Consider the following 57,671-nt stretch of genomic DNA (forward strand, 5'->3'; position numbering starts at 1 on the left):
AGCTTCCGTTAGATATAAAACTCGGCCATCTTTTTGCATAACGCGACAATGTTCTAGATAGTAGAGATTAGCTCTTTTGGAATGTAATATTGTTTTTAAGTCTGAAGGAGGCAGTTGTTCCATTTTTATTTTAAAACTCCATTTTAATGATTTTTTGACGCTAAATGGCGCTAGCAAATTAATTGATTGTTAATTGGTGTTTTGTTGGTTGCTATTTAGGGTCATATATTAATGAAAATTTTTTTTATATTTCATGACATAGCACATAAAAATCAGATAAATTTAGGTTAAGTAAGGTTTTGTTCTATGGTATAGCTTATTGAGATTAATTTTAATTTTCCCTAATTAGACGTAAAAATTTATTGCTTAGTTGCTAGCAACTTTTTTATTGACTAATAAGTTATGTAAATATAGTTAATATAAACTATAGAAATATAGTATTTATTTAAAAATCTATACATTAATTAAATGCTGCTAATGTTTAATTATTTTTATTTATTAAAAAAATAAAAATTCTCCATGATAATTGAAGAGTTAAATAAATAAAGTTTAAACATAAAATAAATTGAATTTGATTTTGCATTGCTATTTAGTTGAAATACTAAGGTATCTCCGATGGCGATACATAACGTTTTTTTACAAAAAATGAAATTTATATATATTAAATATACTATTAAAAATTTAGTTGCAGAAAAATATTTGTTAATGTCGGATTATCATAATATTTTATTATAAATTGTTAGAAATTGATTTCAGGTAATAATAATTCAATAAAACAGACAGCGGAGCAGTAATGAAAAAATTTTTACCACAATTAGAAAATAAAATGCTGATGGCGTTTGTCGCTGCTGCTGAGTCAGGTAATTTTTTACAGGCAGGGATATTATTAAATAAGTCTAAAACGACAATTAGTCGTTGGATAAATGAACTTGAGATTATATTAGGCTACACGTTATTTGATAAACGCTCGAATGGTTCTGTTTTGGATATAAATAGTAATGGTAAACTTTTATTGCCAAAGGTGAAAATGTTTTTATTATCTTTACAAAAATTAGAAAAGTTTTCTTTCGCGTTAAATAATAATAAAGAGCCTGCGGCCATTAGATTAGCATTTAATCAATTGATTCCTGAAGAGGCGATTGCTGATGTAATATTGAAATTAAAGAAAGAATTTCCCGCTGTTGAAATACATATTGTTCATGCGGATTTATTTGATGTTGAATTTACCCTTAATAGTAATAAAGCAGATTTTGTTTTAGGCTTACAATGTGTTGAGATATATAACAATATTAATGCGCAAGTTGTCGGTGATATTCAAATGATGTTAGTGGCAGATCCTGCCCACCCTTTGGCGAAAGAACAACAGGTGAATAGTTTATCTTTATCTTCTGAAACAGTCATTTATCCTTCATTACAAGGTAAGGTCGATGATGAGCGATATCATTTTCTGCCTTATTCAGAAATGATGTTAACCACTGATTACTATTCGTGTGTGAAATTGGCTGAAAAAGGATTAGGTATTACTTATATTCCTGACCATATGGCTATTAATTCTATTTTGACAAAAAAATTAAAAGAGGTAAAAGTAGACAAAAATGAAGTCAATAATATCCATTCATTAATGCTATATTACCGTGCAGATTATCGTTATTTTGCCATATCTGCCATTTTAAGCTCAGGATTAAAAGAGTGGTTTGGTTATCATTAAGTGATGAGCACCGTTTGTTATTCAATTAATTTAACGACTCGTTGCTTGGTTTTGTCGTAAAATGGCTAACATAATTAAATAAAACATAAACAAACTACCAATGGGATATTTTTTCCCCATTCTTTAAGCATATAATACGCGCTCATTCGAAAGTGTTATATCTCGTTAGGCGAGGCTCCTATACAAACACAAGTTGCTGATCTCACGACGTCGAGAGACGCCCAAGGTTAGGACAAGGCAGATCGGATTAAGGTTTGCCTCAAAGTAACTTCCTATCATAGGATACGTTGTATAGTGCTAAAACTAAGACGATTGGGATAGTGTTCTATGCTCTTTCATCTGGTCGCCCCTATATATGAGATTTATTATAGGGTATCTATATGTTTCTATTTTTGACATTCAGCGAGCAAAGTATTTTCTTAGCTAGGTTTAGCTATATCTCTCTTCTTTCTCCTATACCGATAAATTAATTGTTTATTTTATTGTGTTAAAACAGCATAAAGTGATTATAAATAATCACTCATCGGCTGTCTGTATTTAAAATATTTGTATGATGACCAGTTCATCAATTTTTATATGTCTTGAGATAAGTATTATGTTTTCTTTTATTAAAAATAAATCGACCGGTTTAATTTTTTTCTGTTTTTATATTCCCGGGGCTATGGCAGTAGACGTTTATGATAAGCAAGGTAGTCGAATAGCGGTTAATGGTGAGATTGAATCTAAACTAATGAGTTCAAAAGATAAGAATCAAGATGGTAATGAAATAAAAGTAAAACTGGGTTTAGAGTTAGATAGTCAGTTTACCGATTCTGTTAGTGGTTTTGCCAAATTTGAACATGAAACAGAACTACATGGCGGAGAAGGGGATAAAAGTAATGAATCAAAGAATAATTTGGCTTTTGCCGGATTAAAATATAAAACTCACCATATCGATTATGGTCGTAATTATGGTGTTATTTATGATGTTGCTGCTTATACCGATGGATTATCGCTTTTTGACGGTGATTTCTTTTCTGATAGTGATATTTCAACCACCAAAGAGGCGAGTAATTTGCTGACTTATCGCCAAACTGATTTTTTTAATTTAGTAAAGGGACTCAATTTTGCTTTGCAGTATCAAGGCAAAAATAGTCATAATGATGAGGTTCAGCATCAAAATGGTGAGGGGTGGGGAGCCAGTGTTAGTTATCACTTTACCGATGATTTGCAAGCAACCGTGGCCTATTTTTATTCCAACAGAACTCAGCAGCAACAGCAGATCCGGGCGGGTAAATCGGCGGAAATATGGGCGGTAGGTTTCAATTATGACGCTGAACCTGTCAAATTTGCCGGTTTATATTCCGAAAGCCGCAATATTCATTTTCACGAAGTCGATGATAATGTAGTGATCTTTGGTAAAGTTAGTACCCTTGAGTTGCTTTCTTCCTATACATTTGCATCAGGCTTAGAGCCGGGAATAGCTTATTTTTATTCGCGGGCTAATAAGCAAGTGGATGTGGTTAATTATCTTAATATTTATACTAACTATAATTTTAACGATAATTTTAAAGCTTACGCTGCTTATAAAGTTAATCTATTGAGAAATAGCCAACGGGCTAACGAATTAGAGATAGCGCGCGATAATGTTATTGGGATAGGGATGACTTATAGTTTCTAAACTTTATCACTATTGTGAGCGAATTTTCTGTTATCTTTTATTGTAATTGCTAGTTATGTGTGTCGTTAGCTATTTAATGACATACATAACTAAATTTATTTTTATCTGATGCGCCGTAAAACCCCGTCCTTCAGGGCGGAGATATAAGGCGCGGTTTTCAAACTAACCAGGTGTTTGCTGTTGCTCAATGTACTGTCGGATAATAGATATCGGTGCGCCGCCACAACTTCCTGCAAAATAACTTGGTGTCCATAGAACTCCTTTGTAGTAATAACGTTGTGCTATATCAGCGCGATCCCGTCGAAGTAATCGACTCGACACCCCTTGGAGACTGTTAACCAGATTAGATATCGCCAATTTTGGGGGGTAATTAATCAGTAAGTGAACGTGATATGGGGCGCGTAACATTTTAGCGGCAGGACATGCCGTGCTTGCCTGTGGAGGGAGGGTGCAGTCAGACCGCCCGTTGAAGCAGGAACCCACCGAGGCGAATCAGACTTCAGGCTGAACGCGGTAGGAATCCACGTCTTTTAGGGCATGGAGGATGTCAATAACCAATGGTTATTAATTACCGATTTCAGTGCTTGTTCTTAATTTGGTTAATTCTAACGCTTTATTTTTAGTTAACTCAATTTTGTTGGCCATCGCGGCGATCCCCCAATAGGTTCCTTGCTGAGTATCATAAAAGCGGTTAATCGCTTCTAAGTTGAGATCGCGATATTTTATCCATGCCAATTGTGATTTTTTCAATGCAGTTTTGAATTTTGAGCTTAACTTTTTATCGGCGATTAATAATTGGTATTGCTCGTTCAATTCGTTATCCCATAACTTTAACGCATTTTGGTAACAATCAACGCTATCGAGGGTTGATACCGTTGTTGGTTTCGCTAAACATTGTTCTAACGTTTGATCGATATTAATGCTATCGGCTAGCACCAATTTACTGATAAATAACATGATAACTAGGGTTAATTTTTTCATGGCATCAACTCGAATGGTTTATCGGTATTAATAATATATAAGTATACAGGACAAGGTTGATGGTTGAGATATAAATGTCGATTGATTATCAATATTACGATTTAGTCTGAATAAAAGAATGGTTATTTGTTCAATGCTGAAATGATTGTCATTATGTAGATCGCTAATTTAGGCTGGCTAAATTACTCCTCATCGCATGGTGATGAGGAGAAAGCGAGTCAATGATATTGAGTTAGTATTAGCTATGTATATTTTGATTATTTTCCATTTCGAAGCGTGGTGAAACGAAGCCATAGAGCGTCCAGCCTAAGAATGTCGCTAGCGCGCCCCACATAATGGCATCTTCTCCAGAAGAATATAAGGCATAAAAACTATAGGTGGCCCCAATAAAAGCAATAATATTAGCCATTTTTGCTTTCTGTGGCTCAACATTAGCCACTTTTTGTAAGATGATCATGGTGGCCATAGAAAGAATATAAGGAATAATATTTGTCACAACTGCGAGGTTAACTAATACATTAAATTGTTTGTTTAATGATGGACTAATGGTCATTAGCGCTAAGCCAGATTGGATAATGACAATAGTCAGCATACCTTTAATCGGTGCTTCTGCTTTATTGACAGCGGAGAAAAGTTTTGGAAAGTAGCCAGCATCCGATGATGATTTAAATACTTGCGCAATGGTAAACTGCCAACCCAGTAGGGAACCACAACATGACATGATCATTAGCGCCATGATGACTTTACCGATCGTGGGATTAAATATTTGTGCGAAAGCTAAACCAAAGGGGGCCGTGGAGTTAGCTAAGTCTATATTAGGTACAATACCGGCTATGACATTGGTGGATACAATATAGATGGCTGCTGCGCCTAGTGTGCCGCCTAATACGGCAATAGGAACATTTTTCTCTGGGTTATCAACGGCTTCACTATTTGCACAAGCCGATTCCATGCCGAGAAATGCCCATAGTGTCATGGCAATTGAGGAGCCAACTGCCTGAAAGAATGGAAAATTATGTGGGTTCCAGGAGTTGATATATAGGTCGGATTTGAACCAGTACCAGCCAATAATGGAGATCCCCATAACTGGAATAATAACCCCCCAAACGGTGATACTACTTATCTGACCCGTGATGTGAGCACCACCAAAGTTAGCAACAGTACAGATCCATAATACGGCGATGGTAGCGATACAAATAAGTAATGGGCTTAAGCTTACCCCGAATAGTTCTGCTCCATACCCAACTGCAGAGATAGCAATCGCCACGTTAGCAATTAATAGTGAGATCCCATAAGTGTAGTTAGCCATAAAGTTGCCGGATTTACCGAAGGTATATTCAGCGTAACCACCCATTCCGCCACTGCGACGGCTGTACATGCCACACTTTGAGAAAGCGTAAGCCAGGGCCATTGAGCCGACAGCGGTAACGATCCATGAGAGGATTGATATGGTACCAACTTCTGCTAACTTGGTCGGCAGCATAATAATACCTGAGCCCATCATATTCACCGTAGTCAATATGGTTAGCTGTAGCACACTCATTTTATTTTTAGATACCTGCATTTTTTTCTCTCTTAACTCTTGAGAAATCTTAGTTATTTAATTGGTAAAGATTTACTGTTTGTGAAGTTATGCATGACTATTTAATGGCATAACCATAAGCACGGATGCGGCCATCAGCATCAGTTTGCAGATATACGCCTTGTAGTTCCGGTGAAAAACCTGGGAACTGATTGATCCCTTCTTCTAACGCCAGAAAATAGTTTTGCACCGCCCCGCCCCAGACTTCTCCTGGCACAACACATAGGACGCCCGGTGGGTACGGTAGCGCGCCTTCGGCCGCAATTCGACCGGCAATGTTTTCAATAGCAATCAATTCGACCTGGCCGCGTACAAACTGGATGTTGGCTGCTTGCGGTAACATTTTGACGGCTGGAAAATGCGCTTGCCGAAACATCTCTTTTTGTAGTTGCTTTACGTTCAATTTGGCATATAAGTCATGCATCTCTTGGCATAGCTGACGCAAGGTATAGTGCTGATAGCGTTGTTGGTTGCTGCGGTAGAGTGTTGGTAAAACGTCAGCTAATGGGGCGTCGATTTGCAGTAAATGTTCAAAACGGGCAATTTGGGCCACCAGATGTTGCATTTTTGCTATCGATTCTGCCGGTGTGAGTAAAAATAGAATTGAGTTTAGATCGCATTTTTCCGGGATAATGCCCTGTTCACGTAGGTAATTTGCCAAAATAGTGGCTGGTACACCAAAGCTTTCATAATTGCCGGTTTGGCTATTGATGCCGGGTGTCGTTAACATCAGTTTACATGGATCAACAAAGTACTGATTTTCCGCGTAACCATCAAATGAGTGCCAGCGTTCACCGGGGGTAAATTTAAAAAAGCGTAAATCATTAGCGATTTCATCGGTGTCGTAGTCACTCCAGGGGCGGTTATCGATCATTTCAGGAATAAATGGGCGAATGAATTTACAGCAACTTAGTAATAATTTGCGTGTTTCAATACCGGTTTTTACGCAGTCCATCCATAGCCGTTTGCCACTTTCGCCGGCATGCATTTTGGCATTAACATCTAAAGCGGCAAATAGCGGGTAGAACGGGCTGGTGGAAGCGTGCATCATAAAGGCGTTATTCAAGCGTTTGTGATTGACATAACGTGGTTGCCCTTTGATATGACGGTCTTTTTTGTGGATTTGAGAAGTCTGTGAGAAACCAGCTTGTTGTTTGTGAACCGATTGGGTGACTAAAATACCGGGATCATTTTCATTGAGTTCCAACAGTAATGGCGAACAGTCTTTCATCATTGGAATGAACTGTTCGTAACCTACCCAGGCGGAATCAAATAAAATATAGTCACAAAGATGGCCGATTTTATCGACAATTTGACGTGCATTGTAAATTGTTCCGTCATAGGTACCAAGCTGGATCACAGCCAAGCGAAAAGGACGTTTTTGCTCTGCGTGCTTAGGCGAAGTTTTTTTGACCAGATCAAGCAGATAATCTTCATTAAAGCAGTGCGCGTCGATGCCACCAATAAAGCCAAATGGATTGCGAGCTGTTTCTAAATAGATTGGTGTAGCACCTGCTTGGATCAGCGCACCATGATGATTAGATTTATGATTATTGCGATCAAACAACACTAAATCCCCCGGTGCCAGTAAGGCGTTTAATACCACTTTGTTGGCAGAAGAGGTGCCGTTTAAAACAAAGTAGGTTTTATCGGCATTAAACACTTTTGCGGCGTATTGTTGTGCCGTACAAGGTACACCTTCATGGATCAATAGATCGCCCATTGAAACGTCAGCATTACACAGATCTGAACGGAATAGGTTTTCACCAAAATAGTTGACGAATAAGTTACCTAGTGGATGACGCCGAAAGAATGCTCCCCCTTGATGGCCCGGACAATCGAAAGCGCTGTAGCCTTGTTCGACATATTTTTTTAGCTTGCCAAAGAAAGGTGAGAGTAAACTTTGCTCATATTTTTGTGCCGCAATTTCTAATTGCTTTGCATACAATTGGCTATTGTCTTTGTTGAGATCGATAACACCGGTCAGGCAAGCTAGTGTATCAGCGGGAATAACTTGATTGTGATGAATTAGCGCAAAAATCGGCTGACCAAAACTTTGTTGTTTAATGGTATCAAGTCCACCTTGCTGAATATCTTCTAGCGAGATGATAATCGCAGCAACATCAGTGAAGTCAGTAGCAAAGATATTAACCAAGCTACGTGAACTATCAATATGGTCACTGATATCAAAACTGGTAGCGAGTTTATATTGTTCCATTTTATTTCCTGTAAATTAAGACAATAGAATTGCAGCCAAAATGGATGGACATTTATTTTGGCGTATTTTTTATTGAAAATTGAATTAAGCTAAATTTGATTTAGCTTAAAGCAATAAATCATTTTGTTAGATTAATTAATCTAAACGCGCTGATTAATAAGTATGAATAGTTAATACAATAGACATGATTTATTTAAATCAATGGCATGACTATTTGGGAATGACGATCCATACAGCAAAAACAGCAGCATGAATGTCGAAAAGGATCACCTGTGGGTGCAGAAACGTTCAAAACTAAAACATGAGCGATGGCAGAACATCATTAAATGGGTTGTTCGTCTTATATGAGGCCAAAGTCGGTTATTATTTTCCATTTTTGCACTTCTAAAAAAGCAGTTTGTTATATCGGGTATTTTTATCAATATAAATTAATAAAAAAAATAAATAATGATGTTAATCAAAATTAGTATAAGAAGTTTTTTTAATTATTGGCTGTCACGCTTTTTATCTGAATTTATCCCTCATTTCAGATAGAATTTTATTATTAATAAACAATATTGCAATTCTTGATACGCATTTATTTGGATCGCAAACCCAATTGTACAATTTCGTTTTTTCAATGTTAAAATAACTTTTTTATCCAATTAATATTATAACATAGATCCTACCTTTATGAGCAATAAACAACGTGTCCCTACAATAGGATTTTTATCATTAGGCTGCCCGAAAAATTTAGTTGATTCTGAAAGAATTTTGACTGAATTACGCACGGATGGTTATCAAATTGTGGCCAGTTATCATGATGCTGATCTGGTTATTGTTAATACCTGCGGTTTTATCGATAGCGCAGTACAAGAATCATTGGAAGCCATTGGTGAAGCATTAAATGAAAATGGTAAAGTGATAGTAACCGGTTGTCTGGGAGCGAAAGAAGATCAGATCCGTGAAGTACATCCGAAAGTATTAGCCATCACTGGTCCGCATAGTTATGAACAGGTGTTAGCCCATGTTCATCATTATGTTCCTAAACCGCAACATAATCCTTTTTTTAGTTTAGTGCCGCAGCAAGGGATCAAATTAACACCTAAGCATTATGCTTATTTGAAAATTTCTGAAGGCTGCAATCACCGCTGTACATTTTGTATTATTCCATCGATGCGCGGTGATTTAGATAGTCGGCCTATTGGTGAGGTATTAAGTGAAGCCAAACGTTTAGTTGCCGCAGGCGTGAAAGAGTTGCTTATTATTTCACAAGACACTTCAGCCTATGGCGTAGATACTAAGCATCGGGTAGGTTTTTGGGATGGTCAGCCAGTAAAAACCAATATGGTCAGCTTGTGTCAACAGCTTGCCGCTTTAGGCATTTGGATCCGCTTGCATTACGTTTATCCTTATCCTCATGTAGATGACGTGATCCCACTAATGGCACAGGGTAAAATTTTACCTTACTTAGATATTCCCCTGCAACACGCGAGTCCAACGGTGTTAAAACGGATGAAACGGCCGGGGGCAGTAGAGAAAACCTTAGAGCGTATTCGCCGTTGGCGTGAAATTTGTCCTACATTAACTTTGCGCTCAACCTTTATTGTTGGTTTTCCAGGGGAGACCGAAGCGGATTTCCAGCTATTACTTGATTTTCTCCAACAGTCGCAGTTAGATCGAGTTGGTTGTTTTAAATATAGCCCCGTTGATGGCGCACAAGCCAATGCGTTACCCGATCAAGTTCCAGAAGAGATAAAAGAGGCGCGTTATCACCGTTTTATGCAGGTTCAGCAGCAAATTTCGCAGCAGCGCTTGCAGCAGAAAGTTGGTTCTAAGATCTGGATAATCATCGATGAGCTGGATGATCAAGGAGCAGTAGGGCGTAGTATGGCTGATGCACCTGAAATTGATGGTGTTGTTTACCTTAATGGCGAATTTAATGTTAAACCGGGTGATATCGTTCAGGTATACGTTGAACATGCTGACGAATATGATCTATGGGCAACGAGACATATCCATTAATGTGAATCAAATCTATAAGGTATGATAGGGTTTTTATTTTTGCCTACTAATATGCCTTATTAACAAAATTACTGCTTTTTTTTGAATTTTGTCCTATTTTAAATTCTTGTGTTAAAATTAATCTGTTCATTGTTTAGTTAATTATACTAAACAGTGAACATTTTTATTTTTGAGCCTGCATCTTGTATCGAAGATTATCTTATTGTATTTCTAAGGACAATAAATCATGATTATTCGTTTATCTAAAGCGTTGGCTGTATGTGCGGTGGCGTTATATACATCGTTAGTGGTTATCGGTAATATTACCGATTATGACACCAATTTTGCCTTAATCCGTCATGTTCTTTTGATGGATACTATCTTTCCTGAGGCCACCATTAAGTACCGTGCGATTGAGTCTTCAACTGCCCATCATGTAAGTTATATCATTCTCATTATTCTGCAAACATTAACAGCAATACTTTGCTGGATTGGTGGCATTAGGTTATTAGCTAATTTGAAAAATACCGCGGCTAATTTTAATAGAAAGAAAAAAATTGCCATTGCTGGCTTAACCTTAGGTTTTTTGACCTGGCAAATTGTGTATATGTCATTGGGCCGAGAGTGGTTTGGTATGTGGATGTCTGAATGGAATAGTGGGGCAGAAGCGTTTCAAGTTTATACCACTATTTTGCTGGTGCTTATTTATCTTGTTCATCGCGATAGAGACCGTAATCGTGAGCGTGAGCATAATGAGATGAAGTAACCTTTTTTGTATGCCGTGAGTTGCAGCTCATCTTATTGGCAAAGTTCATTAGCATTTATAAACTTATAAATGCTAATGAACCGCTAAGTTATTGTTAGTTAAAAAATGCGTTATTCTATTTCTGAACTAAATAATGCCGGATTTTACGACGATTGCATACTAATGTTTAATTAAATGTTTTTAAAATAATTTATTAAATATATCGATGTTATCAACCTATCAGATATATAATAAAATATAGTTAATTTTAAAATTATTTTTTGCCGATATTAAGAGTATCTGGTTAAGGGAATGGTTATTTATTGCCTAGCAATAGGCGTAATCAAAATTTTAGTAGTACACTCTTTTTAATAAAAAAATTAACATCGTTGGGAATTAATGTTCATAAATGGTATCCATTTTAGAATAATTAAATATTGAATTAAATAAGTAGACTGAAATTATAATTGAATTTTTGCGGCAAAATTTATTGTAACTTGTGAGATATGCAAAATATTAATAAGTGGATGCTGATTTTTGTTTATACAATTAACTTTTATTAAAATGACAATAGGCATATTCTTAAAGTCATGCTTTTATAGTCTCTGAATTATCTCAAATAATATATTTACGTATAAATGTTAAAATATATGTCAGATTATGTATTTTTTTGATTGCAATTTGATTATTTTTAGGTAGTATATTGCTTATTGCAATAATTATTAATTAACATGATAGGGCTCTGTTTTTAAAATGAAATAATTATTTGGCGGTGAATTTATTAGTGATAATTTTATTACTCAAGATTGAGCATTTTCGCTTTACCTATATTTATACCGGCCTAGCTAGGTATTATTTTTTGCATACCATAAATTACAACTCCAGTTTTTAATTTTTATTATAAATTAATGTATCTAAGTTTACTGCTGCGTCGTTTAAATATTTCATTATGAGTTTGAAATATATCATTTGTTTTATTAGGAATATATACATGAAAAATAATCTTACCTGCTATTTTATTGGCATATTGCTAATTTTATTCAGTAATTTAGTTTTCTCTGCACCAAGCGGAACTATCAGTTTTGAAGGAAAAATTATAGAGAGCCCGTGTGTGCTGTCTTTAACCCAATCTTCTGCAAATACTTTAACTGTCCAGATGGGTGTTTTTATGAAGGATAAAGTACCTACTGTGCGTGGCGAAAAAATTCCTGGCAGTGAAAAACCGATAGAAATCAAGCTAGACAGATGCCCTAATGGAAGTGGTTATTCGATTTATCCTAAAATAAAAATGACTGCACCTAATGATAAATTTCATGACAAATTAATAAAGTTAGATGAATCAGGGGCAGAAGGCATCGCTATCGGTCTTTATGATTCAAATGGTAAGTTATTAGATATAACAAAGCAATATGAGCATCATGCTCCTTTCGATAATAGCAATCCATTTATTATCGAGTTAAAGGCAGCTTATATTGCTAATGGGCAAAAAGTTAAAGCCGGTCAAGCAAATGCTACGATGAATTTTGAGATTCTTTATAAATAAAAATTGATAATTGAATTTCTAGATATTTTTCCTAGTCATAGAAAGGATTCTTTATATTTATGACTAATGTTCGAGTACGAATAATGAGAAACAAAATAATAAATTTTTCAACACTTTGTATACTATTGTTTTTTATATTTGAAGCTTATGCAAATGTGACAATTAGTGGAACCCGCGTTATTTATGAAGGCAATAAAAGAGAAGCTTCAATTCTAGTAACAAATCAGGATGAGAATAGGCCTTATTTAATTCAATCCTTTATCAGTGTCGATGAAAATGGTAAAAAAGCACCCTTTATTGTTACTCCACCTTTATTTCGTTTAGATGGTGGCAAAGAAAATATTTTACGAATTATGCGAACAGGCGGTGATTTGCCTTTGGATAAAGAGTCTGTTTTTTATCTCAATGTGAAAGCGATTCCTTCAGCCCAGGATAATATGCAGAATATTTTATTTATTACGGTAAAAACCCGCATAAAATTATTTTATCGGCCCGAAAAAATTCAAGGTGATGCAGAAGAGAGTTATAAATTATTAACCTTTCGCCGGCTTGGTAAACAATTAGAAGTTAAAAATCCAAGTAATTATTATGTGACTATTAATCAACTTAAAATTGGCAATCAAATCGTTAATTTAAATGATACAGATATGATTGCCCCGCAAGAAATAGCTTATTTTAATATATCTGCTAACTCATCTAATTTAATTAGTTGGAATAGTATAAATAGTTATGGTGGTATTAGTGCAGAGATGAAAAAAAATCTACCTTAGATGAGATGGAAGGCCTTTAATGTGATTTTTTTTAATAACCAATTAGAAAAAAAACAACTATGCTCATTTGTATTTTTTCTAGTCACTTTAAGTTCATTGATATTTTTACCCGAAATTATTGCTCAAGATTATTTTCCATTATCTGCGTTAGAAATAAGTAACGCTGAGCAGGCGGTTATTGACTTGAGTTCGTTTTCTTCCCCTGGCGGCCAGTTGCCAGGAACTTACAGAGTCACTGTTTTACTTAATGGAACAGAAAAGGAGAACAAGGATATTAACTTTGTTCAGAAGAATGGAAAATTATTTGCGGCGTTAACTGTTGATGATTTAAAGCAATTAGGGGTTAAAATCACAGCTTTTCCTGCATTGATGAAGTTACCTGCCAACCAAATTTTATATAATATTGAGGATTATATTCCCTACTCCACAATATTATTCGATTTTCATCAACAACGCCTGGAAATTAATATTCCGCAAGCCGTGATGGATAATCTGGCCAGAGATACTGTTCCAACCGATTTATGGCAACAAGGGGAGTCGGCTTTTTTAATCAGTTATGATTTTAGTGGTTCGCATAATCATAATCACAATACAACAGGTCAAAATTATTATTTAAATTTACACAATGGAATTAATATTGGCGCTTGGCGCTTTCGAAATCAATTAGTTTATAACTATGATTCGCAAGCAGGTAAGAATAATTTATCCTCTGTTAATAGTTATATTCAACGAGATATTTATAAATTAAAAAGCCAAATTATTTTGGGTGAAACATTTACTACTAATGAGGTTTTTGAAAGTATAAAATTTATTGGTGCATCAATTATCTCAGATGACTTAATGTTACCAAGTAGTCAACGGGATTTTGCGCCAGTTATTAGAGGAATAGCGCAAACACACGCGCGAGTTACGGTGCGGCAAAATAATTATGTTATTTATGAAAATTATGTTCCGCCTGGTCCTTTTGAGATTTCCGATCTTTATGCAATATACGGTTCTGGAAATTTGCATGTTACCATTACTGAAGATAATGGCAAACAAACAAAATTTATCCAGCCATTTTCTTCAGTACCAATTATGCAACGAGAAGGTAAATTAAAATATCAATTTACTTTGGGGCGTTTTGCTAGTTCGAAAAAAAATTCTTATAAACCCTATTTTAGCGAATTAGTTTCAATATATGGGGTTTCTAATCGATTAAGTTTATCATCGGGTATTCAAGCTGCGGAAAATTATTTATCGCTTTCTCTGGGGTTGGGGTTAGGTTTAGATAATTTTGGTGCTATTTTTTTTAATGCGATATTTGCGGATGCGAAGCTGCCGAATAATAGACGTAAAAAAGGGCAGTCTTATAAAATTCAATATGAAAAAAGTATTGATGAAATAGGAACATCCTTTAATTTTTCCGGAAATTTTTATACTAGCCCTGAATATTATTCTTTTCCAGAAGTAAATAGACCTTTAAGAAAACAAGATACTACAAATGGACAAAATAAACTTAGCCAATTTCAGTTTACGCTCAATCAAAATATGGAAGACTTTGGTAATTTTTATTTTTCTGCTTATTGGCAGAATTATCGCCGAACAAAAGGTACTACTCAATCATTATCTGCCGGCTATAATATTAATATTGCTGATATTACTTTTGGCATAAATTTATTTTTTAATAATAATGATGAATCTACTGAAAATAAAGATAAACAAATAGCATTTAATGTTTCTGTACCCTTCAGTAAATGGTTACCTAGCGGTTGGATCACTTATAATATTAATAATAATACAATAAATGGTCAGCAATTAGCCGTTAATGGCAATTTATTAGATAATGATGAATTATTATATAATGTTCGGCTAGATAATAATTATACTAGTTTAAAAGAATTGGGTGGTGGTATTTCTTTGAATTATACTAATAGCCTGGCTCGGATGAATGTAGGGTATAATTATAACAATAACGAGCGTTCTTTTAATTATGGGCTTTCAGGTGGCGTGATTGTTCATCGAAATGGGATTGTTTTTTCTCAACCATTAGGCGAAACGGTCATATTAGTTAAAGCTGATGGTGCGATGGAAACCAAAATATTAAATCATCGGGGTATTAAAACTGATGCACGCGGTTATGCAGTGATCCCCTATAGCGAACCGTATAATTATAACTATATTACCATTGATACTGAATCATTAGCCAATGGGGTAGATATTGATAATCCGGTGCAAAAAGTGGTACCAACCAGAGGGGCGATAGCAACCGTTAATTTTCATGTGCGTCGTGGTAATCGTATATTAGTCAAATTATCGCAAAATAATAAGCCAGTCCCTTTTGGCGCTATTGCCACATTAATTGATGGTGATAGCCATGGCATTGTTGGTGATGATGGAGAATTATATTTAAATGCAGTACCTGATTTAGCCAACATAAAAGTTCAATGGGGAAAAAATGAACAGCAACAGTGTTACGTCAAATTAGATCTTTCTAAACTAGCAAAAGAATTAGATATATTAGAAATAGATGCTGATTGTTATATAGATAAACATTTTGCCGTATAAAATATAATAGGAATTATATGTCATTTAAATTTAAGATATATTTATTGATAATTTTTATTTTAATTCAAAGTTATATATCATTTGCTATTGCGGGAAAATGTTCAGCTGATATCACAGAACAAAATATCGTATTTGATGAGTTATCAGTTCATTATGATAATACCCATCTCCCCTATAAAGTAAGAAAAATTGGCAGTGAAATTAAGATTAATTGCCAGAAGAAAGGTGATAACTATGTCTATGTTAAATCTATTGAAGGAATAAAATCAGTCAATGGGTATTATTTCAATACAAATCTTAACGGTGTGAAATTGCGCTGGAAGCTTGAACGAAAAGGATTTGGAGCAAAAAAAATGGGTTTAAATGGATATAGAAGAATTGATGAAGGTAATAAAAAAATATTTATTGGTCGTTTTACTATAATTATTTATCCTGATTTTCAAGCTGGAGAAGTGAATCCTATAAAAATAACGCTTGCTCACCGCGATGGAAACCGAGATACAGGAGAAACATTATTTACTTATCATATTCCTAAATTTAAAATTAAGGAACAGTCATGCAAAATAAAAACACCAAAATTAAATGTTAAGCTGGGAAACGTATTTAAGCATGATTTTAAAGGTAAAGGGAGTACTACCGGAGAGCGGACTTTTAATATTGAAGTAAACTGTAAAGGTGTTAACCAAGCCTATATTACCTGGCAAGGAGGTGACTCAAATGGTGTTATACCAGCGGATAAAAATTCGTCAGCGACCGGGGTTGGAATTCAGATTTTTGCGAAGAATACACCTATAATATTTAATAAAAAACTCGATATAGATTTTTTTAAACAATTGACTTATAGCGCAAAATTTTATCAAACTGGGAGTAGTGTCACTGCCGGAACGGTTAATGCAACAGCAACATTTACTATTGATTACAAGTAAAATAAATTTCTTATCACGGATATTAATATATCAATAAGATATACTGTTTATTTAATTTGTTTGCGTTTTCTCAATTAGTTTATTCGTTTAACTAGAATACTAACTTCACTTTAATTTGATTAAACAGTAACATTTTTATTTTTACTCATATTAATAATATTTATCATTTTACAATAATAACATTTTTAACTTGTCATTAACTCGCAACCTATTAATAGTTTAATAATTGTATTGTTAACGCTGTCACAAAAAAATATTTCTTTTTTATTTTTAACCCCGCATTTGATTTATTTAACCGTTTACTTAGAAAAAATCAACCACTACATCTTCCGCTCTATTATAATCATCATGGCAAAGGATGTTTTTAAACTGCCATGAATTAAAAAATAGATGCTGAAAATAGTAAATAAAAGTTATTCCCATTTGACATATTTATTTCACCTAGGAAGAGTTTCTTAAATGAATAAGAATAATATATTAAGGCATATCCCTTGGTTAATATTAGGGATCATTGGTGCTATTTGTTTAGGTGTGGTTGCCCTTAGACGTGGAGAGCACATTAGTGCTTTATGGATCATAGTTGCTTCCATTGCCGTATATTTAATTTCGTACCGATATTACAGTTTATATATTGCTAAAAAAGTATTACAGCTTGACCCAACCCGCTCAACACCCGCCGTCCTTAATAATGATGGATTAAATTATGTACCAACTAATCGCAATGTGTTATTTGGCCATCATTTTGCCGCCATCGCCGGCGCAGGCCCATTAGTCGGGCCGGTATTGGCGGCACAAGTTGGTTATTTGCCAGGCACACTATGGCTGTTGGCAGGTGTTGTGCTTGCCGGTGCGGTGCAGGATTTTATGGTGTTATTTATTTCATCGCGCCGCAATGCGATTTCTTTAGGTGAAATCGTAAAAAAAGAGATGGGGGTCGTGCCCGGTTTAATTGCGTTATTCGGCTGCTTTTTGATTATGATTATCATATTAGCCGTATTAGCGTTAATTGTTGTAAAAGCATTGGCCGAAAGTCCATGGGGTGTTTTTACCGTTTGTTCAACCGTACCGATTGCGCTATTTATGGGTATTTACATGCGCTATATTCGGCCAGGATGTGTCGCTGAAGTTTCGATTATCGGTGTTATTCTGTTGATTGCGGCTATTTGGTTTGGTGGTGTTATTGCTCATGATCCTTATTGGGGACCCGCGTTAACCTTTAAAGATACGACCATTACTTATGTCTTAATTGGCTACGCTTTTGTTTCCGCACTATTGCCAGTGTGGTTGATTTTAGCACCAAGAGATTATTTGGCGACCTTTTTGAAAATAGGTGTCATCGTTGGTTTAGCAATTGGCATTATCATTCTTAACCCGGATTTAAAAATGCCGGCTGTAACCCAATTTGTTGATGGGACCGGGCCGGTTTGGAAAGGATCATTATTTCCATTTCTGTTTATTACTATTGCTTGTGGCGCCGTGTCTGGTTTTCATGCGTTAATTGCGTCGGGAACAACGCCTAAATTATTGGCAAATGAAACCGATGCTCGCTACATCGGTTATGGCGCTATGTTGATGGAGTCATTTGTGGCTATCATGGCGCTATTTGCTGCTTCTATCATTGAACCTGGTCTCTATTTTGCAATGAATACCCCTCCGGCAGCATTAGGATTTACCATGCCTAATTTGCATCAATTAGGCGGCTCCGATTCAGTTACGATTATGGCGCAATTGAAAGCAGTTACCGTCCATGCTGCGGCAACAGTTAGTTCTTGGGGATTTATTATTTCGCCAGAGCAAATCTTGCAAACGGCTAAAGATATCGGTGAACCTTCTATTTTGAATCGTGCCGGTGGCGCGCCTACCCTTGCGGTAGGTATTGCTTATGTATTCCAGCAAATTATCCCTGCTGCTGATCTGGGATTTTGGTATCACTTTGGAATTCTTTTCGAAGCTTTATTTATTTTGACCGCTTTGGATGCCGGCACTCGTTCTGGTCGATTTATGTTACAAGATCTCTTGGCTAATTTTATCCCAGTGCTGAAAAAAACAGATTCATTAGTAGCTGGCGTTATTGCTACTGCTGGTTGTGTTGGTATATGGGGTTACCTGCTTTATCAAGGGGTTGTTGATCCTTTAGGTGGTGTTAAAAGTTTATGGCCATTATTTGGTATCTCCAATCAGATGTTGGCAGCGGTTGCGTTAGTTTTAAGCAGTATTATTTTGATTAAAATGAAGCGTACTAAGTTTATTTGGGTAACACTTGTTCCAGCAATATGGTTATTAATATTTACTACATGGGCGTTAGGTTTGAAGTTATTTAGCGCTAATCCTCAGTTGGAAGGTTTTATCTATTTGGCTCATTCATACCAAGCAAAAATAGCAACAGCAACCACTACTACAACGGCACAAAAACTGTCTGATATGCATCATATTGTGATCAATAATTATACTAATGCAGGATTAAGTATTTTATTCTTGCTCGTGGTGTATAGCATTATTTTTTATGGACTTAAAATAGCAATAAAAGCATGGAGAACACCTAGACGTTCAGATATTGAAACACCTTATGTTTCTGTTGCTGAAAGTGATATTAAAGTTTCCTCCTCACATTAATTAACATTAAATCTATTGTTCCCCACAAAATAGGTTATAACCATGGGTGGGGATTTTTGAAGGTAATAATTATGTTTAATAATCTCGCACGAGCAGGCAAATATTTGGGACAGGCGGCACTTATGCTAATTGGTATTCCTGACTATGATAATTATGTTCAGCATATGCAGAATAATCATCCTGAGCAGCCTATTATGAGCTATGAAGAATTTTTTCGGCAACGTCAGGCAGCGCGTTATGCTAGTAGTGAAAAAGGAGGTTTTCGCTGTTGCTAGTGATTGTTCAATGGATGGGATAACTGAGGCTTAGCATGACACCAATATCAGTAACAATATTGACAGGGTTTTTAGGGGCAGGCAAAACGACATTGCTTCGTCATATTCTCAATATAGCGCATGGCTATAAAATTGCAGTTATTGAAAATGAATTTGGGGCAGAGTCGATTGATAGTGAGCTCATCGGTGATAATGCCACTCAGATAACAACCTTAAGTAATGGTTGTATTTGTTGTAATCGCTCAAATGAATTGGAAAATACGCTATTAGATTTACTGGATGGTAGAGATAAAAAACAATTAGTTTTTGATCGCCTGATTATTGAATGTACTGGAATGGCTGATCCAGGCCCTATTACGCAAACTTTCTTCTCACATAAAGTTTTTTGTCAACGTTTTCTTTTAGATGGTATTATCTGATGCGCCGTAAAACCCCGTCCTTCAGGTCGGGGATATAAGGCGCGGTTTTCAAACTAACCAGGTGTTTGCTGTTGCTCAATGTACTGTCGGATAATAGATATCGGTGCGCCGCCACAACTCCCTGCAAAATAACTTGGTGTCCATAGAACTCCTTTGTAGTAATAACGTTGTGCTATATCAGAGCGATCCCGTCGAAGTAATCGACTCGACACCCCTTTGAGACTGTTAACCAGATTAGATATCGCCAATTTTGGGGGGTAATTAATCAGTAAGTGAACGTGATCATTCTCGCCATCCATCTCAACCAGTTCAACATCAAAATCGACGCATACACTGGCGAAATATCCTCTCAGTTTTTCTATAGCATCCTGATCAAATATTTTTCGCCTGTATTTTGTGACAAAGACCAAATGGACGTGCATCAGGAATACACAATGTCTGCCACGGCGAATATCGGTTTCTTTTTTCATAGACCAAAGTATAATAGATAAAATGAAACGCCTACAAGCCTTTAAATTCCAGTTAAGACCAAATGGTCAGCAGGAGCGTGAGATGAGACGCTTCGCTGGGGCTTATCGTTTTGTTTTCAATCGGGCGTTAAAGCTTCAAAACGAGAATCACGAAGCAGGAAACAAATACATTCCTTACACAAAGATGGCTTCCTGGCTCATTGAGTGGAAATCTGACATAGAGACACAATGGCTGAAAGAAGCGCCATCACAGCCGTTACAACAATCACTTAAAGATTTGGAACGGGCTTACAAGAATTTCTTCCAGAAGCGAGCCGCTTTTCCCCGTTTCAAAAAACGCGGTCAAAATGACGCTTTTCGCTACCCGCAGGGTGTGAAGCTCGAACAGAAGAACAGCCGTGTTTTTCTCCCTAAACTCGGTTGGATATGCTATCGCCATAGTCGTGAGGTTGTAGGAACGGTGAAGAATGTCACTATCAGCCAGTCATGTGGTAAATGGTACGCCAGTATCCAGACGGAATACGAAGTGGCTGCTCCTGTTCACAATGCAGAGTCGATGGTAGGACTGGATGCCGGAGTAACGAAACTCGCCACACTTTCAGATGGCACGGTATATCAGCCCGTCAATAGTTTTAAAGCAAGCCAGCGCAAGCTAGCAATGCTCCAACGACAATTAAGCCGCAAAGAAAAGTTCAGTGCAAACTGGCAGAAACAGAAACGAAAAATCCAGCGTCTTCACTCGCACATTGCTAATATCCGGCGCGATTACCTTCACAAAGTCACCAGTGAAATCAGCAAAAACCACGCGATGATCGTCATTGAGGAATTGAAGGTCTGTAATATGTCAAAATCGGCAAAAGGTACCGCAGAGCAGCAAGGGCGAAACGTCAAAGCTAAATCTGGCTTGAACCGTTCGATACTGGATCAGGGCTGGTACGAAATGCGCCGTCAGCTTGAATACAAGCAGCTTTGGCGCGGCGGTCAGGTGCTGGCAATACCGCCTACCTATACCAGTCAGCGGTGTGCGTGCTGTGGTCATACAGCAAAAGAAAATCGCCAGTCACAAAGTAAATTTGAATGCCTCGAATGCGGATATACCGAAAACGCGGATATCAATGGGGCGCGTAACATTTTAGCGGCAGGACATGCCGTGCTTGCCTGTGGAGGGAGGGTGCAGTCAAACCGCCCGTTGAAGCAGGAACCCACCGAGGCGAATCAGACTTCAGGCTGAACGCGGGAGGAATCCACGTCCTTTAGGGCGTCGAGGATGTCAATGGTTTAAATTTACCGGAAGAGGAAATTCGACAACAATTTGCTTTATTAACTGAAAGCGTTAATTGATCGGTTATTTTTGGCTACCTTGGTTGCTTAAAGACAACTAAGGTAGCAGTAATTAGATATCAAGCCGCTTAGTTTGCCAACGCTTAGAACGCCAACGCCAGGCATTGGTTAAACCTCGTAGCCATTCATCACATAGGAACCCAAGCCAGATCCCTAATAACCCCATTCCCATTTTTAAACCTAAAAAATAGCTAATTGGCAGCGCAATACCCCACATAGAAATAAGTGCGGTGCAGAAGGGGAAACGGGCATCACCAGCAGCACGCAAGGCATTCACCATGACAATATTCAGTGTTCTGCCAGGCTCTAGGAAAACAGAGAGTAAAAACAGCGGAAGTAATAATTTTATAATGTTTTGATCTTCAGTGATTGCATCCAATAGTGGTATACGAAATAACCAGAAACAAAATACAATACCAATGGTAATAAAAAATCCCCATTGCAAGCTTTTCAATCCTCTCTGGTAGGCATCCTCAAAGCGCTTGGCGCCGACTAAATGACCCACCATGATCTCATTACCAATACTAAGGGAAATACCAAACAACATAATAAATAGTGAAAGTTGGAAATAGAGGGTTTGAGCAGCAAGAGAGGTTTCTCCCATTAAACCGATGAAAGCAGAAGCGACCATATAGTGTAAAATCCAAACTAAATTTTCGCCTGCTGATGGTAGTCCAATATGTAATATTTTATTCAACATACTTTTTGACCAGCGGAACAGTAAAGTGGGAACAAATTTGATCCTCAGGCCACTAAACAGTAAGAAAAAAAGTAATACAATAGCGATTATACGTCCGATACCCGTAGACCAGGCAACGCCGGTTAAACCATATTGTGGTAAGCCAAAAAAACCATATAAAACAATCATATTACCGAAGATGGTGATTAGATTAGCAATAAATGTTACCCACATTGCCGGTTGTGATCTGCCATAAACACGCAAGCAAGCCGCTAATATAATAGAAATTGCTTCTGGTATTAAACATAAGCCAAGAATATGTAAGTAAGCATAACCATAATCAAGTAAATGTGCTGGTGTATTCATGATCCCAAGTATCTTATAGCCAAACAGTAGAATAATGGCAGCACTCAGAAAACCTAATAGGAAGTTAAAAGCAATCGAGATATGAATGGCTTGACTGGCCTTTTCTTTTTTACCTGCACCTAAATATTGGGCGATAACAACGCTGCATCCTACACTGATAAAGTTAAATATGGTGATAAAAAGATCAAAAACTTGGTTGCCTACTCCCATTGCGGCTAAATAAGCGGTAGAGACGTGGCTAACCATATAAGTGTTAATAAGTAATGTCGCAAAATGGAGCAGAACATCAATAAAGATGGGCCAACTTAACGAGTAGAGCGAACGCTCTGTAACATCAGATGAATGCATTATGCACCTTTTTAAGTAAACAAAAAGCTTTTTGGTAAAACAAACAAAAAACGACAAATATTTTACACATTTTATATATGTATGATAGATCATTAACTATTTATTATTTATTGATGTTTTTTTATTTAAATTTTATTAGGTAAATTAATAGAATAGTTAAGCGTTTTTTCTATTTTGATAATCTCTAATTCTATATTAATTAAATTAGATGATAAGCTTCTATTGGTAAGGTTATTTTAATGCATTGTTAATTATTATTAATTTATTGCAACATTTTTTATTGGTTAGTTATTGTTTAAATAAAATAAGCCTGTGGCAAATACCACAGGCTCCTGGTGCTAGCGATCAATAGTTTGGTTGATTTAACAACCTAAAATGGATTAAAGATTATTTTCGTTTTATCGTTTTAAATATTTTCGTCGTTTCAGTTATGGCAGTTTCGGCCGGTAAACGTTCCATAGAACTTGCCCCATAAAAACCGTGGCAATCAGGACAATTTTGTAAAATATATTTGGCATCTTCAGGTGTTGCAATCGGACCGCCATGGCAAAGTACAATAATATCTTTACGAACAGATTTTGCCGTTGCCGCCCAATCGTTAATAAGCTTTACGCAATCCTCTAATGCGTGAGTTGTTTTTGCGCCAATATCACCACCCGTTGTTAATCCCATATGCGTGACGATAATATCAGCGCCAGCTTCTGTCATGTTTTTAGCATCAATGGCACTAAAAACGTAAGGGGTTGTTAATAAATCTTTTTCATGAGCTTGTCGGATCAAATCAACTTCTAACGCATATCCCATGCCTGTTTCTTCAAGGTTAGCTCGGAAATTACCATCGATCAAACCAACCGTAGGAAAATTTTGTATACCAGCAAATCCCATTATTTTTAGGGAATCAAGGTATTGATCGAATTGGCAAAATGGGTCAGTACCATTAACACCAGCTAATACAGGAGTATTTTTAACCACAGGTAAAACTTCTTTTGCCATCTCTATAACAATATCGTTGGCATTGCCATAAGCGAGTAAACCTGCCAATGAACCTCTGCCAGCCATGCGATAGCGACCGGAGTTATAAATTACAATAAGATCAATTCCTCCTCTTTCTTCACATCTTGCTGATAAACCTGTGCCGGCACCGCCCCCGATAATGGGTTGACCCTGCGAGATCATCATTTGAAATTTTTCTAATAATGATGCGCGTGTTTGTTTCATATCAGTAACTCCAAATTAATTCATTAATTCTTGCTGCAATTGTATCACTTGCTGACAAAATTCTGCTGAGTTGATATGGTGAGGGCTGATTATTAATTTTCTGTTAGTTGTGATTTGGTAGTTTGATTTAAACGCATCAATAAAAGCTTGGTTAGCTTGTGGTGACCAAAAAACACAACCCTCAATATCTAATGCGGAAAATCCCCCTGTTGGAATAATAAAAGTAACAGCGCCTTGACATTGATTAAGTTTCTGTGCGATCCACACTCCCATCTGATAATTTTCCTCGGCAGTGGTACGCATTAAGGTAACTTGACTGTTATGATGATAAAAATGGCGATCTTTATATCTGTCAGGGATTGTTGTCGGGCGACCAAAGTTAACCATATCTAATGCACCACAAGAGATGATACACGGTGTTTGGGTACGCATGATTGCACCGAAGCGATCCTCATCACAGGCAAGTATGCCGTCAAAAAGGTAATCACAAACTTCAGTAGTTGTGATATCAAGCACGCAATCTACTAATTGGCTATCAACCAGTTTTTCCATTGCTTTGCCACCACTTCCTGTGGCATGAAAGACTAAACAATCATAATGATCAGCTAATTTTTTGGTTAATTGTTGGACACAGGGTGTGGTTACGCCAAACATGGTTAGTGCTAATATTGGTTTATTATTGTCTTCAGTTTCATCAGCAGAATTAAAAAGTACCGCCCCTGCGATTTGAGCAGCGGCATTTTTTAGAATTTTACGGGAGATGACATTAAGACCAGAAATATCTGTGACTGAGTACATCATGGAAATATCACTGGCACCGATATAGCCTGAAACATCACCGGATGCCATCGTTGAGAGCATTAATTTAGGCATACCGACGGCAAGAGATTGCATTGCAGGTGTAATAAGCGCTGTTCCGCCTGAGCCACCTAATCCAAGAATAGCTAAAACATCTTTTTGTTGTAAGAGATATTTTTCAAATGCGATTGCCATCGCTGCGATAGCTTTCCCTCTATCTTGGCCAAAGATAGCTTCTCTTCCGCTAGGATGATAGCTAGCAACAGTTTCAGCAGTAATATCAGCTTTATCATCCAAATTGTCAGCTTTCGTACTTAAATCAACAATACGTACCGCTAAGCCAGTTTGTTTTATAAGTTGGCTAACATAAAAAGTTTCGATGCCTTTGGTATCTAGCGTTGCTGCAATATAGATATATCCATGCTGTTCCTTCATCATAAATCCTTGATTGTTTGCTGACTTGGATGGGAGTATTATAGGCACAATAAAAGTAAGCTATCATTTGTGCTTTTATAAATTGAGATATTAGTCTCAATTTATTTTAATTCTTTAGCGTTATATTGTTTCTTAATGCAGTACATTCTAATTATAAAAGTTATCGTAAAGGTGACGTTTGAATCCATTTTGGTTAAAAATAAAGGATAAATTTTATGACGTCAATTGATCTTATTTCACAATACACAGGTACTAGAAAACGGACTTTTAACCGATTAATTTCTACTGCATTGAGCTTGTTTGAAGACGGGAAATTGCCTTCTGTTTCTGAAGTTGCATCTCATGCTCATGTTTCGAGAGCAACAGCTTATCGTTATTTTCCAACTCATAGTGATCTGGTTTCTGCCATTGTGAGTGAAAGCTTAGGGCCTATTTTAACCTGGTTGCCTGATAGCCAAAAAACGGAAGAACGGATCCAAGAATTATTGTTATTTGCCTATCCACGTATGTTTCAATATGAAGGAGCGCTTAGAGCAGCATTGCAAGTTTCTTTGCAGCAATGGGCGGCAGCTCGTTCATCGACAATCAAGGCAGAAAAACGGTTAGTTCGTGGACATCGGAAAGATACTTTGGCGATGATAGTGGAACCGATGAAGGATGACTTTTCGCCAGAAATTATTGAGAGAGTAAAAAGAGCATTTTCGCTTATTTATGGTTCTGAGGTCTTTTTGGTAATGAAAGATATTTGGCATATGGACAATGCAGAGGTGATAGAAATTAACCAATGGATAGCAAAAGCCATTTATAATCAAGCCATAAAAGATAATCAAAAAAGCCAATAGGCCTGTTTGTTATCCAATAATATATTTAGTATGTAGTGGCTTTATAGTAAAAAAATGAATATCAATAATAAAATGGAGTCATGTGATTAGTGGATAAGATATCTATTCTCGATCCACTAATCGATATAAATTACAGTTCTGGCAAATTACGGCCGTAATAAATTTCTTGCATCTCTTTTTTTAACAGATAAGTAATCCGTTTTTTTTCCCCAGGGGCAAGTTGTTCTGCGGTCGTATTAAATAAATAGTTATTCAAATTTAGCTCAAAGTCTTTTAGCATCATTTTAGTATGGAAAAGATTTTCCTGATAGAGGTTAACATCTATCATATGATACTGAGACTGGAATTCTTCCGGCATATAATTTTGAATGGAATTGATTTCGTGATCAATATAGTGTTTGATGCCGTTAACATCGCGGGTAAAACCACGAACCCGATAATCAATAGTAACAATATCTGATTCAAGTTGATGAATAAGATAGTTAAGCGTTTTTAATGGCGAAATCACGCCACAAGTGGAGACTTCGATATCTGCTCTAAAAGTGCATATACCATCATCTGGATGACTTTCTGGGTAGGTGTGAACACAAATATGACTTTTATCGAGATGAGCAACAATAGAATCAGGTAAGGGCCCTGGATTTTCCGTGTTGTCTACATTTTTGGGATTTATTGAGTTTTCGCTAATCAAAATAGTAACACTGGCACCTTGAGGGTCATAATCTTGTCGAGCAATATTCAAGATATTGGCATCAATAATAGAGCAGGTTTCAGTTAGAATTTCAGTCAAGCGTGTTGCATTATATTGCTCATCAATATAAGCCAGATAACTATGACGATCTGCTGCTGTTTTGGCATAACAGATATCATATATACAGAAACTTAAACTTTTAGTTAAATTATTAAAGCCATGTAATTTCAATTTTTGCAATTTATTTCACCTCCTATTGAGTAAAACTAAGCTTTTTTAGCTAGTAAATCCAGTAAATACTGTGGTAATGCGAAGCTGGCTAGATGTAATTCGGGTGTATAATAGCGACAAATAATATCTGCTTTTTTAAAACGAGTTTCCAATATTTGCAAGGATATTTGACGTAATTTTGTTGTCTGGCTTGCCCAGGCAAAGGTCATCATTCCGCCATAGTAAGACGGTATAGCGGCTTGATAAAAGCTACAATCTTTAAAGTAATTAGATAGTTTTTGGTGACTATTAATTACCTCATCTTGTTGCAGGAAACAAACACCATTTTGGGCCACTAAAATGCCATTTTCATTCAGACAGTTGACACAACCTTGGTAAAAATCTGAGGTAAATAGCCCTTCTCCTGGTCCGATAGGATCGGTGCAATCAGAAATAATTAGGTCAAATTTTTGCTCGGTGGTCTTAACAAAATTGACACCATCATCAATGACCAATTTAAAACGGGGATCGTTATAAGCGCCTGCATTATGATTGGGTAGATATTGGCGGCAAAATTCGACTACACTGGCATCAATTTCAACCATAGTGATGTTTTCTAAATATTGATGGCGACATACTTCACGTAACATTCCGCCATCACCACCACCAATGATTAGTACTTTTTTAGCGTGGCCATGGGCAAATAAAGGGACATGAGTCATCATTTCGTGATAAATAAATTCATCCCGTTCAGTTGTTTGTACTACGCCATCAAGGGCCATAATGCGCCCCATTTCAGCATTCTCAAAAATGATCAGATCTTGATGAGCGGTTTTATTATGGTACAGTATATTATCGACAGTAAAATATTGACCGACATTGTGGTGGAGTGTTTCGAGCCAAATCTCTTTTTTTGACATACTTATCTTTTCCTTTCTAACAGAGTTAAAAAAGCGCAGCTAATAATTTTTTTCGTTTCAATGATAAGTTAGAAATTTCTTATCAGAGTGCATGAAAGAAAGTATTTATTTTACATAAGCAAATAATGCTAAAGCATCATCGGCAAGCACCCGGCATTTCTTTTTACGGGGGATAGGAATTTTTTTTAAGTCATCATAACGCTCTTCATTTAATTTTGCCATGGTAGGTTTGTCATAATTACTTAGATCCCAATGATTACTCTGGGCAAAATAGAGGATTGCTCTTTCAATTTCACGATCAGGAATTTGTGAGTAACCACAATCATGCTTTAAAAATATATAAACTGCTGTTAAATCAGCAAGATTTTCTGTTTCATTGCTTGATAGAGCAGATGCTTTGGTTGAAAAAATAAACCAAAAAAGCAGGGCTATATGTGAAATAAAAATAATTTTACGCATTTAGTTAGTTGTATAATTTAAATGTCAATTTATTCTATTAATACTAATAGAACGATGAAGTATACCTATTTTTCAGAAAAGCAGATAAATATATCGTCATATTACATAAAAAAATATTGGCTTGACCTTCCAGTAAGTGGAACCTCTATATTTTAGTGAAATTATCTATTTTCTACCATTTTACATTTATACCTTACCTTATCTTATTAGGGTTTAATTATAAAGGAGCAAGCTATGTTGCGTCGGGATTTTATGAAATTGGCAGCGGCAATGGGATCGGTAAGCTTATTACCAACTTGGAGTCGCGCTGCATTATCTGCAACGCAATATCCTTGTTTACCTATTCCAGCATTATTATGGCCGGATAAGCATGGCAAAATTACCATCCGGGTTACTCAAGGTAAAACGCAATTTTTACCCGCAAAATCAGCTGTAACATGGGGTTACAACGGATCCTTGTTAGGTCCAGCAATCAAGCTTAAATCAGGCCAACGTGTCTCTATTGATATTCACAATCAGTTATCCGAGGCTACCGCATTGCATTGGCACGGGCTAAAAATCCCCGGTGAAGCTGATGGTGGTCCTCATGCGGTAATTAAACCTAATGTGGTAAGAAGGGTTAATTTTGCCGTTAACCAACCCGAGGCAACTTGTTGGTTTCATCCGCACCCTCATGGTAAAACGGGTTATCAAGTTGCCATGGGGTTGGCGGGTTTAGTATTAATTGAGGATGAACATAGCCAATTACAAAAATTGCCAAATCAATGGGGTATCGATGATATTCCCGTTATTTTGCAGGATAAACGTTTAAATCGTGCAGGGCAGATAGATTATCAACTTAATGTAATGAGTGCTGCTGTTGGTTGGTTTGGTAACACTATGTTAACTAATGGCGTGGTATTACCTAAACATATAGCACCTAAGGGTTGGTTACGTTTACGTTTTCTTAATGGCTGTAATGCCAGAAGTCTAAACCTGGCAACCAGTGATGGGCGAAAAATGTATGTTATTGCTAGTGATGGTGGGCTATTAAATGAACCTGTTGCCGTCGATCAATTACCGATGATAAGTGCTGAACGTTTTGAGGTACTAGTTGATGCCTCGAATGGTAAAGCGTTTGATATTGTTACCTTGCCAGTCAAACAAATGGGAATGACAATAGCGCCTTTTGATCAACCCGTAGCTGTATTGCACATTGAGCCAGGATTAAACGCAAGAGAGACTTTTTTACCTGACAGTTTAGCTTCTATTGCCTCATTGCCTGATTTGACTGGCATTAAACAGCGTCAATTGCATTTAATGATGGATGCACGTTTAGATATGCAAGGTATGATGGCGCTTAGAAAACAGTATGGTGAACAGGCTTTGGCCGGGATGAATATGCATGGTCATAGCAATATGATGAAGGAAAATGGGGCGCATGCGATGCATAATCATCAGCAAGCGCCGATGATGAATCAATCATTCAATCTTCTCCATGCTAATAGTATTAATGGCCGACCTTTTTCCATGACGGAGGTGGCATTTAATGTTGCAAAAGGCCAGTATGAACGCTGGATCATATCCGGTCGAGGTGACATGATGTTACATCCTTTCCATATACATGGAACTCAATTTAGGATCTTGACAGAGAATGGACAACCAGTGGCTTCCCACAGACAAGGTTGGAAAGATACTGTGCGGGTTGATGGTGATATCAGTGAGGTATTGGTAAAGTTTGATCATATCGCAACCCAGGTACATCCCTATATGGCGCATTGTCATTTATTAGAGCATGAAGATACGGGCATGATGGCCAGTTTCTCTGTTAGCTAAAATATTAACTTCTTTATTTATGTTGTTAATCAATATTGGATGAGGGCATTTTATCGCGTCTTTATTGCCCTTATGTTAGAATCTAAGGTTTTTACTTCCATGAATATGAATACCTAAAGTTATGAAACAAATTGTAGAAGTCATGATCTCAGAAGCGGATGTTAAACAACGTATTGATGAGATGGCAAAAGAGATTGTTGAACATTATAAATCATTGCAAGATGAGTTGGTGTTGGTTGGTCTTTTGAAAGGCTCTTTTATTTTTATGGCTGATTTATGTCGTAAAATTGATATCCCTCATGAAGTCGATTTTATGACGGTATCAAGTTATGGCAATGGCATGACTTCAAGCCGCGATGTAAAAATTATTAAGGATCTAGATGAAGATATTCGCGGCAAGCATATTCTGATTGTTGAAGATATTATTGATTCAGGTAATACGCTAAAAAAAGTCCGTCAAATCCTAAAATTACGTGGCCCTAAGTCTGTCGCAATTTGTACGTTATTAGATAAACCCTCTCGACGTGAAGTAGAGGTTCCTGTTGAATGGACAGGTTTTGCTATTCAAGATGAATTTGTTGTGGGTTTTGGTATCGACTATGCACAGCAATATCGACATTTACCCTATATTGGGCATGTTATTTTACTAGATGATTAAGTGGTAGTGTTATTTATTGAATGAAAAAATCGAACGTTAGTTCGATTTTTTGCGGTGCTTATTTTTGCTGGCTTAATTTAGCAATAGCTTGCCGATAGGTGATTTCAAGCTGTTCACGGCTATTAGCCGTAACATCAAGATCATTGAGTCTGCCATTCTGTATACCATAGACCCAGCCATGAATAATGACGTTTTGGCTGCGCCGCCAGGCAGATTGTATTATTGTCGAATGGCCAAGATTATAAACTTGCTCAATAACATTGAGTTCACATAAGCGATTTGCCCGTTCTTGCGGTGCAAGCTCACCTAAGATTGCACTATGTTTAAACAAAATATCACGGACATGTAGTAGCCAGTTATTAATCAGCCCTCGTTCTGTGTTATCAATAGCGGCTTCAATACCACCACAACCATAGTGACCACAGATGATAATGTGTTCGACTTTTAGTACGTCAACAGCATATTGTATGACTGACAGGCAATTTAAATCAGTATGGATCACCAAATTAGCGACATTTCGGTGGACAAATAGATCACCAGGCGCTGCTTTAGTTAATTTTTCAGCAGGTACGCGGCTGTCAGAGCAGCCTATCCACAGAAAATGTGGATTTTGAAATTTTGCTAATTCTTTAAAAAAAGAAGGATTTTCTTTGGTTACTGATTCTGACCACTGTAGATTGTTTTCAAACAGCTGTTTAATTTTTTTCATCATAATTCACGTGGATTAGTTATGGTTAACTGCAATAATAATCATATACAACATCAATTTATTTTTTAATATTTACTCGCTGTTAGTTATAGTTTAATTGAAAAAAGATTACTAATGGTGTGATTTATTATCATATGTGGAATAAAAATAGATAAGAAAGGTTTTTTATGACTTATGCTTTAGAGCTGCTCCAGCTTACAAAAACCTATCCCGGTGGTGTGAAAGCATTAACCGGAATTGATTTACAGGTTGAGGTGGGAGATTTCTATGCCTTATTAGGACCTAATGGTGCAGGTAAATCAACGACAATTGGTATTATCAGTTCATTAGTCAATAAAACGGGCGGTAAAGTGAGAGTATTTGGCTACGATCTTGATAAAGACGTGGTGAATGTAAAACGCCAGTTGGGTTTAGTGCCTCAAGAATTCAATTTTAATCCATTTGAAACAGTAATACAGATAGTGCTGAATCAAGCGGGTTATTATGGCGTTCCGCGTTCGTTAGCCTTATCTAGAGCAGAAATGTATCTTTCTCAACTGGCTTTGTGGAATAAACGCGACGAGCCTGCACGAGACCTCTCCGGAGGCATGAAACGGCGATTGATGATTGCTCGTGCATTAATGCATCAACCCAAACTGTTAATTTTGGACGAACCCACTGCAGGAGTCGATATTGAACTGCGTCGTTCAATGTGGAGTTTTTTGAAGACCTTAAACGCGCAAGGTACCACCATTATTTTAACGACCCATTATTTGGAAGAAGCGGAAATGTTGTGTCGAAATATTGGTATTATTCAATATGGAGAATTGATTGAGAATACCAGTATGAAAAAACTACTCAATCAGTTGGAGTCAGAGACATTTATTTTTGATCTGGCACCAAAGAGTGCTATCCCTACATTAGAGGGTTATAAATTCAGGCTAGTGGATACTTCAACCTTAGAAGTTGATGTACTTCGCGATCAAGGTCTAAATGGTTTATTTAGCCAATTTGCTGAGCAAGGGATACAGATAACAAGCATGCGTAATAAAGTAAATCGTTTGGAGGAGTTATTTGTTGGTTTAATGAATAAACAGCATCCACTATCGATAAAGCAAGGAGAAAATAGATGATTCAGCTCTACTGGGTGGCGATGAAAACCATCTGGATCAAAGAAATAACACGTTTTGCGCGTATTTGGGTACAAACTTTACTACCGCCGGTGATCACCATGTCACTCTATTTTATTATCTTTGGTCATTTAATTGGTGCAAGAATTGGCAATATGGATGGCGTGAATTACATGCAGTTCATTGTTCCTGGTTTGATTATGATGTCGGTGATCACAAACGCTTATGCCAATGTTTGTTCCTCTTTTTTTGGGGCAAAATTCCAAAAAAGTATTGAAGAATTGTTGGTTGCACCCGTTCCTACCCATATTGTCATAATGGGTTTTGTTGGCGGTGGGGTTGCGCGAGGAGTATTGGTTGGTCTGTTGGTTACCCTGGTTTCGCTATTTTTTGTTCCATTACATATTTATTCATGGTGGATGGTAATTATTACCGTATTAATGACGGCAATTTTGTTTTCATTAGCTGGGTTAGTGAATGCGATATTTGCTAAAACATTTGATGATATTAGTATTATTCCTACCTTTGTTTTAACACCATTAACTTATTTAGGCGGTGTTTTTTATTCTTTGTCTCTTTTGCCAGAGTTTTGGCAAATGGTATCTAAACTTAATCCGATCGTCTATATGATCAGCGGATTACGTTATGGATTTCTTGGCATCAGTGATGTTGCAATATCGATTACCTTATCAGTATTAGTGATTTTTATTGTTATTTTATATGCCATAACGTGGCACTTAATTGAAAAAGGACAAGGATTAAGAACATAATTATTCACGTATAGTGTGATAAATATATAGGATCGGATTGGCGCTATTTTTTAGCGCTTCTGCTGTATTATCGCTATGTTAGCCGTTATAAATTTTTTGTTTTTTCTAATAGTAGTTGTTGGTTTTGGCGAATGCTAAGAGTTTGCAATGGCTGCGGTCATGTGGTCAACCCCCATTTTTTCCTGTATTATCGCCGCTAAGTTATTTAGATTTTAAAGCATCAGCCAAATACCCGCGTTAACATATTCATATTGCCAATAGAATTATTAGCTAAGTTACCATAAAGTTAGCCCATTTTGAGCAACTAGCAGCAATCTATCACTAAGCAATTCACCATCTGGAAAGCGTAGCTCTGGGGCAATTTCTGCTAACGGATAAAGCATAAATTCCCGTTCTTTAAGGCCATAATGGGGGATAGTTAAATGTGCTGTCTGAATAATTTGTTGGCCGTATAATATAATATCCAAATCGAGAGTTCTTGGCCCCCAACGATCGGCTTTACGAGTTCTACCATGCATTAATTCAATCGATTGGGTATGTTCAAGTAGGGTTGCGGGCAATAACTCAGTATCTAACGCGATAACGGCATTGAGATAGTCAGGTTGGCCTTGCGGCCCCATAGGTTTAGAGCGATAGAAAGAAGAAATAATAACCGGCTTGGTATTGGGTAATTGATGCAATTCTCTAATGGCACTTTGTGCTTGTTGTAAAGGGTCATTTAGATTGCTGCCAATGGCGATATAAACACGCTCCATCTTTAATTAACTCGGTTGTTTTTTATCGGTTTACGGTTAGTATGATTTCGGCGATGCGACCAATTACGACGATGAGTCGGTATATTACCTAACTCCGAGACCATTTCTTGTTGTAGTCTATTATTTGCTTGTTGAAACTCAGCCCACCAATGAGCCAGCTCTTCTAATTCCCGCCGCTGCTCTACGTTGGCGCGTAGTTCTAGCAAATCAAACGCAGCGCGAAATTTTGGATGTTCTAATAGTTTATCGGCTTTTTTCCCTTGGCGCCTTGGTAGTCGCAATTGTAGCTGCCAGATATCGCGCATTATTGAAGTAAGCCGTTTAGGGATAGCGATAGAGCGGCATTGCTCATCAAGGATATCATTCATTGCAATAGCAAAGGCTTCGTAATAGGGTAAGCCACTTTCCTGAGAAAGCCTTTCTGCATGTTCTACCAGTGGGTACCATAACATAGTGGCAAATAAGAATGCCGGATTAACACGTTTATTATTCTTTATTCGATAATCAGTATTTTGCAGCACCTGATTAATGATAAGCTCCATCGGTGAATCATCATTGGCGGTGAAGTGTCGTTCAACTAGCGGAAATAATGATTGAAAGAGATTATAACGTTTTAATTGTTGATAGGTTTGATAACCTTGACCAGTCTGAAGTAATTTGAGCGACTCTTCAAATAGACGTGCCGATGGAATGTCTTTTAACAAATATGCCAGTTGTGGAATAGGCTTGGCAGTTTCGGCATCGATTTGCATATTTAGTTTACAAGCAAATCGAATAGCGCGTAGCATCCTAACGGGATCTTCTCGATAACGAATTTTGGCATCACCAATTAAGCGAATCATACCGTTTTTTAAATCTTCAAATCCACCCACATAATCACGTAGGGTAAAATCGTTAATTCTGTAATATAGGCTATTGATGGTAAAGTCGCGTCGAATGGCATCGTCTTCAATGTTACCGAAAATATTATCTCTCAGTAACATACCACTTTGTGCTTGGTGAGCCATATCCTTATTATTAGTATCAGTTTGTTCATGAGAACCACGGAAAGTAGCGACTTCGATGATTTCATAACCAAACATAATATGTGCTAAACGGAAACGGCGTCCGACTAAACGACAGTTACGAAATAATTTGCGAATTTGTTCCGGTGTCGCGTTTGTCGTAACGTCGAAGTCTTTAGGTTTTTTACCTAATAGTAAATCTCTGACGCTACCACCGACCAAATAGGCTTCATAGCCAGCATTATTGAGACGATAAAGAACTTTCAGTGCATTGTCACTGATGTCTCTTCGCGAGATAGGATGCTTATCTCGTGGAATTATGGCTATTGAAGTATTTATAGCAGATGCAGGTGTAGATTTATCTGCTAATTGAGTACTTTTAATGCTTTTCGTACTCCGATATCTTTTTGTTAGTAAAGCTTTTACCTTAGTCTTGGACTTAGTGTCGGTCGCAGAACTATCATAAGATTTTTGTTTACTTCGATTATTTTTTTCTTCTCGTATCAATAAATTACGACAGAAATTGGCTACCCGGGTAAAAATAATACACCTCGATATCTAATGCGATTCTAGTTAAAAAAATAAATACTAATAATTAATCATATCTTATAGGATTTTTTTTGAGAATGCCTAAGTAGGATAAAAATTGCTGATTAATCATAATTTGTAACAATTCTGCCGTTTGGTTGAATGCTATCTAGTTGCCAATTTTGTACAGCTTGGCTCAGTAATTGTTCAGTACTAAGGTCTTGCCAATTAATAATAGTTGTTTGTGATAAAAAATTTAGTGCATCAATTAAAATAGGTCTCGGATCGTTCATCGGCAGCGGCGGGGTATGATTTTGTTTAGAAAGTTTATTATGAGAACGATTTAATACTAAAGGTAAATGCACATAATCGGGTACTGGAAAAGCGAGATGGTGATAGAGAGAAATTTGTCTAACGGTTGGTGCAATGAGATCAGCGCCACGAAAAACTTCGGTAATAGCTTGGTCATGATCGTCAATAACGACAACAAGATTATAAGCAAATAGATTATCTTTTCGCACAATAATAAAGTCTTCTTCAGCCAAAGCGCGAGGCGCTACATAATCACCTTGTAATTGATCATAAAAACTGTAAACCGGTTTTGACTGGATTATTCTCAAAGCTGCTGCTGCAGAAGATAAACCAAGATTGCGACAATGTGCGTCGTAATAACCACCGATAGCATTAATACGTTGGCGTGTACAACGGCAATAGTAGCAGTCATAGCACTGTTTTAGCTGTGCTAAAGTGTCATGGTAAAGATCATGCCGTTGTGACTGATAGATGATTTTACCATCCCAATGTAAGCCATAATGCGCTAAAGTTTTTAAAATGCGCGAAGCCGCCCCTGGCACTTCTCTAGCGCTATCGATGTCATCAATCCTGACATACCATTTTCCTTGTTTTTTTTTGGCTTGTAGGTAGCTACCAAGCGCTGTAACTAACGAGCCAAAATGCAGATCACCTGTTGGGGATGGTGCAAAGCGTCCAATATAGGGTGGAACGTTAGTAATTATTGAATTACTCATTGATTATCAAAAGGATAAGGTACACTTCTGTGTACCTTATTTTATTGGTGTAAGATTATTGGCTAACCCGCCATCTGTTTTTCACGTAATTCAGCTAATGTTTTGCAATCAATACATAAATCAGCTGTTGGACGAGCTTCTAAGCGGCGGATACCAATTTCAACCCCACAGCTTTCACAATAACCAAAATCTTCATCATCAATTTTTTTTATTGTCTTCTCGATTTTTTTAATCAACTTACGTTCGCGATCGCGATTACGTAACTCAAGGCTAAACTCCTCTTCCTGTGCCGCTCTGTCAACAGGGTCAGGAAAATTGGCTGCTTCATCTTGCATATGAGTTACAGTGCGGTCGACTTCATCTCTGAGTTGATTGCGCCATGCTTCGAGAATAACCCTAAAATGACCCAATTGGGTATCGTTCATGTACTCTTCGCCTGGCTTTTCTTGGTAGGGCTCTACCCCAGCGATGGCGAGAATGCTTAAGGACGAGGTTTTAGGTTTTTGCCCTTCTTGCATAATGCTTCTCCTACACACGCAATATTCATAAAGAACCCCTCAAGGGGGAAAAACTAAGGTCGCTATAAATAACAGAACACTCCATACTTAGCAATGGTTCTTACAATTCGTTTTACTGTATCAGGGTGATGCGCGTGTTATCTGCCTTTTTTGTAAGTAAAACGAATTTCACCTAAAAGAATATAATAGCTTGGTTTATTGGATAAAGGGTATTTTTTTATCCATTGATAGCCATTTTTCTGATATTTTAATCTGATAGCAAAGTATTTCAATACCAAAATTCGTTGCTTGCTTTAAGAGCGCAGCATAATGAGAATCAATATGGCTTGCAACGGACATTTTCTTTATACCAGTATGAAGTACGGCAAAGAATAAAACTGCTCTTTCGCCTCGTTCAGCTATCAAGGATAGTTCACGTAAATGTTTTTGCCCTCTGATTGTAACAGCGTCAGGAAAATAACCGATATTGTTTTCTAGCAAGGTGACTGATTTTACTTCAATATAGCAATTAACATGCTGTTTTTTGGTTAGTAGAAGGTCTATACGACTATTTTCGTCGCCATATTTCACCTCTCGGCTAATATTATCATATTCGGATAATTCCGGAATTTTATTTTCTACTACAAATTGACTAATAAGATCATTTGCTCGATGTGTATTAACACAAATCCAATCGCCAGTTTGCGTTTGCGTCAGTTCCCAGCTATGGGGATACTTTCGCTTAAAATTATTTGATGTTGAGTACCAAACCGTATCTCCAGGTGTTGCACAGCCGGTCATGGCGCCTGTATTGGCACAATGAATGGTTAGTAATTTACCTGATGGTGTAATAACATCAGCGAGAAAACGTTTATAACGCTTTACTAATTGGGCTGATTTTAGTGGTGGAAACCGATACATTGGTAGCTACTCCGGTCGTAATAATAGATGCGGTTAAAGACAACAGCAATGCTACAATGTTTGGCGCAAAAAGTTAATAATTGTTGCTTTTACATGTAATGTAAATTGGTGGATAGATAGTGTTCACTAAATTGGAGAGTGATAATAACGGTCATCATCAGGGTATAAAACTACTATGTAGAGGATGTTGATTATTTAATTATGATAAAAATACTATTTTAATGAGATATATGAAAAAAATATCTATAAGTTATGATTAAAATCTTGGGCTAATAATAAACTAATAGTAAATAAAGATTAATTTTATACCATGTTTGACAAAGATAATTATGAACCTATTGGGCGCAGATCTAAGAAAAAGCCCACTGGTAAAAAATCAAAATCTCAGCAAAATAATCGCTTAGGCAACTATGAGTATGAAGATATTGATGACAACGAGGAAGAAGAACTAATGGCAAATAAAGACAATAAGTCTCGGCCAGCTAAAAATAATAGATGGCGTTGGTTTTGGTTGTTTGTCAAAATTGCTATCGTCTTGGCACTATTAATTGGTGTCTATGGTATCTATTTATATCAGAAAATCAGTGAACGTCTTGATGGAAAAGTTTGGGATCTACCGGCAGCTGTTTATGGTCGAATGGTTAATCTTGAACCAGGGATGAATTACAGTAAAGAAGAGATGATCCGATTATTAGATGGCATGCAATATCGTCAGGTAAATAAAATTACTTTACCTGGTGAGTATATTGTTAAAAATAATACGATTGAGATGTTACGCCGGCCATTTTCCTTTCCTGATCAAAGAGAAGAACAAATTTTAGCTAAATTAAGTTTTGAACAAGCTCGCCTCACCAATATTACTAATATGGAAAATGGTCGTTCATTTGGTTTTTTTCGGCTTGATCCAAAACTTATCACGATGATGCAATCGGCTAACAATGAGCAACGCTTAGTCTTGCCGAGAGAAGATTTTCCTGATTCTTTAGTCAAAATATTGCTTGAAACTGAAGACCGGCATTTTTATGAGCATGATGGCGTCAGTATTTATTCTATTGGACGTGCGGTTATTGCTAATTTAATGGCCGGTAAGACCGTTCAGGGTGGTAGTACGTTAACCCAGCAATTAGTTAAAAACTTATTTTTGAGTAATGAAAGAACGTTAATACGTAAAGCCAATGAAGCATATATGGCGATTTTGATGGACTCTCGCTATAGCAAAGAACGTATTCTTGAACTTTATCTAAATGAAGTATATTTAGGCCAAAGTGGCGATGAGCAAATTCGGGGCTTTCCTCTTGCCAGCCTCTATTATTTTGGTCGTCCAATCGATGAGTTGAGTATTGATCAACAAGCATTATTAGTCGGTATGGTGAAGGGCGCGTCACTATATAACCCATGGCGTAACCCTAAACTGGCCCTTGAGCGTCGTAATTTAGTGTTAAAGCTGTTGGAAACACGCCAAATTATCGATCATGAAATGTATAATATATTGAGTGCTCGTCCTTTGGGCGTTAAATCCAGAAGTGGTGTTTTAACACCTCAACCCGCTTTTATGCAGCTCGTCAGGCAAGAATTAGCTGAAAAATTGGGAGATAAAGTAAATAACCTTTCCGGTGCTAAGATCTTTACTACCTTAGATCCGGTCTCGCAGCAAGCGGCTGAAAATGCCGTAGAACAGGGGATAGCCGATTTACGTAAAACACGTAAGTTGCCTGATCTTGAAGGTGCGATGGTAGTCGTTGACCGTATTAACGGTGAAGTTCGCGCTATGGTCGGCGGCTCGCAACCACAATATTCTGGTTTTAATCGAGCGTTAAATGCTCGCCGCTCAATTGGTTCATTGGCTAAACCCTCGACTTATCTCACCGCATTAAGTGAACCGGATCGTTTTCGTTTAAATACCTGGGTACCTGACGAACCAATTAGTGTCAAATTTGATAACCAAATATGGGAGCCGAAAAATTATGATCGCCGCTTTCGGGGGCAGGTCATGTTAATTGATGCCTTGGCCAGTTCGTTGAATATCCCGACGGTAAATATTGGCTTAAGCGTTGGCTTGGATCAGGTTAGTAAAGTATTGGTACGTCTTGGCGTGCCAAGTGATGCGATAGAAAAAGTGCCCGCTATGTTATTAGGGGCATTGAACTTAACGCCAGTGGAAACGGCGCAAATGTTTCAAACCATCAGTGGTGGTGGCAATCGAGCGTCCTTATCGGCATTGCGCTCTGTGATTGATGGTGATGGCAATGAGCTTTATCAAAGTTATCCATCTGCCGAGCGGGCGGTCTCTCCGCAAGCAGCTTATCTAACACTTTATGGTATGCAACAAGTGGTTGAGCGAGGAACATCTCGTTCATTAATGAATAAATTTGCTCAATATCATTTAGCTGGTAAAACGGGCACAACCAATGATCTACGCGATAGTTGGTTTGCCGGTATCGATGGTAAGGAAGTGGCAATCGCATGGGCCGGTCGTGATAATAATGGACCGACAAATCTTACTGGTGCAAGTGGTGCATTGCAACTATATCGTCGTTATTTAGAAAACCAAACTCCATTAGCATTGGATAATCGCCCACCAGAAGGAATTACGCAGATGCGCGTCAATAGCGATGGCAGTTTTAACTGCGTAGGTGGTGGATATCGCATTTTGCCAGTATGGACCGAGGATCCCCAAGCATTATGTCAGCTAGGGATACAATCGTTGAAGCCAAACTTGAATTTAAATGAACAGCAGACAAATAGTAATGATGCGCCCGCTTGGGTAAAAGAGATGTTTGGACAGTAATAAAAAGCAAGTAAACCGGCGCTGAATTAAAAAATTGGCGCCGGTTTTTATGGTTTAAAAATAATTATTGCATCTTGTTAAACGCATTTTCTGCCGCTTTAATTGTGCGATCAATATCTTCATGACTGTGCGCAATGGACATGAAACCCGCCTCAAATGCAGAAGGGGCTAAATAAACGCCTTCGTCTAACATTAAATGAAAGAATTGCTTAAATTTCTCAATATCACATCGCATGACATCTTGATAGCTGTTAACTTGTGGTGCTTGGGTAAAAAATAGACCAAACATGCCGCCAACATGATTAACAATGAACGGAATACCCGCTTGTTGCGCTTTTTCTTGCAAACCGTTAGCAAGTTGTGTCGTCAATTCTGTTAAGCGTTTATGAGTATTGGGTTTAGCGACTTCAGTTAGGCAAGCTAGGCCTGCAGCCATCGCTAATGGGTTGCCTGATAATGTGCCAGCTTGATAAATTGGCCCTATTGGCGCGAGTTTTTCCATCAGTTCGCGGCGGCCGCCGAATGCGCCAACAGGCATCCCACCGCCGATTATTTTGCCTAAACAGGTCAAATCAGGTTTGACTTGATAATGTGCTTGCGCACCACCTAAGGCAACTCGAAAGCCGGTCATGACTTCGTCAATAATCAGTAGTGCGCCAAATTGATCACATAATGTGCGTAGCCCGGGCAAGAACTCAGCCTCCGGTAGAATACAATTCATATTGCCTGCTACTGGCTCAACAATGATACAAGCGATTTCTTGCGGATATTGTGCAAAAGTTTGCCGTACAGAATCTAAATCATTAAATGTACAGGTAAGCGTATGTTTGGCAACATCTACAGGGACGCCAGGAGAATTAGGCTGGCCGATGGTTAAAGCACCTGAGCCCGCTTTAACTAAAAGGCAGTCGGCATGTCCATGATAACAGCCTTCAAATTTGATAATCTTGTCCCGCCCTGTATAGCCGCGAGCGAGCCTTATGGCACTCATTGTGGCTTCTGTGCCTGAATTTACCATACGAACCATTTCGATGGATGGAATAAGTTGACTAATAATTTCTGCCATTTTTACTTCAATAGCGGTCGGGGCACCAAAACTCAGGCCATTTTCTGCCGCTTGAATGACTGCTTGCTGAATTATAGGGTGGTTATGACCTAAAATCATTGGCCCCCAAGAACCGACGTAATCGATATAAGCTTTGCCATCAACATCATAAATATAAGCGCCGTTAGCTCGCTGAATAAATAGTGGATAGCCGCCAACACCATTAAACGCCCGCACGGGTGAATTGACACCGCCAGGAATAAATTTTTTAGCTTTTAAGTAAAGTGCTTCAGATTGACTCATTAAATAACTCCAAGCATTTGTCCAGCAGAAATTTTTTGCATATCTTAAAGTAGTATTGCTAGTAAACCAAACAGCAAATTTAGGGGAATTTTTTTAAATCAGTTAATTTAGGCTGGATCTTGAATCAATTGGCCGGCTGTTAGATAATTGCCCCTTGTCCAGTGAAGTATTGTTGCTTCCTGTGTCTATTGATTGGCATGTCGGCCTGGAGTTAGAAATGAGTAATGATACTGCATTGCCTATACAGTTTACTGATGCTGCAGCAAATAAAGTTAAAGCGTTGATTGCGGATGAAGAAAATCCCAATTTGCGTTTGCGCGTCTATATTACTGGCGGAGGCTGTAGTGGTTTTCAATATGGTTTCACCTTTGATGATAAAATTAATGAAGGTGATTTAACGATTGAAAAGCAAGGCGTGGAATTAATCGTTGATCCTATGAGTTTACAGTATCTGGTTGGTGGTTGTGTTGATTATATTGAAGGATTAGAAGGGTCACGGTTTGTGGTAACCAATCCGAATGCGAAAACAACGTGTGGTTGTGGTTCTTCATTTAGTATTTAATCGTTTAACCTTACTAAGGGTAATTAGTAACCCTTAGTATGAGGCTCTATTTTGGCTTGCCGAAATGGCTGTTAATAGCTCATTCACTACTTTGGCTTGAGTTAGCTAAATTTGCCAACATTGTTTGCACCATTAAGCTTGATTGACGAGCCGCGACAGGCAAAAATTCTTCAAAAGAGAGATGAGACTCTTTATCAGCGACATCAGAAATTGCACGCACAACAACGAATGGGATACCAAATTGATGACATACATGACCAATTGCAGCACCTTCCATTTCAACCGCGATAGCAGCAGGGAAAGTCTGGCGAATATAGGTTAACTCTTTAGCGCCATTAATAAAGCTATCACCACTACAAATCAAACCGCGGATCGCATGTAAATCCAATTTTTCAATACATTTTTCGGCCAGTTCTATCAATTTTTTATTCGCATTGAATGTAGCCGGACATTGTGCCATTTGGCCTGGTTGGTAACCAAAAGCAGTGACATTGACATCATGATAGCAAACTTGGCTGGAAACCACGATATCGCCAACCTGCAAAGTAGGCACTAATCCGCCGGCGGAGCCAGTGTTAATAATAATTTCAGGCGCAAAATGTTCTATTAGTAAGGTTGTTCCTATAGCCGCCGAAACTTTACCAATGCCTGATTTTAATAATGCGATATCAAGATCATTAAATTTTCCGCAATAGATTTCGCAGCCACCTCGTGACAATGCAGACTGAGCATCAATTTGCTCACGCAATAATGCCACTTCTTGCTCCATTGCACCTATTATCGCAACTTTCATTGTGTCATACTCACTGTTGATTAATTAGACATGTTGTCAGATCCGTGCCATTGTAACATTGAAAACAAAAAAAAGTTAACTGTGCCCATTAGCTGGGGATATTTCATCATCAGGAGGGGAAATGTCCAAGATTGATTTTAGGCAAAAGCTCAATTTTCTGCGTAAATATAGTGATTACAATGTTGATACAAAGAATGAAGAACAAGTTAATCGTCAATTTGAAAGCGATCGAGGACGCATTATTAATTCTGCAGCCATACGTCGATTACAACAGAAGACTCAAGTCTTTCCTTTAGAACAAAATGCTGCGGTTCGCAGTCGTCTAACTCATTCATTAGAAGTGCAGCAAATTGGTCGTTTTATTTCAAAGACCGTAATCAGTCAATTGAAAAAAAAGAAATTACTGGCAACTTATGGTCTCTCTGAGCGCCTTGATGCGTTTGAAAGTTTGATAGAAATGGCGTGTTTGATGCATGATATAGGTAACCCACCTTTTGGTCATTTTGGTGAAGCTGCCATTAAGAGCTGGTTTTCAACATTACTTGACGCTGAATTTATTTCTAATAAATCAAAGGCTAGCGATCAATGCCAGATTAATTTTCTCCAGTTAAAAAATGAACCTAACAAAGATTTGCTGCGTTGCCAATTGCGTAAAGATCTTTGTCAATTTGAGGGTAATGCCCAGGGACTTAGGATGATCCATCAATTATTAAAATTGAACCTGACTTATGCTCAAATTGGCTCAATCTTAAAATATACTAAAGGTGCTTATCAACTGGATGAAATTCCTAAAGATTTTGATTATCTGACCAAAAAACCGGGTTATTTTTGGTCAGAAGATAGTTTTATTAAAGAGTTATATATCCAATTGGATATGGAACCATATTGCCGTTTCCCCCTTTGCTATATTATGGAAGCCGCAGATGATATCTCTTATTGTATTGCTGATTTAGATGATGCGGTCGAAAAAGGTATTTTTAGTGTTGATCAGTTGTTGGAATATTTACGACAAGGTTGGTTGGAAACAGGTAAAAAAGCCAAAGGTGACTTATTTGAACAGACGGTAGAAAAAGCTTATAAAAGTATTAATCACAATGAAACAAGGCGTAGTAAGCAAGATCAATTTTTTATGTATCTTAGAGTTAATATTATCAGTAAATTGGCTTCCTATAGTGCTCATCGCTTTATTAAACATTTAGCTGAAATTTATGCAGGAAGTTTTAATAGTGCCTTATTGGAAGATAAAAGTGATGAACATCATCTATTGGAGGTATTGAAAGGCGTTGCCTATAAACATGTATTTACCCATCCTGAAGTTGAACAATTAGAATTACAAGGTTATCGAATAATTAGTGGCTTACTAAACTTTTATCGCCCTTTATTATTAATGCCACGCGCTGATTTTATTCAGCTTTATCAAGATAAATATCACAAGAAATATTTTATTGAAACACGTCTATTGCATAAATTATCAACTAAACATTGTTTGGCTTATGGTGAAGCCATTGAAGGAATTTGTACTACTGATGAGACAGAAAAAGATATATTAGAATTTTATTATCGTGCTCGTCTTATACAAGACTATATTAGTGGTATGACAGATCATTATGCTTATCAAGAATATCGAAAATTTACGGTGAAAAATTAAAAAATGAAAATAAGCATTGTTTGAATATATATATTGGGAAATATTTTAAGCAATGCTTTAGACTATGCATATTAATTAAATACACAGCTAAAATCAGTTAAGTGAAAACATTTTGACTTTAAAGACAATCGTCATTTAAATTTTTCTATTTATATTATTAAAGTGATTTTGTTAATATTTATTATTAGAAATTAGTAACAAATTAGTTATAACATAATTTAGAAAGTGAGATCTTAATAGACTTTATTATGTTATAAATTTATAACATTATTTGACAATATTATATTGGTTTATTTTATTTTTGAGAATTTATTACATTGTTTTTTATTTTTATTTTTTTACAAAAATAAAAAGATCTCTTATTTTATTCCTTAAAATTACAAACAACGAACATTTAATGATAGATAATTTACATCAATTGCTTTGAGATGTGATACTATTCTTCATCTCTCATTGAGAAAATGAATAAAGCAAATTTAATTTTCCTCAATATATGAGATGGCAGTTTCTTTAATTAATAGACTAACAAAATTTTACACCTTAATGATATGGTACAATTTTATTCTTCCAGGCAGCGTAAAGTTAAGCCCGATAATTTGACAGTAATAGCTGAAAGTCTTGATGCTCATGGCCAAGGTGTCGCGCATTATCAAGGAAAAACAATCTTTATTACTAATTTACTTCCAGGTGAGCAAGCACAAATTCAACTTACGGAAGAGAAAAGACAATTTGCCAAAGCAAAAGTGAGCAAACGATTGACTGATAGCCTTGATCGGGTGGCACCTTTTTGTCGTCATTTTGGCATCTGTGGCGGTTGTCAACAACAACATGTGACGTCAACTCTTCAACGTGCGGCTAAAGTCAGTAGGTTAGAATATTTATTTCAACGTGAAACGGGAAGAGCAGTAAAATCATTGCCGGTTATCGCAGGTAGTGAGTATGGATATCGTCGTAGAGCGAGGTTTGGTCTCCACTATCAACAGTCAGAACGTCGCTTACGAATGGGATTTCGCCAAAGCCAATCAAATGTATTGGTAGAACTGAAAATGTGTCCTGTATTACAACCAGAACTAGAAAAATTATTACTGCCTGTTGCTGACTGCTTAAACAAATTGGCAGCAGTTAAACACTTAGGACATGTTGAGCTTGTTAATGCGGATAACGGTGTTAGTGTTATCTTACGTCATCTTAAACCGTTAGTTACTGATGATAAAATGTTATTAACTGCCTTTGCCAGAAGCTATAATCTCAATGTTTATTTGATCGACAATAGTGCCAATCGGCTTAAACTTATTAGTTCAGCAAGTAATGATAGTGATCCTTATTATTCTATTGAGAATGTGAAATTGACATTTGATCCGCAAAATTTTATTCAAGTAAATCCCGAAATCAATAAAAAAATGGTTGCTCAAGCGTTGGATTGGTTAGCGCTTGAGTCGAAAGATAGGGTTTTGGATCTATTTTGTGGCATGGGTAATTTTACCTTACCCATCGCACGTCATGTTCATTCGGTTGTTGGTGTTGAAGGCGTTGCTGAATTGGTAGCGCAAGGGCGTTATAACGCTAGTTTAAATCGATTAACTAATGTTGAGTTTTATCAAGCTGATCTTGAGCGTGACATAGGTTGCCACCCTTGGGCAAAAATGGGTTTTAACAAAATTTTATTAGATCCTGCACGCGCGGGTGCTATAGGCGTAATGTCACATATTATCAAGTTTAAGCCAGAACGGGTTGTTTATATCTCCTGCAACCCAACGACATTAGTAAAAGATAGTAAACAATTACTTACAGCCGGTTATCAACTTATAAGTGTCAGGATGTTAGATATGTTTCCGCATACTAGTCATCTTGAGTCTATGGCACTTTTTTGTCGCGATTCAAGCAAATAGGCAAGGAAAGATTATGGTTGCAATTAGAAGCGCTCATTTGACATCTGCAGGCGAATTTGCCATTGATAAATGGGTTGCTAGTCTCAAACTTACCACTAATGACTCAGAACAAAAATTAATTGAAGTTTGGCATTACTGCCATAGTAAAGTTCAGCACTATGAAAATGGTCAATTACTGCTTTGGCGTGGGATCGAGATGGGAGAAATCCTGTCAACATTAAGTATGGATCTCGATAGTTTGCGTGCAGCAATGCTATTTCCCCTAGTTGATGCCAAAATTGTCACTGAGGAAATTATTGATATTGAGTTTGGTAAATCTATTCACGCTTTGGTTAAAGGTGTGATGGAGATGGACGCCATTCGCCAATTGAATGCTAACCAATTAGGCGAAAAGAGTTCTAGCCAAGTAGATAATATTCGCCGGATGTTGCTCGCCATGGTAGAAGATTTTCGTTGCGTGGTGATTAAGATAGCGGAACGTATTGCCTATTTACGTGAGGTAAGGGAACGCTCCGAAGATGAAAGAGTCTTAGCAGCAAAAGAGTGCTTAAATATATATGCTCCTTTGGCCAACCGTTTAGGCATTGGGCAATTGAAATGGGAGCTAGAAGATTTCTGTTTCCATTATTTACACCCGGATGAATATAAAAAGATTGCTGAATTACTTCATGAACGACGTATTGATCGTGAACGATATATTGATGATTTTGTTTCGTCACTGCGACACTTTATGTTAGAGGAAAGTATTACAGCAGAAATTTATGGCCGTCCGAAGCATATATATAGCATTTGGCGAAAGATGCAAAAAAAATACCTGGCTTTTGATGAACTTTTTGATGTTCGCGCTGTGCGTATTATCGTTGAACGTTTACAAGACTGTTACGCTGCATTAGGTATTGTGCATACCCATTTTCGTCATTTACCTGATGAGTTTGATGATTATGTTGCTAACCCTAAACCGAATGGCTATCAATCTATTCATACTGTGGTATTAGGGCCAAATGGTAAAACGATTGAAATACAAATCCGGACTCGACAAATGCATGAAGATGCTGAATTAGGCATTGCAGCTCACTGGAAATATAAAGAAGGAGCAGTAATAACGGGCAAAGAGAGTAGCTATGAAAATCGTATTGTCTGGTTAAGAAAATTGATAGCCTGGCAGGAAGAGATGGCTGATTCAGGGGAAATGCTTGATGAAGTTCGTAGCCAGGTTTTCGATGATCGAGTCTATGTTTTTACCCCTAAAGGTGATGTTATTGATTTACCAGCTGGCTCAACCCCACTTGATTTTGCCTACCATATTCATAGTGATGTTGGCCATCGCTGTATTGGCGCTAAGATCAGCGGCCGAATTGTTCCTTTTAGTTATCATTTACAGATGGGAGATCAAGTTGAAATTATCACGCAAAAGTATCCAAACCCTAGCCGTGACTGGCTCAATCCAAATTTAGGCTACGTTACCACAAGCCGTGCTCGCGCTAAGATCCACAATTGGTTTCGTAAGCAGGATCGTGATAAGAATATCCAGGCAGGGCGACAAATATTAGATAATGAACTTAATCATCTGGCGGTAAGTTTAAAAGAGGCTGAAAAGTTGTTATTAACGCGCTACAACGTTAACTCGTTAGATGAAGTTCTTGCTGGTATTGGCGTAGGTGATATTCGTATTAATCAACTGGTAAATTTTTTACAGAATAAATTTAGTCAAACCACTGCTGAAGAAGCTGATCGCGCTGCTTTAAAGACGTTGGAAGATAAAATATCTGCTATCCGCTTGCCAGTGAAGGAGAGTGGAAGCATCGTTGTAGAAGGTGTTGGCAACTTAATGCACTACATTGCTCGTTGCTGTCAGCCAATTCCTGGTGATGATATTGTTGGTTTTATTACTAAAGGTCGAGGTATCTCGATCCATCGCATCGATTGTGAGCAACTGATTGAGCTACAATTGCATGCCCCAGAAAGAATAGTCGATGCTATTTGGGGGGAAAACTACTCTAGTGGTTACTCATTAGGCCTGCGAATTATTGCTAATGATCGGAGTGGATTATTGAGAGATATCACGACTATTCTTGCTAATGAAAAAGTAAATGTCTTAAGTGTTAGTAGTCGTAGTGATGTTAAACAACAGTTGGCGACTATTGATATGAATATTGAAATCTATAATTTACCCGTTTTAGGCCGTATTTTAGCGAAATTGAATCAACTTCCTGATGTATTCGAGGCTAAACGTTGTATTAAGTCGTAAGTATTACATTATGTTTTAGCAAGCGGTGCGTTAATTGGTTTTTGATCTTTATTAACTTCGGATGGAAATAACATGCAAACGGACTCAGGTACAATAGAACGATTGTTATTGATTATGACTCAGTTACGCGATCCTGAGCATGGTTGTGCATGGGATAAAGTGCAATCTTTTGCCACAATAGCGCCTTATACGCTGGAGGAAACTTATGAAGTTCTAGATGCAATTGAACGACAAGATTTTGCTGCTTTAAAAGAAGAATTGGGTGATTTACTGTTTCATATTGTCTTTTATGCCCAAATTGCAAAAGAACAAGCATTATTTGATTTTAATGAAATCTGCCAAATCGTGAGTCAAAAGTTAATATCACGTCATCCCCATATTTTTGCTGGGCAATTACTCGTAAAGAGCGATAAGTCAAACTATGATTGGGAAAAAAATAAAGTCAAAGAACGAGCAGCAAAAAACCAGCATTCTATTTTAGATGATATTCCACCAGTCCTGCCGGCATTAATGAAAGCCAATAAAATGCAAAAACGCTGTGCAACTGTTGGTTTTGATTGGGATAAATTTGCTCCAGTATTGGCCAAAGTACATGAAGAAATTGAAGAAGTTTTGGCAGAAATAAATAAGCCTGCACCGAGCTCGTCGCGTATTGAAGAAGAAATTGGTGATTTACTTTTTGCGGTGGTTAATTTATCGCGCCATCTTGGCCATGAGCCAGAATTAGCATTACAAAAAGCGTGTCGTAAATTTGAAGGCCGTTTTCGCCAAGTAGAAAAACTGATCTTAAACAAAGGCGATTCATTAGAAAATGCTACACTAGATGAAATGGAAAAACTTTGGCAACAAATTAAAAATGAGTGATTATTGTTTTTAGCTGAATGGATTAAATATTAGTTAGGATGTTATAATCGATCAGCTATTTTTTGCAAGGAATTGACGAAAGCTAATTCTTGATATTAAAAGATTATTGATGAAAATTAACCTTAATAGGCTAAGAACATTTGTAGCAGATTTAAGGTTAGGGTATACTGCTTTCCCGTCCTGTTATATTCATCGTCTTTTACACCTAAATTTTCAGGTTCAGCATGAAAACAAATTATATTTTTGTAACCGGCGGGGTAGTTTCCTCTCTGGGCAAAGGCATTGCCGCAGCCTCTCTGGCTGCTATACTTGAAGCCCGTGGACTGAATGTTACCATAATGAAACTGGATCCTTATATTAATGTTGATCCAGGCACGATGAGCCCAATCCAACATGGAGAAGTTTTTGTTACCGAAGATGGTGCAGAAACTGATCTTGATCTGGGGCATTATGAACGTTTTATTCGTACTAAAATGACACGCCGTAATAATTTCACAACGGGTCGCGTATACTCTGAAGTATTACGTAAAGAGCGTCGTGGTGATTATTTAGGCAAAACTATTCAAGTTATTCCTCATATTACCGATGAGATCAAAAATCGGATTATTCGTGGCGGAGAAGGTCACGATATCGTTTTGGTTGAAGTTGGTGGCACAGTGGGCGATATTGAATCTTTACCTTTTTTGGAAGCGATTCGCCAATTAGCTGTTGATGTTGGTCGTAAACACACTCTTTTCTTGCATCTTACTTTAGTACCTTATTTACCTGCTGCGGGTGAAGTTAAAACCAAACCGACTCAACATTCGGTAAAAGAACTTCTTTCTATTGGTATTCAGCCGGACGTGTTAATTTGCCGTTCTGATCGTGTTATTCCTGTTAATGAACGGGCAAAAATTGCGCTTTTCTGCAATGTACCGGAAAAAGCGGTTATTTCATTAGAGGATGTTGATTCAATTTATAAAATTCCTGCATTATTGAAATCTCAACAGTTAGATGATTATATTTGTGAAAAATTTGAACTTGCATGCCCAGCCGCTGATTTGTCTGAATGGGAACAGGTTGTTGATGCACAAGCTAATCCGGTAGGTAAGGTAACTATTGGCATGGTAGGTAAATATATAGAGTTACCTGATGCTTATAAATCGGTTATTGAAGCGTTAAAACATGGCGGTTTAAAAAATCGTTTAACAGTAAATATTAAACTGATTGATTCGGAAGATATTGAAGCACGTGGTAGTGAGCTACTAAAAGGACTTGATGCTATCCTAGTTCCAGGTGGTTTTGGTGAACGGGGTGTCGAAGGAAAAATTATGGCGGCACGTTACGCACGTGAAAATAATATTCCATATTTGGGTATTTGCCTGGGAATGCAGGTTGCCCTGATTGAATATGCTCGTCATGTTGCGGGCATGGAAGGGGCAAACTCGACAGAATTTGCGCCAGATTGTCCCTATCCGGTTGTTGCTTTAATTACAGAATGGTCTGATGACAGTGGTAATATTAAAGTTCGCAATGAGAAGAGTGATCTTGGTGGTACGATGCGAGTAGGTGGCCAATTATGCCATTTAGTGAAAGGCAGTAAAGTCCGTGAGTTATATAATAGCGACACAATTATGGAGCGGCATCGCCACCGTTATGAAGTCAATAATATGCTTTTAGCGCGGATTGAAGAAGCTGGTTTATGTATTGCAGGACGCTCGGCGGACAATAAGCTGGTGGAAATTATTGAGGATCCTAACCATCCTTGGTTTGTAGCTTGTCAGTTTCATCCTGAATTTACTTCGACACCTAGGGATGGTCATCCTTTATTTGCTGGTTTTATCAAAGCTGCGAAGGAATATCAGCAAGGCCAGCTGAAATGAGATATGGGTTAATGGTATTAATTTGTTACCATTAGCTGAAATTTAACTTGTACTGAGGAAAATTTAATGTCCAAAATCGTTAAAGTCATCGGGCGTGAAATCATCGACTCCCGTGGTAATCCGACTGTTGAAGCAGAGGTTCATTTAGAAGGGGGATTTGTTGGTTTAGCCGCGGCTCCCTCTGGTGCATCGACCGGTTCACGAGAAGCATTGGAATTACGTGATGGTGATAAAGCTCGCTTTTTAGGTAAAGGTGTCCTGAAAGCAGTTGCCGCAGTGAATGGCCCGATTGCTGATGCGTTGATCGGCCAAGATGCCAAAGATCAGGCTAATATCGATACAATCATGATCGAATTAGACGGTACAGAAAATAAATCTAAATTCGGTGCTAATGCGATTTTGGCTGTTTCACTGGCTAATGCTAAAGCAGCAGCGGCAGCGAAAGGCATGCCTTTATATGAGCATATTGCTGAATTGAATGGCACGCCGGGTAAATTCTCTATGCCCTTACCGATGATGAATATTATCAATGGTGGCGAACATGCGGATAACAATGTTGATATTCAAGAGTTTATGATCCAGCCAGTCGGCGCAAAAAGCTTGAAAGAAGCAGTCCGCATGGGTTCAGAAGTTTTTCATCACTTGGCAAAAGTGTTAAAAGCCAAAGGGATGAATACCGCGGTGGGAGATGAAGGTGGTTATGCGCCAAATTTAGAATCTAATGCTGCCGCTTTAGCCGCAATTAAAGAAGCCGTTGAAGCAGCAGGCTATGTGTTAGGTAAAGATATTACCTTAGCCATGGATTGTGCTGCTTCAGAATTCTACAACCAGGAAACCGGTAATTATGAACTGAAAGGGGAAGGTAAAATTTTTACTTCTCAAGAGTTTACCCATTATCTGGAAGAATTAACCAAACAATATCCTATCGTTTCTATTGAAGATGGGCTTAATGAGTCAGATTGGGATGGTTTTGCCTATCAGACTAAAGTGTTGGGTGACAAAATTCAGTTAGTGGGTGATGATTTATTTGTTACTAATACCAAGATCTTGCGAGAAGGTATCGAAAAAGGTATTGCTAATTCCATTTTGATTAAATTCAATCAGATTGGTACCTTAACCGAAACTTTAGCAGCAATTAAGATGGCGAAAGATGCGGGTTACACGGCGGTTATCTCACATCGCTCAGGTGAAACTGAAGACGCAACAATTGCAGATTTGGCAGTAGGAACAGCAGCGGGTCAGATCAAAACAGGTTCTATGAGCCGTTCTGATCGGGTAGCTAAATATAACCAATTAATTCGTATTGAAGAAGCATTAGGTGAAAAAGTTCCTTTTAATGGTCTAAAAGAAGTGAAAGGCCAGGCTTAAGTTTACCGTTGTTGATTCAACAGATACTAAAGGCGAGAGACTTATTGTTATCTCGCCTTTTTGTTAATTATCACTTGGATGTCGTTTACCCTTTGTCTATGGCTTAATAAGGGCTAAGGTTTATTGATGTTATCAATTTATTTATTATGGTTGCCGGCCAAAAATTAGTAATCCTGAGTTTTCAAATAGACTATCACCACGAAGAGAAAAATTTTGCGCGATGAGCGTACCGTTTAATTGAATATTATTATTTTTGCATGAATAACTATTACTACATTGATAAGGATGGCTTTCCAGAAAAATATTTTGCCCTTTGACAATAGCTTGTTGGTCAAGTTTAAGTTGACTATGGTGTAAATAAGTTAGATTAGTATCCGGTTTGATTAGGTGCTTAAGTTTAATATTAGCTTGCTGAAGGCTATAGGATATCGCGCCAGTTGCAGCAAGGTAATGTTGCTGTCCAGCGTTAAGCGTAATGTTATCATTTATGATAATTTTATCGGCGAAAAGATTAAGTTTAGCAACATTTATTTTAGCCTCAATATTCACCAGATTATTAATGGGCAAAGTATTTTCCCTATCGTCAGTTAAATTAATACTACTACCTATTGTGGTAATGAATTTTAGACTTTTCAGCTGTTGTAACGTTTTCTCCGCTGGGATTTCCAGTTTACCTGCGATAAGTGACAGATTTTTGACATTATCTGTTTTACCATTTTTCCAACTGATTCCATTAGGATTGGCAATAATCAGATCAGCAATAGTTCCTTTAATGCCGATTGTGCCTTGTAGGTTAGAGTGTTTATCACTAGTAATTTCTGCGATAATAATCTTAGCCGCTGTATTGTCTAGTTTTGGATTTGATATGATATCGTTATTAAAGCTAATGCTATTTTGACTGGAAGGAAGTTCAGAAAAAGTATTATATGAAATCCCATTTTCCAGTGGTTTTACAATTTCAATAGTAGAAGTATCAGCATAAATAAATTTATTAAAACTAATTAAAATAAATAATATAAAATTTAAACTTAATTTGGATAAAATTGAGTAATAGTCCATTATAACTCCTTTTAACATTAATATATTTATGATAAAAAATTTATGTCAGGTTTATTATATATGAAATGCTAGATTTTGATTTCACCAATAATCTTATTTAAAATTGCTTTAGATAATTAATGTCAAATTATTTTTAATTATAAATATGATTTTATGAACTAATATTTTATTTTTTAAGTTAATTAAATAGTTATTTATTTTTTTATTTATAATAAATATTAAATACAATAAAAAAGAAAATTTGCTTTGATATTAAAATCGTCTATATTTCACTTGCTTTTTACTTGTGATTTTAGGAGCTAATTATGGAAAATCAAATCCAGAAAAAAATGATGCCAGAAGAAGTTAAAGGGTGGAATTGGGGCGCTTTTATGTTCAGTATTTTTTGGGGGTTTGGTAATCGAACTTATTGGCCACTGCTTTGTATTATTCCACTATTTAATTTTATTTGGATGTTTGTATGTGGTTTTAAAGGGAATGAATGGGCATGGTGCAATGGTAACTATAGTGATGTAAGAACGTTTAAACGGGTACAAGATACTTGGAATAGAGCTGGATTGGCTGCATTTATTATTAGTCTGATTTTTATTATTCTCTATTTTTTATTTTTTTCAGTATTTGCTATTTTTTATTTTACTAGTCCAGATTACGGACATGTTCAGGCGGGATAGATTATTATCTCAATGCCTAATAATAAAAAGAAATAATTGTCAATTTTTATTAATGAGGAAAAATAACCTTTCAATAGAAGGGTTATTTTTCCATAATATTATTAGAGGTGAATAGTTAATGTTATCCCCGGTTTTAAATCTGCTATTTTAACGCCAGAATTCCAATTCATCAGATCCTTAAGATCGATACCATGACGTTTAGCAATACTATAGTAGGAATCGCCTTGACGGACTTTGTAGGTCTTGATATTAACTTTACCTTTTTTGCCTAATGAAGTGCTATTTTTAGCAATCATAGTTGTTGTACGGTAACTATGTTTGCCGCTAATTTTTAAAGTCTGCCCAATCCGCAAGTTGGCCGTTTTCATACCATTTAGTGACTTAAGTTTATCGGTTGTTATGTTAAAACGTTTGGCGATCATTGATAAAGAATCACCGCGTTTAACTTTATAACTATTAATAGCGCGTTGTTTAGCTAATAGCTGTTTATTATTTTTGGCAACAGCAAGGCGAATACTATTTAATACTGCTTGATCCGAAAGCGCGTCTTTAAGCAGCTCAGCTTTATCTGTTGGTAACATAATAGTATAGGGACCGGCTGGTGGTGTTATATTATGCTTTAAATTAGGATTATAGGCTTTAAGAGTAGTTAACGACAACCCAGAAAGTCTAGCTGCTTGGGGTAAAGTAATTTGTTCGCCGATATTCACCTGGGTAAGCGCATTATTTTTATTAGTAGTTGGTAATGGCAAAGCATATTGATCGCTGTTGCGTAATATATTACTGAGAGCCAAAATTTTTGGCACATAGTTCATTGTTTCTTTGGGTAGTGATAACGACCAATAATCAGTAGGTAATCCAAGGAGTTCATTTTTCTTGATGGCATTAAGTACACAGCCTTCACCACAATTATAAGCAGCTAATGTTAATGGCCAATCACCGTCAAATAGATTATTTAATCGTTCTAGTAAATTTAGCGCCGCAGTAGTAGAGGCAGCGACATCTCTACGTTCATCAACCCATTTATTTTGTTTTAATCCATAGGATTGACCGGTCAATGGAATAATTTGCCATAAACCTGTTGCTTGTGCCTGTGAGGTTGCATGGGGATTAAAAGCACTTTCAACAATAGGAACCAAGGCAAGCTCCATTGGCAAGTTGCGCTGATCAATTTTTTCAACAATCCAATACATGTAAGGCTCTGCGCGTAATGTCACATTCTGCAGATAGCTTTCTTTGGCTAAATAAGATTTGATTTGATTTGCGATCCTGGCATTATCAGGAATATCCATTTTCAGCTCACTACTAATATAACCCCACAAATCATTTTCTATTAAATAGGTTGATTCCCAAGCGGTGGTTTCAATATCTTGATTGGCTGAAGACGGATCTAGTGTTTGCTTATTGGGTGTCATTTGACAGCCAACAAGCAAAACAGAGGCGAATAATATCGCTTTTGTCTTCATTTATGTAACCTATCCTAGGCTGTTATTTATTCAATTGCTTAATAAAGAGGCCAATGATACTGATCTCGTTGGTTAATGACAACCATCAATTTAAAAGCGATCTTTTAGTTTGCGAATTTTGGCAAATACATCACAATTCGAAGCAGTAGCAGGTGAAAATCCCAACACTTTTTGTAAATATGGATCGTCAGATCTTAAAAAAATATTGATCTCTTTTTCAACTTTAAGTTGTGATGGTAGTGTGGGTTGTTTTTGGGCTCGTTTTTGATTGACGGCTAAAGTATAGGCTTTTATCGCCTCATCATGGGGTAACAAATAACTGGCAAATGCCATATTTGCAGCGGTGTACTCATGCGCGCAACAGACTAACGTCTCATCAGGTAAAGCTTTCAGTGTTTCAATCGACTCATACATTTGTTCAGCTGTTCCTTCAAAAATACGTCCACAACCTCCAGAAAACAGGGTATCACCGCAAAATAGATAGGGTTTTTGATAGTAAGCAACATGTCCTAGTGTATGTCCTGGCACAGCAAAAATTTGCCATGAAAACCCAGCAAAGTTTAG

The 57,671-nt window shown here is 37.2% G+C and carries 48 protein-coding genes, 2 pseudogenes and 1 riboswitch (2 of these 51 cut by a window edge); of the genes and pseudogenes, 26 read left to right on the forward strand and 24 right to left on the reverse strand.

What is annotated here, in order from left to right; genetic code table 11:
* On the reverse strand, window positions 1-123 hold the beginning of the coding sequence (gene cas1f, locus QE177_RS02960; protein ID WP_280551257.1) for a type I-F CRISPR-associated endonuclease Cas1f. It extends 855 nt beyond the left edge of the window; 123 of the gene's 978 nt are visible here — the first part of the coding sequence; the start codon lies at window positions 121-123; its stop codon lies off the left edge, out of view.
* A 670-nt stretch (window positions 124-793) separates the two neighbouring features.
* On the opposite strand from cas1f, the gene QE177_RS02965 reads away from it, so the two are divergent.
* Entirely contained in the window at window positions 794-1,708 is a 915-nt protein-coding gene (locus QE177_RS02965) for a LysR family transcriptional regulator (protein ID WP_280551258.1), read from the forward strand.
* 154 nt (window positions 1,709-1,862) lie between these two features.
* Window positions 1,863-2,032: riboswitch (M-box (ykoK) riboswitch) on the forward strand.
* A 271-nt stretch (window positions 2,033-2,303) separates the two neighbouring features.
* On the forward strand, window positions 2,304-3,368 hold the full coding sequence (locus tag QE177_RS02970; protein ID WP_280551259.1) for a porin: 1,065 nt from the start codon (window positions 2,304-2,306) through the stop codon (window positions 3,366-3,368).
* Window positions 3,369-3,437: 69 nt separating this feature from the next.
* Here QE177_RS02970 and tnpA (QE177_RS02975) read toward each other — a convergent pair.
* The 5 genes and pseudogenes from tnpA (QE177_RS02975) to speFL form a co-directional block, all read right to left on the reverse strand.
* A pseudogene (gene tnpA, locus QE177_RS02975) lies at window positions 3,438-3,758 on the reverse strand (IS200/IS605 family transposase); the annotation flags it as partial.
* Between the two features lie 174 nt (window positions 3,759-3,932).
* Window positions 3,933-4,349: a DUF1311 domain-containing protein gene (locus tag QE177_RS02980; RefSeq protein WP_280551260.1), complete on the reverse strand. Its 417-nt coding sequence runs from the start codon at window positions 4,347-4,349 to the stop codon at window positions 3,933-3,935.
* Window positions 4,350-4,587: 238 nt separating this feature from the next.
* Entirely contained in the window at window positions 4,588-5,913 is a 1,326-nt protein-coding gene (gene potE, locus QE177_RS02985; protein ID WP_280551261.1) for a putrescine-ornithine antiporter, read from the reverse strand.
* Between the two features lie 76 nt (window positions 5,914-5,989).
* Window positions 5,990-8,149 (reverse strand): ornithine decarboxylase SpeF, encoded by a 2,160-nt coding sequence (gene speF, locus QE177_RS02990; protein WP_280551262.1) that lies wholly within the window; start codon window positions 8,147-8,149, stop codon window positions 5,990-5,992.
* Between the two features lie 266 nt (window positions 8,150-8,415).
* Entirely contained in the window at window positions 8,416-8,523 is a 108-nt protein-coding gene (gene speFL, locus QE177_RS02995) for a leader peptide SpeFL (RefSeq protein WP_119712386.1), read from the reverse strand.
* Window positions 8,524-8,821: 298 nt separating this feature from the next.
* On the opposite strand from speFL, the gene rimO reads away from it, so the two are divergent.
* The 9 genes and pseudogenes from rimO to QE177_RS03040 form a co-directional block, all read left to right on the forward strand.
* Window positions 8,822-10,153, forward strand: a complete 1,332-nt coding sequence (rimO, locus tag QE177_RS03000) for a 30S ribosomal protein S12 methylthiotransferase RimO (protein ID WP_280551263.1) — start codon at window positions 8,822-8,824, stop codon at window positions 10,151-10,153.
* 226 nt (window positions 10,154-10,379) lie between these two features.
* A complete protein-coding gene (locus tag QE177_RS03005; RefSeq protein WP_280551264.1) occupies window positions 10,380-10,898 on the forward strand; it encodes a DUF2165 domain-containing protein in 519 nt (172 codons plus the stop codon).
* Between the two features lie 970 nt (window positions 10,899-11,868).
* Window positions 11,869-12,420 (forward strand): fimbrial protein, encoded by a 552-nt coding sequence (locus QE177_RS03010; RefSeq protein WP_280551265.1) that lies wholly within the window; start codon window positions 11,869-11,871, stop codon window positions 12,418-12,420.
* Between the two features lie 155 nt (window positions 12,421-12,575).
* Entirely contained in the window at window positions 12,576-13,190 is a 615-nt protein-coding gene (locus tag QE177_RS03015) for a molecular chaperone (protein ID WP_280551266.1), read from the forward strand.
* Window positions 13,191-13,211: 21 nt separating this feature from the next.
* On the forward strand, window positions 13,212-15,737 hold the full coding sequence (locus QE177_RS03020) for a fimbria/pilus outer membrane usher protein (protein WP_280551267.1): 2,526 nt from the start codon (window positions 13,212-13,214) through the stop codon (window positions 15,735-15,737).
* Between the two features lie 17 nt (window positions 15,738-15,754).
* Window positions 15,755-16,663, forward strand: coding sequence for a fimbrial protein (locus tag QE177_RS03025; protein ID WP_280551268.1), 909 nt, complete (start codon window positions 15,755-15,757; stop codon window positions 16,661-16,663).
* Between the two features lie 459 nt (window positions 16,664-17,122).
* Complete coding sequence (locus QE177_RS03030) at window positions 17,123-19,276, forward strand: carbon starvation CstA family protein (RefSeq protein ID WP_280551269.1); 2,154 nt, start codon at window positions 17,123-17,125, stop codon at window positions 19,274-19,276.
* A 71-nt stretch (window positions 19,277-19,347) separates the two neighbouring features.
* Window positions 19,348-19,551, forward strand: a complete 204-nt coding sequence (locus tag QE177_RS03035) for a YbdD/YjiX family protein (RefSeq protein ID WP_280551270.1) — start codon at window positions 19,348-19,350, stop codon at window positions 19,549-19,551.
* 35 nt (window positions 19,552-19,586) lie between these two features.
* Window positions 19,587-19,967 (forward strand): annotated as a pseudogene (locus tag QE177_RS03040) (GTP-binding protein); the annotation flags it as partial.
* A gap of 56 nt (window positions 19,968-20,023) precedes the next feature.
* On the opposite strand, the gene tnpA (QE177_RS03045) reads toward QE177_RS03040, so the two are convergent.
* Window positions 20,024-20,440, reverse strand: coding sequence for an IS200/IS605 family transposase (tnpA, locus tag QE177_RS03045; protein WP_280551271.1), 417 nt, complete (start codon window positions 20,438-20,440; stop codon window positions 20,024-20,026).
* 22 nt (window positions 20,441-20,462) lie between these two features.
* Between tnpA (QE177_RS03045) and QE177_RS03050 the strand changes: the two genes are divergently transcribed.
* The gene (locus tag QE177_RS03050; RefSeq protein ID WP_280551272.1) at window positions 20,463-21,671 is read left to right on the forward strand and encodes a transposase; all 1,209 of its coding nucleotides are present in this window, start codon (window positions 20,463-20,465) and stop codon (window positions 21,669-21,671) included.
* Window positions 21,672-21,833: 162 nt separating this feature from the next.
* Here the strand turns inward: QE177_RS03050 and QE177_RS03055 are convergent, their stop codons facing one another.
* From QE177_RS03055 to QE177_RS03065, 3 genes are all read right to left on the reverse strand, one after another.
* Entirely contained in the window at window positions 21,834-23,174 is a 1,341-nt protein-coding gene (locus QE177_RS03055; protein ID WP_280551273.1) for an MATE family efflux transporter, read from the reverse strand.
* Between the two features lie 387 nt (window positions 23,175-23,561).
* Window positions 23,562-24,392, reverse strand: a complete 831-nt coding sequence (locus tag QE177_RS03060) for a phosphoenolpyruvate hydrolase family protein (protein ID WP_280551274.1) — start codon at window positions 24,390-24,392, stop codon at window positions 23,562-23,564.
* A gap of 15 nt (window positions 24,393-24,407) precedes the next feature.
* Window positions 24,408-25,625, reverse strand: coding sequence for a Tm-1-like ATP-binding domain-containing protein (locus QE177_RS03065; RefSeq protein WP_280551275.1), 1,218 nt, complete (start codon window positions 25,623-25,625; stop codon window positions 24,408-24,410).
* 215 nt (window positions 25,626-25,840) lie between these two features.
* On the opposite strand from QE177_RS03065, the gene QE177_RS03070 reads away from it, so the two are divergent.
* Window positions 25,841-26,467 (forward strand): TetR/AcrR family transcriptional regulator, encoded by a 627-nt coding sequence (locus QE177_RS03070; RefSeq protein WP_280551276.1) that lies wholly within the window; start codon window positions 25,841-25,843, stop codon window positions 26,465-26,467.
* 130 nt (window positions 26,468-26,597) lie between these two features.
* Here QE177_RS03070 and speD read toward each other — a convergent pair whose 3' ends face one another.
* The 3 genes from speD to QE177_RS03085 all read right to left on the reverse strand — a co-directional run bounded on the left by speD (window position 26,598) and on the right by QE177_RS03085 (window position 28,747).
* On the reverse strand, window positions 26,598-27,398 hold the full coding sequence (gene speD / locus QE177_RS03075) for an adenosylmethionine decarboxylase (protein WP_280551277.1): 801 nt from the start codon (window positions 27,396-27,398) through the stop codon (window positions 26,598-26,600).
* A 26-nt stretch (window positions 27,399-27,424) separates the two neighbouring features.
* A complete protein-coding gene (speE, locus tag QE177_RS03080; protein WP_280551278.1) occupies window positions 27,425-28,288 on the reverse strand; it encodes a polyamine aminopropyltransferase in 864 nt (287 codons plus the stop codon).
* A gap of 105 nt (window positions 28,289-28,393) precedes the next feature.
* Window positions 28,394-28,747, reverse strand: a complete 354-nt coding sequence (locus tag QE177_RS03085) for a YacC family pilotin-like protein (RefSeq protein ID WP_280551279.1) — start codon at window positions 28,745-28,747, stop codon at window positions 28,394-28,396.
* 234 nt (window positions 28,748-28,981) lie between these two features.
* Here QE177_RS03085 and cueO point away from each other — a divergent pair, with 234 nt between their 5' ends.
* Window positions 28,982-30,562 (forward strand): multicopper oxidase CueO, encoded by a 1,581-nt coding sequence (cueO, locus tag QE177_RS03090; RefSeq protein WP_280551280.1) that lies wholly within the window; start codon window positions 28,982-28,984, stop codon window positions 30,560-30,562.
* 121 nt (window positions 30,563-30,683) lie between these two features.
* Entirely contained in the window at window positions 30,684-31,220 is a 537-nt protein-coding gene (hpt, locus tag QE177_RS03095; RefSeq protein WP_280551281.1) for a hypoxanthine phosphoribosyltransferase, read from the forward strand.
* A 58-nt stretch (window positions 31,221-31,278) separates the two neighbouring features.
* Here the strand turns inward: hpt and can are convergent, their stop codons facing one another.
* On the reverse strand, window positions 31,279-31,932 hold the full coding sequence (can, locus tag QE177_RS03100; RefSeq protein WP_280551282.1) for a carbonate dehydratase: 654 nt from the start codon (window positions 31,930-31,932) through the stop codon (window positions 31,279-31,281).
* A gap of 164 nt (window positions 31,933-32,096) precedes the next feature.
* Between can and QE177_RS03105 the strand changes: the two genes are divergently transcribed.
* Both QE177_RS03105 and QE177_RS03110 read left to right on the forward strand, forming a co-directional pair.
* Complete coding sequence (locus QE177_RS03105) at window positions 32,097-33,041, forward strand: ABC transporter ATP-binding protein (protein ID WP_280551283.1); 945 nt, start codon at window positions 32,097-32,099, stop codon at window positions 33,039-33,041.
* Window positions 33,038-33,808 (forward strand): ABC transporter permease, encoded by a 771-nt coding sequence (locus tag QE177_RS03110; RefSeq protein ID WP_280551284.1) that lies wholly within the window; start codon window positions 33,038-33,040, stop codon window positions 33,806-33,808. The genes QE177_RS03105 and QE177_RS03110 overlap by 4 nt, the downstream gene beginning before the upstream one ends.
* Before the next feature lie 275 nt (window positions 33,809-34,083).
* Here QE177_RS03110 and folK read toward each other — a convergent pair whose 3' ends face one another.
* From folK to sfsA, 5 genes are all read right to left on the reverse strand, one after another.
* On the reverse strand, window positions 34,084-34,563 hold the full coding sequence (gene folK, locus QE177_RS03115) for a 2-amino-4-hydroxy-6-hydroxymethyldihydropteridine diphosphokinase (RefSeq protein ID WP_280551285.1): 480 nt from the start codon (window positions 34,561-34,563) through the stop codon (window positions 34,084-34,086).
* Between the two features lie 2 nt (window positions 34,564-34,565).
* The gene (pcnB, locus tag QE177_RS03120; protein WP_280552199.1) at window positions 34,566-35,906 is read right to left on the reverse strand and encodes a polynucleotide adenylyltransferase PcnB; all 1,341 of its coding nucleotides are present in this window, start codon (window positions 35,904-35,906) and stop codon (window positions 34,566-34,568) included.
* Between the two features lie 314 nt (window positions 35,907-36,220).
* Window positions 36,221-37,123, reverse strand: coding sequence for a tRNA glutamyl-Q(34) synthetase GluQRS (gluQRS, locus tag QE177_RS03125; protein ID WP_280551286.1), 903 nt, complete (start codon window positions 37,121-37,123; stop codon window positions 36,221-36,223).
* A 62-nt stretch (window positions 37,124-37,185) separates the two neighbouring features.
* A complete protein-coding gene (gene dksA, locus QE177_RS03130; protein ID WP_280551287.1) occupies window positions 37,186-37,641 on the reverse strand; it encodes an RNA polymerase-binding protein DksA in 456 nt (151 codons plus the stop codon).
* A 195-nt stretch (window positions 37,642-37,836) separates the two neighbouring features.
* Complete coding sequence (gene sfsA / locus QE177_RS03135; protein WP_280551288.1) at window positions 37,837-38,541, reverse strand: DNA/RNA nuclease SfsA; 705 nt, start codon at window positions 38,539-38,541, stop codon at window positions 37,837-37,839.
* Window positions 38,542-38,851: 310 nt separating this feature from the next.
* Between sfsA and mrcB the strand changes: the two genes are divergently transcribed.
* Window positions 38,852-41,329 carry a bifunctional glycosyl transferase/transpeptidase gene (gene mrcB, locus QE177_RS03140; RefSeq protein ID WP_280551289.1) on the forward strand — a complete coding sequence of 826 codons (2,478 nt, stop codon included), beginning with the start codon at window positions 38,852-38,854 and terminating at the stop codon, window positions 41,327-41,329.
* A gap of 64 nt (window positions 41,330-41,393) precedes the next feature.
* On the opposite strand, the gene hemL is transcribed toward mrcB, so the two are convergent.
* Window positions 41,394-42,677: a glutamate-1-semialdehyde 2,1-aminomutase gene (gene hemL / locus QE177_RS03145; protein WP_280551290.1), complete on the reverse strand. Its 1,284-nt coding sequence runs from the start codon at window positions 42,675-42,677 to the stop codon at window positions 41,394-41,396.
* 217 nt (window positions 42,678-42,894) lie between these two features.
* On the opposite strand from hemL, the gene erpA reads away from it, so the two are divergent.
* On the forward strand, window positions 42,895-43,239 hold the full coding sequence (erpA, locus tag QE177_RS03150; RefSeq protein WP_280551291.1) for an iron-sulfur cluster insertion protein ErpA: 345 nt from the start codon (window positions 42,895-42,897) through the stop codon (window positions 43,237-43,239).
* 79 nt (window positions 43,240-43,318) lie between these two features.
* Here erpA and mtnN read toward each other — a convergent pair whose 3' ends face one another.
* On the reverse strand, window positions 43,319-44,032 hold the full coding sequence (gene mtnN / locus QE177_RS03155; protein ID WP_280551292.1) for a 5'-methylthioadenosine/S-adenosylhomocysteine nucleosidase: 714 nt from the start codon (window positions 44,030-44,032) through the stop codon (window positions 43,319-43,321).
* Window positions 44,033-44,153: 121 nt separating this feature from the next.
* Here mtnN and dgt point away from each other — a divergent pair, with 121 nt between their 5' ends.
* The 6 genes from dgt to eno all read left to right on the forward strand — a co-directional run bounded on the left by dgt (window position 44,154) and on the right by eno (window position 53,911).
* Window positions 44,154-45,680: a dGTPase gene (gene dgt, locus QE177_RS03160; protein ID WP_280551293.1), complete on the forward strand. Its 1,527-nt coding sequence runs from the start codon at window positions 44,154-44,156 to the stop codon at window positions 45,678-45,680.
* A 548-nt stretch (window positions 45,681-46,228) separates the two neighbouring features.
* On the forward strand, window positions 46,229-47,569 hold the full coding sequence (gene rlmD / locus QE177_RS03165; RefSeq protein ID WP_280551294.1) for a 23S rRNA (uracil(1939)-C(5))-methyltransferase RlmD: 1,341 nt from the start codon (window positions 46,229-46,231) through the stop codon (window positions 47,567-47,569).
* A 13-nt stretch (window positions 47,570-47,582) separates the two neighbouring features.
* On the forward strand, window positions 47,583-49,817 hold the full coding sequence (gene relA / locus QE177_RS03170) for a GTP diphosphokinase (RefSeq protein WP_280551295.1): 2,235 nt from the start codon (window positions 47,583-47,585) through the stop codon (window positions 49,815-49,817).
* Window positions 49,818-49,889: 72 nt separating this feature from the next.
* A complete protein-coding gene (gene mazG, locus QE177_RS03175) occupies window positions 49,890-50,681 on the forward strand; it encodes a nucleoside triphosphate pyrophosphohydrolase (protein WP_280551296.1) in 792 nt (263 codons plus the stop codon).
* 224 nt (window positions 50,682-50,905) lie between these two features.
* A complete protein-coding gene (gene pyrG / locus QE177_RS03180) occupies window positions 50,906-52,543 on the forward strand; it encodes a glutamine hydrolyzing CTP synthase (RefSeq protein ID WP_280551297.1) in 1,638 nt (545 codons plus the stop codon).
* A gap of 66 nt (window positions 52,544-52,609) precedes the next feature.
* The gene (gene eno / locus QE177_RS03185) at window positions 52,610-53,911 is read left to right on the forward strand and encodes a phosphopyruvate hydratase (RefSeq protein WP_280551298.1); all 1,302 of its coding nucleotides are present in this window, start codon (window positions 52,610-52,612) and stop codon (window positions 53,909-53,911) included.
* A gap of 144 nt (window positions 53,912-54,055) precedes the next feature.
* Here the strand turns inward: eno and QE177_RS03190 are convergent, their stop codons facing one another.
* Window positions 54,056-54,970, reverse strand: a complete 915-nt coding sequence (locus QE177_RS03190) for a filamentous hemagglutinin N-terminal domain-containing protein (RefSeq protein ID WP_280551299.1) — start codon at window positions 54,968-54,970, stop codon at window positions 54,056-54,058.
* A 305-nt stretch (window positions 54,971-55,275) separates the two neighbouring features.
* Between QE177_RS03190 and QE177_RS03195 the strand changes: the two genes are divergently transcribed.
* Entirely contained in the window at window positions 55,276-55,641 is a 366-nt protein-coding gene (locus QE177_RS03195) for a ribonuclease G (RefSeq protein WP_280551300.1), read from the forward strand.
* Between the two features lie 101 nt (window positions 55,642-55,742).
* On the opposite strand, the gene mltD is transcribed toward QE177_RS03195, so the two are convergent.
* Complete coding sequence (gene mltD, locus QE177_RS03200; protein WP_280551301.1) at window positions 55,743-57,107, reverse strand: murein transglycosylase D; 1,365 nt, start codon at window positions 57,105-57,107, stop codon at window positions 55,743-55,745.
* 90 nt (window positions 57,108-57,197) lie between these two features.
* On the reverse strand, window positions 57,198-57,671 hold the 3' portion of the coding sequence (gloB, locus tag QE177_RS03205) for a hydroxyacylglutathione hydrolase (protein WP_280551302.1). It continues 279 nt past the right edge of the window; 474 of the gene's 753 nt are visible here — the last part of the coding sequence; its start codon lies off the right edge, out of view; the stop codon is at window positions 57,198-57,200.

Source organism: Arsenophonus sp. aPb (assembly GCF_029873475.1).
Classification (GTDB): Bacteria; Pseudomonadota; Gammaproteobacteria; order Enterobacterales; family Enterobacteriaceae; genus Arsenophonus.

Excerpts from the sequence above, each read along its gene's own strand:
- QE177_RS02965 (WP_280551258.1), top strand. The coding sequence starts at position 794 with ATGAAAAAATTTTTACCACAATTAGAAAATAAAATGCTGATGGCGTTT.
- QE177_RS02970 (WP_280551259.1), top strand. The coding sequence starts at position 2,304 with ATGTTTTCTTTTATTAAAAATAAATCGACCGGTTTAATTTTTTTCTGT.
- QE177_RS02980 (WP_280551260.1), bottom strand. The coding sequence starts at position 4,349 with ATGAAAAAATTAACCCTAGTTATCATGTTATTTATCAGTAAATTGGTG.
- potE (WP_280551261.1), bottom strand. The coding sequence starts at position 5,913 with ATGCAGGTATCTAAAAATAAAATGAGTGTGCTACAGCTAACCATATTG.
- speF (WP_280551262.1), bottom strand. The coding sequence starts at position 8,149 with ATGGAACAATATAAACTCGCTACCAGTTTTGATATCAGTGACCATATT.
- speFL (WP_119712386.1), bottom strand. The coding sequence starts at position 8,523 with ATGGAAAATAATAACCGACTTTGGCCTCATATAAGACGAACAACCCAT.
- rimO (WP_280551263.1), top strand. The coding sequence starts at position 8,822 with ATGAGCAATAAACAACGTGTCCCTACAATAGGATTTTTATCATTAGGC.
- QE177_RS03005 (WP_280551264.1), top strand. The coding sequence starts at position 10,380 with ATGATTATTCGTTTATCTAAAGCGTTGGCTGTATGTGCGGTGGCGTTA.
- QE177_RS03010 (WP_280551265.1), top strand. The coding sequence starts at position 11,869 with ATGAAAAATAATCTTACCTGCTATTTTATTGGCATATTGCTAATTTTA.
- QE177_RS03025 (WP_280551268.1), top strand. The coding sequence starts at position 15,755 with ATGTCATTTAAATTTAAGATATATTTATTGATAATTTTTATTTTAATT.
- QE177_RS03030 (WP_280551269.1), top strand. The coding sequence starts at position 17,123 with ATGAATAAGAATAATATATTAAGGCATATCCCTTGGTTAATATTAGGG.
- QE177_RS03035 (WP_280551270.1), top strand. The coding sequence starts at position 19,348 with ATGTTTAATAATCTCGCACGAGCAGGCAAATATTTGGGACAGGCGGCA.
- tnpA (WP_280551271.1), bottom strand. The coding sequence starts at position 20,440 with ATGAAAAAAGAAACCGATATTCGCCGTGGCAGACATTGTGTATTCCTG.
- QE177_RS03050 (WP_280551272.1), top strand. The coding sequence starts at position 20,463 with ATGAAACGCCTACAAGCCTTTAAATTCCAGTTAAGACCAAATGGTCAG.
- QE177_RS03055 (WP_280551273.1), bottom strand. The coding sequence starts at position 23,174 with ATGCATTCATCTGATGTTACAGAGCGTTCGCTCTACTCGTTAAGTTGG.
- QE177_RS03060 (WP_280551274.1), bottom strand. The coding sequence starts at position 24,392 with ATGAAACAAACACGCGCATCATTATTAGAAAAATTTCAAATGATGATC.
- QE177_RS03065 (WP_280551275.1), bottom strand. The coding sequence starts at position 25,625 with ATGAAGGAACAGCATGGATATATCTATATTGCAGCAACGCTAGATACC.
- QE177_RS03070 (WP_280551276.1), top strand. The coding sequence starts at position 25,841 with ATGACGTCAATTGATCTTATTTCACAATACACAGGTACTAGAAAACGG.
- speE (WP_280551278.1), bottom strand. The coding sequence starts at position 28,288 with ATGTCAAAAAAAGAGATTTGGCTCGAAACACTCCACCACAATGTCGGT.
- QE177_RS03085 (WP_280551279.1), bottom strand. The coding sequence starts at position 28,747 with ATGCGTAAAATTATTTTTATTTCACATATAGCCCTGCTTTTTTGGTTT.
- cueO (WP_280551280.1), top strand. The coding sequence starts at position 28,982 with ATGTTGCGTCGGGATTTTATGAAATTGGCAGCGGCAATGGGATCGGTA.
- hpt (WP_280551281.1), top strand. The coding sequence starts at position 30,684 with ATGAAACAAATTGTAGAAGTCATGATCTCAGAAGCGGATGTTAAACAA.
- can (WP_280551282.1), bottom strand. The coding sequence starts at position 31,932 with ATGATGAAAAAAATTAAACAGCTGTTTGAAAACAATCTACAGTGGTCA.
- QE177_RS03105 (WP_280551283.1), top strand. The coding sequence starts at position 32,097 with ATGACTTATGCTTTAGAGCTGCTCCAGCTTACAAAAACCTATCCCGGT.
- QE177_RS03110 (WP_280551284.1), top strand. The coding sequence starts at position 33,038 with ATGATTCAGCTCTACTGGGTGGCGATGAAAACCATCTGGATCAAAGAA.
- folK (WP_280551285.1), bottom strand. The coding sequence starts at position 34,563 with ATGGAGCGTGTTTATATCGCCATTGGCAGCAATCTAAATGACCCTTTA.
- gluQRS (WP_280551286.1), bottom strand. The coding sequence starts at position 37,123 with ATGAGTAATTCAATAATTACTAACGTTCCACCCTATATTGGACGCTTT.
- dksA (WP_280551287.1), bottom strand. The coding sequence starts at position 37,641 with ATGCAAGAAGGGCAAAAACCTAAAACCTCGTCCTTAAGCATTCTCGCC.
- sfsA (WP_280551288.1), bottom strand. The coding sequence starts at position 38,541 with ATGTATCGGTTTCCACCACTAAAATCAGCCCAATTAGTAAAGCGTTAT.
- mrcB (WP_280551289.1), top strand. The coding sequence starts at position 38,852 with ATGTTTGACAAAGATAATTATGAACCTATTGGGCGCAGATCTAAGAAA.
- hemL (WP_280551290.1), bottom strand. The coding sequence starts at position 42,677 with ATGAGTCAATCTGAAGCACTTTACTTAAAAGCTAAAAAATTTATTCCT.
- erpA (WP_280551291.1), top strand. The coding sequence starts at position 42,895 with ATGAGTAATGATACTGCATTGCCTATACAGTTTACTGATGCTGCAGCA.
- mtnN (WP_280551292.1), bottom strand. The coding sequence starts at position 44,032 with ATGAAAGTTGCGATAATAGGTGCAATGGAGCAAGAAGTGGCATTATTG.
- dgt (WP_280551293.1), top strand. The coding sequence starts at position 44,154 with ATGTCCAAGATTGATTTTAGGCAAAAGCTCAATTTTCTGCGTAAATAT.
- rlmD (WP_280551294.1), top strand. The coding sequence starts at position 46,229 with ATGGTACAATTTTATTCTTCCAGGCAGCGTAAAGTTAAGCCCGATAAT.
- relA (WP_280551295.1), top strand. The coding sequence starts at position 47,583 with ATGGTTGCAATTAGAAGCGCTCATTTGACATCTGCAGGCGAATTTGCC.
- mazG (WP_280551296.1), top strand. The coding sequence starts at position 49,890 with ATGCAAACGGACTCAGGTACAATAGAACGATTGTTATTGATTATGACT.
- pyrG (WP_280551297.1), top strand. The coding sequence starts at position 50,906 with ATGAAAACAAATTATATTTTTGTAACCGGCGGGGTAGTTTCCTCTCTG.
- eno (WP_280551298.1), top strand. The coding sequence starts at position 52,610 with ATGTCCAAAATCGTTAAAGTCATCGGGCGTGAAATCATCGACTCCCGT.
- QE177_RS03190 (WP_280551299.1), bottom strand. The coding sequence starts at position 54,970 with ATGGACTATTACTCAATTTTATCCAAATTAAGTTTAAATTTTATATTA.
- QE177_RS03195 (WP_280551300.1), top strand. The coding sequence starts at position 55,276 with ATGGAAAATCAAATCCAGAAAAAAATGATGCCAGAAGAAGTTAAAGGG.
- mltD (WP_280551301.1), bottom strand. The coding sequence starts at position 57,107 with ATGAAGACAAAAGCGATATTATTCGCCTCTGTTTTGCTTGTTGGCTGT.